The 53,981-nt window shown below is 65.7% G+C and carries 61 protein-coding genes (1 of these 61 running past the window's edge); 29 read left to right on the top strand and 32 right to left on the bottom strand.

The window, feature by feature from the left end; genetic code table 11:
- A protein-coding gene (locus H9532_RS15625; protein ID WP_296370269.1) for an ion transporter crosses the window boundary here: on the bottom strand, positions 1-320 show its 5' portion. It extends 532 nt beyond the left edge of the window; the window shows 320 of its 852 coding nt (coding positions 1-320); it begins with the start codon at positions 318-320; the stop codon falls past the left edge of the window.
- Entirely contained in the window at positions 317-1,750 is a 1,434-nt protein-coding gene (locus H9532_RS15630; RefSeq protein WP_296370271.1) for an isochorismate synthase, read from the bottom strand. Before H9532_RS15630 ends, H9532_RS15625 begins: the two co-directional genes overlap by 4 nt.
- Before the next feature lie 122 nt (positions 1,751-1,872).
- Here H9532_RS15630 and menA point away from each other — a divergent pair, with 122 nt between their 5' ends.
- From menA to H9532_RS15650, 4 genes are read left to right on the top strand one after another with little or no spacing between them, the layout of a single operon-like run.
- The gene (gene menA / locus H9532_RS15635) at positions 1,873-2,736 is read left to right on the top strand and encodes a 2-carboxy-1,4-naphthoquinone phytyltransferase (RefSeq protein WP_296370401.1); all 864 of its coding nucleotides are present in this window, start codon (positions 1,873-1,875) and stop codon (positions 2,734-2,736) included.
- Complete coding sequence (locus H9532_RS15640) at positions 2,733-3,713, top strand: o-succinylbenzoate synthase (protein ID WP_296370273.1); 981 nt, start codon at positions 2,733-2,735, stop codon at positions 3,711-3,713. The genes menA and H9532_RS15640 overlap by 4 nt, the downstream gene beginning before the upstream one ends.
- On the top strand, positions 3,710-4,942 hold the full coding sequence (locus H9532_RS15645; protein WP_296370275.1) for an AMP-binding protein: 1,233 nt from the start codon (positions 3,710-3,712) through the stop codon (positions 4,940-4,942). The genes H9532_RS15640 and H9532_RS15645 overlap by 4 nt, the downstream gene beginning before the upstream one ends.
- Before the next feature lie 49 nt (positions 4,943-4,991).
- On the top strand, positions 4,992-5,273 hold the full coding sequence (locus H9532_RS15650; RefSeq protein WP_296370277.1) for a TM2 domain-containing protein: 282 nt from the start codon (positions 4,992-4,994) through the stop codon (positions 5,271-5,273).
- 179 nt (positions 5,274-5,452) lie between these two features.
- On the opposite strand, the gene H9532_RS15655 is transcribed toward H9532_RS15650, so the two are convergent.
- From H9532_RS15655 to H9532_RS15665, 3 genes are read right to left on the bottom strand one after another with little or no spacing between them, the layout of a single operon-like run.
- Positions 5,453-5,902, bottom strand: a complete 450-nt coding sequence (locus H9532_RS15655; protein WP_296370279.1) for an acyl-CoA thioesterase — start codon at positions 5,900-5,902, stop codon at positions 5,453-5,455.
- Positions 5,899-6,306, bottom strand: coding sequence for a DUF2752 domain-containing protein (locus H9532_RS15660; RefSeq protein ID WP_366664580.1), 408 nt, complete (start codon positions 6,304-6,306; stop codon positions 5,899-5,901). The genes H9532_RS15655 and H9532_RS15660 overlap by 4 nt, the downstream gene beginning before the upstream one ends.
- A gap of 1 nt (position 6,307) precedes the next feature.
- A complete protein-coding gene (locus H9532_RS15665) occupies positions 6,308-7,492 on the bottom strand; it encodes an NAD(P)H-quinone oxidoreductase subunit H (RefSeq protein WP_296370281.1) in 1,185 nt (394 codons plus the stop codon).
- A 59-nt stretch (positions 7,493-7,551) separates the two neighbouring features.
- Here H9532_RS15665 and rsmH point away from each other — a divergent pair, with 59 nt between their 5' ends.
- Positions 7,552-8,466: a 16S rRNA (cytosine(1402)-N(4))-methyltransferase RsmH gene (gene rsmH / locus H9532_RS15670; protein WP_296370284.1), complete on the top strand. Its 915-nt coding sequence runs from the start codon at positions 7,552-7,554 to the stop codon at positions 8,464-8,466.
- 20 nt (positions 8,467-8,486) lie between these two features.
- Here the strand turns inward: rsmH and H9532_RS15675 are convergent, their stop codons facing one another.
- Positions 8,487-9,257, bottom strand: a complete 771-nt coding sequence (locus H9532_RS15675; protein WP_296370287.1) for a hypothetical protein — start codon at positions 9,255-9,257, stop codon at positions 8,487-8,489.
- Between the two features lie 88 nt (positions 9,258-9,345).
- Positions 9,346-10,494 (bottom strand): cysteine desulfurase family protein, encoded by a 1,149-nt coding sequence (locus tag H9532_RS15680; protein ID WP_296370288.1) that lies wholly within the window; start codon positions 10,492-10,494, stop codon positions 9,346-9,348.
- Here H9532_RS15680 and H9532_RS15685 point away from each other — a divergent pair.
- The 3 genes from H9532_RS15685 to H9532_RS15695 are packed head-to-tail and all read left to right on the top strand — an operon-like array spanning position 10,493 to position 12,848.
- On the top strand, positions 10,493-11,083 hold the full coding sequence (locus tag H9532_RS15685; protein WP_296370290.1) for a hypothetical protein: 591 nt from the start codon (positions 10,493-10,495) through the stop codon (positions 11,081-11,083). The two genes, H9532_RS15680 and H9532_RS15685, sit on opposite strands and share 2 nt — an antisense overlap.
- Before the next feature lie 9 nt (positions 11,084-11,092).
- Positions 11,093-11,839 (top strand): response regulator transcription factor, encoded by a 747-nt coding sequence (locus H9532_RS15690; RefSeq protein WP_296370292.1) that lies wholly within the window; start codon positions 11,093-11,095, stop codon positions 11,837-11,839.
- A complete protein-coding gene (locus tag H9532_RS15695) occupies positions 11,832-12,848 on the top strand; it encodes an RluA family pseudouridine synthase (RefSeq protein WP_296370294.1) in 1,017 nt (338 codons plus the stop codon). Before H9532_RS15690 ends, H9532_RS15695 begins: the two co-directional genes overlap by 8 nt.
- Before the next feature lie 338 nt (positions 12,849-13,186).
- On the opposite strand, the gene H9532_RS15700 is transcribed toward H9532_RS15695, so the two are convergent.
- Genes H9532_RS15700 through H9532_RS15710 form a run of 3 tightly spaced genes read right to left on the bottom strand, consistent with a single transcriptional unit; the run spans position 13,187 to position 15,857 of the window.
- The gene (locus H9532_RS15700) at positions 13,187-13,951 is read right to left on the bottom strand and encodes a GIDE domain-containing protein (protein WP_296370296.1); all 765 of its coding nucleotides are present in this window, start codon (positions 13,949-13,951) and stop codon (positions 13,187-13,189) included.
- 4 nt (positions 13,952-13,955) lie between these two features.
- A complete protein-coding gene (bchM, locus tag H9532_RS15705; protein WP_296370298.1) occupies positions 13,956-14,681 on the bottom strand; it encodes a magnesium protoporphyrin IX methyltransferase in 726 nt (241 codons plus the stop codon).
- Between the two features lie 42 nt (positions 14,682-14,723).
- The gene (locus H9532_RS15710) at positions 14,724-15,857 is read right to left on the bottom strand and encodes an N-acetylglucosamine-6-phosphate deacetylase (protein WP_296370300.1); all 1,134 of its coding nucleotides are present in this window, start codon (positions 15,855-15,857) and stop codon (positions 14,724-14,726) included.
- Positions 15,858-15,903: 46 nt separating this feature from the next.
- Between H9532_RS15710 and purE the strand changes: the two genes are divergently transcribed.
- Both purE and H9532_RS15720 read left to right on the top strand, forming a co-directional pair.
- Positions 15,904-16,434: a 5-(carboxyamino)imidazole ribonucleotide mutase gene (gene purE, locus H9532_RS15715; RefSeq protein ID WP_296370303.1), complete on the top strand. Its 531-nt coding sequence runs from the start codon at positions 15,904-15,906 to the stop codon at positions 16,432-16,434.
- A 43-nt stretch (positions 16,435-16,477) separates the two neighbouring features.
- Positions 16,478-17,569, top strand: a complete 1,092-nt coding sequence (locus H9532_RS15720; RefSeq protein ID WP_296370306.1) for an AI-2E family transporter — start codon at positions 16,478-16,480, stop codon at positions 17,567-17,569.
- Here H9532_RS15720 and cysC read toward each other — a convergent pair.
- Genes cysC through H9532_RS15735 form a run of 3 tightly spaced genes read right to left on the bottom strand, consistent with a single transcriptional unit; the run spans position 17,535 to position 19,632 of the window.
- On the bottom strand, positions 17,535-18,182 hold the full coding sequence (gene cysC, locus H9532_RS15725) for an adenylyl-sulfate kinase (protein ID WP_296370309.1): 648 nt from the start codon (positions 18,180-18,182) through the stop codon (positions 17,535-17,537). The genes H9532_RS15720 and cysC overlap by 35 nt on opposite strands.
- A gap of 6 nt (positions 18,183-18,188) precedes the next feature.
- Complete coding sequence (locus H9532_RS15730) at positions 18,189-19,307, bottom strand: ChaN family lipoprotein (protein ID WP_296370311.1); 1,119 nt, start codon at positions 19,305-19,307, stop codon at positions 18,189-18,191.
- A 1-nt stretch (position 19,308) separates the two neighbouring features.
- Positions 19,309-19,632 (bottom strand): translation initiation factor, encoded by a 324-nt coding sequence (locus tag H9532_RS15735; protein ID WP_296370313.1) that lies wholly within the window; start codon positions 19,630-19,632, stop codon positions 19,309-19,311.
- Positions 19,633-19,929: 297 nt separating this feature from the next.
- Between H9532_RS15735 and trpB the strand changes: the two genes are divergently transcribed.
- Both trpB and H9532_RS15745 read left to right on the top strand, forming a co-directional pair.
- Positions 19,930-21,183, top strand: coding sequence for a tryptophan synthase subunit beta (gene trpB, locus H9532_RS15740; RefSeq protein WP_296370314.1), 1,254 nt, complete (start codon positions 19,930-19,932; stop codon positions 21,181-21,183).
- A 108-nt stretch (positions 21,184-21,291) separates the two neighbouring features.
- Positions 21,292-22,077: a hypothetical protein gene (locus tag H9532_RS15745; protein ID WP_296370316.1), complete on the top strand. Its 786-nt coding sequence runs from the start codon at positions 21,292-21,294 to the stop codon at positions 22,075-22,077.
- A 70-nt stretch (positions 22,078-22,147) separates the two neighbouring features.
- On the opposite strand, the gene H9532_RS15750 is transcribed toward H9532_RS15745, so the two are convergent.
- Positions 22,148-23,140: an HrcA family transcriptional regulator gene (locus tag H9532_RS15750; RefSeq protein WP_296370319.1), complete on the bottom strand. Its 993-nt coding sequence runs from the start codon at positions 23,138-23,140 to the stop codon at positions 22,148-22,150.
- A 61-nt stretch (positions 23,141-23,201) separates the two neighbouring features.
- Positions 23,202-23,546 carry a rhodanese-like domain-containing protein gene (locus H9532_RS15755; RefSeq protein ID WP_296370321.1) on the bottom strand — a complete coding sequence of 115 codons (345 nt, stop codon included), beginning with the start codon at positions 23,544-23,546 and terminating at the stop codon, positions 23,202-23,204.
- Between the two features lie 77 nt (positions 23,547-23,623).
- Between H9532_RS15755 and H9532_RS15760 the strand changes: the two genes are divergently transcribed.
- The 10 genes from H9532_RS15760 (at position 23,624) to H9532_RS15805 (ending at position 31,527) form a co-directional block, all read left to right on the top strand.
- A complete protein-coding gene (locus H9532_RS15760) occupies positions 23,624-25,222 on the top strand; it encodes a DUF3352 domain-containing protein (protein ID WP_296370323.1) in 1,599 nt (532 codons plus the stop codon).
- Positions 25,223-25,225: 3 nt separating this feature from the next.
- Complete coding sequence (sixA, locus tag H9532_RS15765) at positions 25,226-25,783, top strand: phosphohistidine phosphatase SixA (RefSeq protein WP_296370326.1); 558 nt, start codon at positions 25,226-25,228, stop codon at positions 25,781-25,783.
- Between the two features lie 62 nt (positions 25,784-25,845).
- Complete coding sequence (locus tag H9532_RS15770; RefSeq protein WP_296370404.1) at positions 25,846-27,018, top strand: citrate synthase; 1,173 nt, start codon at positions 25,846-25,848, stop codon at positions 27,016-27,018.
- A gap of 73 nt (positions 27,019-27,091) precedes the next feature.
- On the top strand, positions 27,092-28,210 hold the full coding sequence (gene nuoH / locus H9532_RS15775) for an NADH-quinone oxidoreductase subunit NuoH (RefSeq protein ID WP_010305115.1): 1,119 nt from the start codon (positions 27,092-27,094) through the stop codon (positions 28,208-28,210).
- A 63-nt stretch (positions 28,211-28,273) separates the two neighbouring features.
- Positions 28,274-28,909, top strand: coding sequence for an NAD(P)H-quinone oxidoreductase subunit I (gene ndhI, locus H9532_RS15780; RefSeq protein ID WP_296370328.1), 636 nt, complete (start codon positions 28,274-28,276; stop codon positions 28,907-28,909).
- Positions 28,909-29,508, top strand: coding sequence for an NADH-quinone oxidoreductase subunit J (locus tag H9532_RS15785; RefSeq protein WP_296370330.1), 600 nt, complete (start codon positions 28,909-28,911; stop codon positions 29,506-29,508). Before ndhI ends, H9532_RS15785 begins: the two co-directional genes overlap by 1 nt.
- The gene (gene nuoK, locus H9532_RS15790) at positions 29,508-29,837 is read left to right on the top strand and encodes an NADH-quinone oxidoreductase subunit NuoK (RefSeq protein ID WP_010305104.1); all 330 of its coding nucleotides are present in this window, start codon (positions 29,508-29,510) and stop codon (positions 29,835-29,837) included. Before H9532_RS15785 ends, nuoK begins: the two co-directional genes overlap by 1 nt.
- 27 nt (positions 29,838-29,864) lie before the next feature.
- On the top strand, positions 29,865-30,776 hold the full coding sequence (locus tag H9532_RS15795; protein ID WP_296370336.1) for an NAD(+) kinase: 912 nt from the start codon (positions 29,865-29,867) through the stop codon (positions 30,774-30,776).
- Between the two features lie 30 nt (positions 30,777-30,806).
- The gene (locus H9532_RS15800; protein ID WP_296370338.1) at positions 30,807-31,325 is read left to right on the top strand and encodes a CYTH domain-containing protein; all 519 of its coding nucleotides are present in this window, start codon (positions 30,807-30,809) and stop codon (positions 31,323-31,325) included.
- Between the two features lie 28 nt (positions 31,326-31,353).
- On the top strand, positions 31,354-31,527 hold the full coding sequence (locus H9532_RS15805) for a hypothetical protein (RefSeq protein ID WP_296370340.1): 174 nt from the start codon (positions 31,354-31,356) through the stop codon (positions 31,525-31,527).
- Here the strand turns inward: H9532_RS15805 and H9532_RS15810 are convergent.
- Positions 31,506-31,748, bottom strand: coding sequence for a response regulator transcription factor (locus tag H9532_RS15810; protein WP_296370342.1), 243 nt, complete (start codon positions 31,746-31,748; stop codon positions 31,506-31,508). The two genes, H9532_RS15805 and H9532_RS15810, sit on opposite strands and share 22 nt — an antisense overlap.
- 121 nt (positions 31,749-31,869) lie before the next feature.
- Between H9532_RS15810 and H9532_RS15815 the strand changes: the two genes are divergently transcribed.
- On the top strand, positions 31,870-32,754 hold the full coding sequence (locus H9532_RS15815; RefSeq protein WP_296370345.1) for a methylenetetrahydrofolate reductase: 885 nt from the start codon (positions 31,870-31,872) through the stop codon (positions 32,752-32,754).
- Here the strand turns inward: H9532_RS15815 and H9532_RS15820 are convergent.
- The 6 genes from H9532_RS15820 to H9532_RS15845 form a co-directional block, all read right to left on the bottom strand.
- Positions 32,738-33,919, bottom strand: coding sequence for an NDP-sugar synthase (locus tag H9532_RS15820; RefSeq protein WP_296370346.1), 1,182 nt, complete (start codon positions 33,917-33,919; stop codon positions 32,738-32,740). The two genes, H9532_RS15815 and H9532_RS15820, sit on opposite strands and share 17 nt — an antisense overlap.
- Positions 33,920-33,965: 46 nt before the next feature.
- Positions 33,966-34,847, bottom strand: a complete 882-nt coding sequence (locus H9532_RS15825) for a segregation/condensation protein A (RefSeq protein WP_296370348.1) — start codon at positions 34,845-34,847, stop codon at positions 33,966-33,968.
- A 64-nt stretch (positions 34,848-34,911) separates the two neighbouring features.
- Entirely contained in the window at positions 34,912-35,271 is a 360-nt protein-coding gene (locus H9532_RS15830) for a lipopolysaccharide assembly protein LapA domain-containing protein (protein ID WP_296370350.1), read from the bottom strand.
- Between the two features lie 87 nt (positions 35,272-35,358).
- A complete protein-coding gene (locus H9532_RS15835) occupies positions 35,359-36,966 on the bottom strand; it encodes an NAD(P)H-quinone oxidoreductase subunit 4 (protein WP_296370408.1) in 1,608 nt (535 codons plus the stop codon).
- Positions 36,967-37,303: 337 nt separating this feature from the next.
- Entirely contained in the window at positions 37,304-39,316 is a 2,013-nt protein-coding gene (locus H9532_RS15840; protein ID WP_296370353.1) for an NAD(P)H-quinone oxidoreductase subunit 5, read from the bottom strand.
- A gap of 47 nt (positions 39,317-39,363) precedes the next feature.
- Complete coding sequence (locus H9532_RS15845) at positions 39,364-40,065, bottom strand: NnrU family protein (protein ID WP_296370410.1); 702 nt, start codon at positions 40,063-40,065, stop codon at positions 39,364-39,366.
- A 141-nt stretch (positions 40,066-40,206) separates the two neighbouring features.
- Between H9532_RS15845 and H9532_RS15850 the strand changes: the two genes are divergently transcribed.
- Positions 40,207-41,202 (top strand): LysR family transcriptional regulator, encoded by a 996-nt coding sequence (locus H9532_RS15850; protein WP_296370355.1) that lies wholly within the window; start codon positions 40,207-40,209, stop codon positions 41,200-41,202.
- On the opposite strand, the gene H9532_RS15855 is transcribed toward H9532_RS15850, so the two are convergent.
- Positions 41,193-41,750 carry a DUF3172 domain-containing protein gene (locus H9532_RS15855; protein ID WP_296370411.1) on the bottom strand — a complete coding sequence of 186 codons (558 nt, stop codon included), beginning with the start codon at positions 41,748-41,750 and terminating at the stop codon, positions 41,193-41,195. The genes H9532_RS15850 and H9532_RS15855 overlap by 10 nt on opposite strands.
- Positions 41,751-41,845: 95 nt before the next feature.
- The gene (locus H9532_RS15860) at positions 41,846-42,193 is read right to left on the bottom strand and encodes an NAD(P)H-quinone oxidoreductase subunit M (RefSeq protein WP_296370357.1); all 348 of its coding nucleotides are present in this window, start codon (positions 42,191-42,193) and stop codon (positions 41,846-41,848) included.
- A 182-nt stretch (positions 42,194-42,375) separates the two neighbouring features.
- Between H9532_RS15860 and pds the strand changes: the two genes are divergently transcribed.
- A complete protein-coding gene (pds, locus tag H9532_RS15865) occupies positions 42,376-43,764 on the top strand; it encodes a 15-cis-phytoene desaturase (protein WP_296370360.1) in 1,389 nt (462 codons plus the stop codon).
- A gap of 4 nt (positions 43,765-43,768) precedes the next feature.
- Positions 43,769-44,692 carry a phytoene synthase gene (locus H9532_RS15870; RefSeq protein WP_296370362.1) on the top strand — a complete coding sequence of 308 codons (924 nt, stop codon included), beginning with the start codon at positions 43,769-43,771 and terminating at the stop codon, positions 44,690-44,692.
- Here the strand turns inward: H9532_RS15870 and H9532_RS15875 are convergent.
- The 3 genes from H9532_RS15875 to H9532_RS15885 all read right to left on the bottom strand — a co-directional run bounded on the left by H9532_RS15875 (position 44,689) and on the right by H9532_RS15885 (position 47,542).
- Entirely contained in the window at positions 44,689-45,624 is a 936-nt protein-coding gene (locus H9532_RS15875; protein WP_296370364.1) for an alpha/beta fold hydrolase, read from the bottom strand. The genes H9532_RS15870 and H9532_RS15875 overlap by 4 nt on opposite strands.
- Positions 45,625-45,632: 8 nt before the next feature.
- Positions 45,633-46,061 carry an RNA-binding protein gene (locus H9532_RS15880; RefSeq protein WP_029552791.1) on the bottom strand — a complete coding sequence of 143 codons (429 nt, stop codon included), beginning with the start codon at positions 46,059-46,061 and terminating at the stop codon, positions 45,633-45,635.
- A 227-nt stretch (positions 46,062-46,288) separates the two neighbouring features.
- Positions 46,289-47,542 (bottom strand): CCA tRNA nucleotidyltransferase, encoded by a 1,254-nt coding sequence (locus H9532_RS15885; protein ID WP_296370367.1) that lies wholly within the window; start codon positions 47,540-47,542, stop codon positions 46,289-46,291.
- A 28-nt stretch (positions 47,543-47,570) separates the two neighbouring features.
- Here H9532_RS15885 and H9532_RS15890 point away from each other — a divergent pair, with 28 nt between their 5' ends.
- The 3 genes from H9532_RS15890 (at position 47,571) to H9532_RS15900 (ending at position 49,164) form a co-directional block, all read left to right on the top strand.
- The gene (locus tag H9532_RS15890) at positions 47,571-47,822 is read left to right on the top strand and encodes a Ycf34 family protein (RefSeq protein ID WP_296370413.1); all 252 of its coding nucleotides are present in this window, start codon (positions 47,571-47,573) and stop codon (positions 47,820-47,822) included.
- Positions 47,819-48,475: a tRNA (adenosine(37)-N6)-threonylcarbamoyltransferase complex dimerization subunit type 1 TsaB gene (tsaB, locus tag H9532_RS15895; protein WP_296370369.1), complete on the top strand. Its 657-nt coding sequence runs from the start codon at positions 47,819-47,821 to the stop codon at positions 48,473-48,475. The genes H9532_RS15890 and tsaB overlap by 4 nt, the downstream gene beginning before the upstream one ends.
- A gap of 158 nt (positions 48,476-48,633) precedes the next feature.
- The gene (locus H9532_RS15900; RefSeq protein ID WP_296370371.1) at positions 48,634-49,164 is read left to right on the top strand and encodes a YdcF family protein; all 531 of its coding nucleotides are present in this window, start codon (positions 48,634-48,636) and stop codon (positions 49,162-49,164) included.
- Here H9532_RS15900 and H9532_RS15905 read toward each other — a convergent pair.
- From H9532_RS15905 to rpaB, 5 genes are all read right to left on the bottom strand, one after another.
- Complete coding sequence (locus H9532_RS15905) at positions 49,106-49,831, bottom strand: lysophospholipid acyltransferase family protein (RefSeq protein WP_296370416.1); 726 nt, start codon at positions 49,829-49,831, stop codon at positions 49,106-49,108. The genes H9532_RS15900 and H9532_RS15905 overlap by 59 nt on opposite strands.
- 26 nt (positions 49,832-49,857) lie before the next feature.
- Complete coding sequence (fabD, locus tag H9532_RS15910; protein ID WP_296370374.1) at positions 49,858-50,748, bottom strand: ACP S-malonyltransferase; 891 nt, start codon at positions 50,746-50,748, stop codon at positions 49,858-49,860.
- Positions 50,749-50,809: 61 nt separating this feature from the next.
- Positions 50,810-51,802, bottom strand: a complete 993-nt coding sequence (locus tag H9532_RS15915) for a beta-ketoacyl-ACP synthase III (RefSeq protein ID WP_296370418.1) — start codon at positions 51,800-51,802, stop codon at positions 50,810-50,812.
- A 55-nt stretch (positions 51,803-51,857) separates the two neighbouring features.
- Complete coding sequence (gene plsX, locus H9532_RS15920) at positions 51,858-53,198, bottom strand: phosphate acyltransferase PlsX (protein WP_296370421.1); 1,341 nt, start codon at positions 53,196-53,198, stop codon at positions 51,858-51,860.
- Positions 53,179-53,940, bottom strand: coding sequence for a response regulator transcription factor RpaB (rpaB, locus tag H9532_RS15925; RefSeq protein ID WP_296370375.1), 762 nt, complete (start codon positions 53,938-53,940; stop codon positions 53,179-53,181). The genes plsX and rpaB overlap by 20 nt, the downstream gene beginning before the upstream one ends.
- Positions 53,941-53,981: the final 41 nt, after the last annotated feature.

Here is a 53,981-nt window from a genome sequence, read left to right on the forward strand (position 1 = left end):
CTACGGGCATAGGGCCAGGGCTGCCGGCTGCAGAGCAGCCGCAGCAGGTATTCCAGGCTGAACAGGCTGGAAAACAACACTTCCAGCGGCTGGAACACAGCTTTGTATTGGCCCCGCAGCTGTGGATCGCTCTCCAACGCCACCAGCAACACGCTGAGCACGATGCTGATCAGCAGCGCCAGATCAAAGCGCTTCCCTGCCAGCGTGTCGGCTTCAAAAATGATGCGCTCGAGCTTGTGGCGGCCCACCCCGCGGCGGATGGCGAGGGCCAGCAGCAGGAGCGCGCCCAGGAGCCCAACACCGGAGCTGAACGAGCTCACAAGTGCGTGGTGCGGGAGTTGAGATGGGGCAGATCGAGCTGCTGCTGCAGCACCCCCAGCTTCAGGGCGACTTCCGCCAACTCGCGCTCCACCGCGGAGCCGCTGACCAGGCCTGCGCCGGCGGTGAGCTCCAGCCGCTGGCCCTGCAGGGTGCCGCTGCGGATGGCAACCCGCAGTTCCGTATCGCCTTCGCTGTCGATCCAACCGATGGGAGCGGCGTAGTAGCCCCGTTCAAATGGCTCCAGGCTGCGCAAGGCCGTCATCGCTGCGCGCCGCGGCAGGCCGGCCACAGCTGGGGTGGGATGCAGCGCTGCGGCCAGGGCCAGCGGCTGTTGATCACCCAAGGCTGCTGTGATCGGCGTGTGCAGGTGCACCAGTTGCCCGTGGCGGGCGAGGCGCGGATGGCGGGGGCAATGGGGGGTGAGTTCGCTCTGCTGGAGCACTTCGGTGATCGCCTCCACCACCAGCGCGTGTTCGCGGCGGTCTTTGTCGGACTGCAGCAACTGCTCGGCGTTGGGCCCCACCGGTGCCGTGCCGGCTAGGGCATCGCTGCGCAGCTGGCCCTGCCGCACGGTGAGCAGTCGCTCGGGAGAGGCGCCCAGCAGGGCAGGGCCATCAGCCTGCTGCCAGAGGAAGCGGCAGCTGCCGGGCTGGCGTTGACGCAGCTGGGCCAGCAGCTGCAGCGGGTCTAGTGGTTGAGCCAGATGGAGCTGTTGGCGCACCGCCAGCACCAGCTTGCGCAGATCGCCAGCTTCCACCAGCTCAAGGCCACGCTCCACCACCGAGCGGTAGCCCTCCTGCCAGGCGGAGCTGCTCACAATGGCTGGCCCCGGCTTGTCGCCTGCATTGGCGCAGGGGTCGGCGGGAAGTTGCGCCAGTCGCTCGGCCTGCTCCCACAGCTCCTCGGCCAGGGAGCGGGCGCTCACCTCGCCCCCCAGGGTGCGCTGCAGGCGCAGCCAGCAATGGCGGCCCTGGCGGCTCAGTTGCCAGCGGGGCAGCACCGCCTGCACTCCGGGAACGCCATCCCCCTCCTGCAGGGGGCTATCGAAGAAGGAGAAGGCCAGCAGCACCCGTGGCCGCGCCAGCGGCGGGCAGGCTTGCGGTGCCGCCAGGCGCCCCAGGCTCACGGCGCTGAAGCGCTGGGCAAGCTCAAAACGGCGCGGGCCGCTCAGCTCCAGGCTGTTGCAGCGGCCGCTGGCGGCCAGGCACAGCCCCGGGGCGCTGTCCCAGAGGAAGCGAAAGCGCTCGCCTTGATCGAGCTGGCTCAGCAGCGCCATCGGGTCGCGGCCCGTGAGGGGCAGCGCCAGGCTGAGCACGCCCTCTCCCTCAAGCAGGCGGGCGCCTTCGGCGGCTGCCGCCAGCAGATCGCTGAAGCTGGTTGTGACGCTGGATGGAGCCTGCACCCGTAGCGGGCAGAAGCGGCTGCTCAAATGTATGGGCCTTCCTGCGTCGTCAGTTGCCCCTGCCCGCGTCCGAGCCTCAGGTCGTCGCAAGCCTTCACGCCGATCCGGCCCAGAGGCGGCGTCTGTGGAAAGCGGCGATCAAGTGGCCGATGTATTCGGTGGCGGTGATGCCGGTGCTGTTGGCTGCTGGTTGGCGGGTCGGGCAGGGGCTGGTGGTGCGCCTCGATCAGCTGCTGCTGTTTCTGCTGGCAGCGGTGCTGCTTCTGGCCTGGGAAAACCTCGCCAATGATGTTTTTGACGCTGACACCGGCGTTGATACCCACGGCAAGCCCCATTCGGTGGTGAACCTCACCGGCCGGCGCGATCGGGTGTCGCTGCTGGCTAACGGTGCGCTGCTGTTGGGGCTGCTGCTCATGGCCGTGGTGGCCTTGCGCAGCAGCTCCGCTGTTCTGGCTTTGGTGTTGGCCTGCTGCGGCATTGGCTATGCCTATCAAGGTCCTCCTTTGCGCCTCGGTTATCGCGGTCTGGGGGAACCCCTCTGTTGGATCGCCTTCGGTCCCCTGGCTACCGCGGCTGCCCTGCTGGCTCTGGCGCCCTCCGCTGCGATGGCGGTGCCCTGGCGAACGGCCTTGGAGCTGGGCAGTGGTCCGGCCCTGGCGACCACGTTGGTGCTGTTCTGCTCGCACTTCCACCAGGTTGAGGAAGACGCCGCCCACGGCAAGCGCTCGCCGGTGGTGCGGCTGGGTACCGGGGCAGCAGCGGGGTTGATTCCCTGGTTTGTGGCGGCTGCGCTGGCCCTGGAGTGGGCGCCGGTGCTGGTGCGCCAGTGGCCGCTCACCGCCCTGCTGGGCGCGATTGGCTTGCCGCCAGCCCAGGCCTTGATCCGGCTGCTGCGCCAGCATCACCGCGAGCCGGGGCGGATCATCGGCAGCAAGTTTCTGGCCCTGCGCTTTCAGGCCTTCAACGGCCTTGGGTTGGCTGTGGGCCTCGCTCTGGGGCGCTGGTTGGGATGAGCGCTGAGGGCCTGCTGCAGCTGCGCTGGCGGCCCTATCGCTTTGTGTTGCCGCGCAGCTTGATCACCAGTCGGGGTGCGCTGGTGGCCCGCGCCGGTTGGCTGCTGCGTGTGGAAGCCTCCGGTGGTGCCCTGGGCTGGGGTGAGGCGGCGGCGCCGTTGTTGGCGCAGGCTGATCCTGCGTTGGCCGCGGCGTTAGGCACTCTGCCGCCAGCGCTGCCGCGGGATGCGTTGGAGCAACGGATCCCCCAGCTCCCGGCTGGCTTGGCTTGTGCACTGGGGATGGCTCTGGCTGAGCTGGATGGTTGTGGAGCCGGGGGTTGGTACCCAGCTCCGGCTTCGGCCTGGCTGCTGCCGGCGGGAGAACGCGCCCTCGATGCGCTCGATCGGGTGCTGGATGCGTCCAGGTTGCGCTCGTCCGAGCCCCTCACGCTGAAGTGGAAGGTGGCGGCGGCCGCAGATTCCTTGGAGCTGGGTGTGCTCGAGCAGTTGTTGCAGCGCCTGCCTGGATCAGCCCGGTTGCGCCTCGATGCCAATGGCGGCTGGGATGTGGCGACGGCCCACCGCTGGGCTGATCGCTTCATGGGTGAACCGCGGCTGGAGTGGTTGGAGCAACCGCTGCCGCCCGCGGCCTGGCCGGAGTTGCAAGCGTTGGGGGCCCGTGTCCCCGTGGCGCTGGATGAATCCCTCCCCTCTCTGGATCCCCAGCAGCAGGCCACGTGGCCGGGTTGGCTGGTGCGCCGGCCGCTGCAGGAAGGAGATCCCCGGCCGCTGCAGCAGCAGTTGCATAGCGGTTTGCCGCGCCAGATGATCAGCACCGCCTTCGAAACCGGCATTGGTCGGCGCTTCGTGGAGCATCTGGCGGCCCTGCAGGCCCAAGGTCCGACGCCTGCGGCTCCAGGCTTGGCACCGGGGTGGCGGCCTGAAGGGGAGTTGTTCGCGGCTGATCCTGAGCTGGTCTGGGAGGCCGCAGCATGAGCGCGCCCTTGCTGCTCCAGGCCAGTGGCGATCGAGCGGGCTTGGCCGCAACGCTGCAGCAGGCCTGGCAGCGGGGGCGCACGGTGGCGATCGCGGCCCCCGAAGAAGCGGCGCTGCTGCAAGGCGCGTTGCCTGAACGCAGCGACCCCAACTGGGGGCCGGCGGTGGTGCTGGGTACGGGGGGGAGTAGCGGCGGCCGGCGCTGGTGCCTGCAGCCACTCGCCCACCTGCAGGTGGCGGTGGCTGGCACAGCCCAGTGGCTGGAGGGTTTGGGAATGGCGCCAGGTCAGCTGGAGCTGTTCAACCCCCTGCCGCTGCAGCATGTGAGCGGCCTGATGCCGCTGCTGCGGGCCAGCGCTTGGGGGGCTGAGTTGCGCTGGCTCGCCCCTGAGCACATGCGTGAGCCTGAGCAGCTGCTGGCGAGTGCTCGTCCGATCGCTCCGGATCGTGCGGTGCTCTCGCTGGTGCCCACCCAGCTGCAGCGCCTGCTGGAGGTTCCGGCCGGGATGCGTTGGCTCGAGCAGTTTGCGCTGATCTGGGTGGGTGGTGCTGCCTTGCCCCCAGCCATGGCCCAGCGCTGCCGAGATCTAGGGATTCGTCTGGCGCCCTGCTATGGCACCACCGAAACCGGCGCGATGGTGATGGCTCTTTCGCCCCAGCGCTTTCTGGCGGGTGTGGAGGGATGCGGCATTGCCTTGCCCCACGTGCGGCTGCGCGTTGATCCCGGCCATGGTGCGCTTCAGGTTCAGGCCGCCAGCCTGGCTTTGGGGTTGTTCCAGCAGGGTGTGCTGGATCCCCTCCCCCTTGATGGCGGCTGGTGGAGCAGCGGGGATCGGGCCGAGCAGGGGGAGGAGAGTTGGCAGCTCCTGGGCCGCCTGGATGGGGCCATCCACAGTGGCGGTGAAACGGTCTTCCCAGAGCAGCTGGAACAGCGCTTGCTCGATCTGGCTAAGTCCCAGGAGCTACCGGTGCTGGAGCTGCTCGTGTTGCCGGAGGCGGATGCGCTTTGGGGTGCACGGCTTGTGGCGTTGGTGAAACCAAGCTCTGGCAGTGGTTTGGCCGAAAGCTTGCTGCTGGAACGCCTGCAGGCTTTGTCGCTCAGCCTGCCTCCGTGTCAGCGCCCACGGCGTTGGCAGCCTTGCCCTGAGCTGGAGCGCAGTGCGCTCGGCAAATGGGAGCGTCAGCGCTGGGGGCGATGGCTGGAATCACAGCCTGCACATGATTCCTGACAACCCCTGCACCAATGGCTACAAGCGGGTGGTAGCGCTCTGTTGAGCCATGAGCAACAGCGACTGGGGTGCCTTGGATCTCACCGAGGTGAGCAACAAAAAGCTGGCGGCTGGCCTGCTGGGGATCTTTCTTGGATCTTTCGGCATTCACAAATTCGTGTTGGGCTACACGAAAGCCGGCCTGATCATGCTGTTGGTCACCGTGCTCACCTGTGGAGTGGCGGGCTTTGTGATGGGGCTCATCGGAGTGATTGAGGGGATCATCTACCTCACCCAAACGCCCCAGGAGTTCAAGGCCACCTATCTCGAAGGTCGCAAGGAATGGTTTTAAGCCGATGCTTCTAAGCCGCTCCTCGAATGCATTCACGACTGGCCTACTGGTTGTTGCAGGAGCTGTGAGTGTGGGGGTCTGGGGTGCGGCGCCGCACGATGGGCTGCATCCCTTCGCCCTACTGGCTGCACTGTTACCCGTGCAGTTGGCGGCGCTGTTGTGGTGTGTGCAGGCATCGTCTACAGCGGTTGCACGCCCCCCTTCAGGGCTGAAGCCTCCAGCCAACGGTTGATCGCGCCTGGTAGCTCCCGCCGCTCCCTCTCCCCCGTGCTGATGGCCAGGTGGCGGGTGAACCCCTGGGCCACGGCCGTGCCATCGCTGCTGAAGCGATAGGTGATCTCGAAGCAGCTCGGATCGAGGCGCCGTGGTTCCAGCGCGATGGCCAGGGGATCGCCGCACGCCAGCGGTTTGTAGAAATCAGCGCTGCAATGCACGATCGGCAGGGCAATCGCTGGCTTGGAACCCGGGCGGGGGAAGACCTCCGCCGCTGGGATGCCGAAGCGCTCAAGGCTTTCTTCGTAGGCCTCGTGGCACCAGTGCAGCAGCTGCGGGAAGTGCATCACCCCGGCGGCATCGGTATCGCCAAAGCGAACGGTGCGGCAGAGCAGCAGCCAGCTTTCAGGATTCATGAACCAGCCAGGCTGGGGAAGGTTTGCAGGCCAGTGAAGCTGAGGCCGAGGCGCAACGCCCAATAGGTGAGCAAGGCTGCAGCTGTCCAAGCCAGTGATTCCGGCCGCAGGCGGAATGGCAGGAGCTCACGCCGTTGGATGGACAGCAGCGACCAGATCAGCAAGCCCGCAGCCACAGCTGGGCCAAAGGCATGCCAGCGGATTGAATCGCGCAGCTGGCCGGTGAGCGCAGCGCTGGTGGCACGCGTCAGGAAACAGGTGGGACAGGGGATGCCGCTCAGCGCACGCAGCGGGCAGGTCCAACCAGGCAGGCCCGGATGGAGACCTTTGAGCCACAGGTATCCCGTGAAGCTGGCCGGTAACAGCCAGCCCGCGTGTTGGAGACGGCGCAGAAACCGAGGCAGATCAGCGGTCCACCGAGCCCATGATCACGTCGATCGAGCCGAGGATCGCCATGATGTCGGCCACCTTGGCCCCTTTCAGGATGTGGGGCAGGATCTGCAGGTTATTGAAATCGGCGGCGCGGATCTTGAAGCGCCAGGGCGTGACATCGTCATTGCCCTGAATGAACACGCCGATCTCACCCTTGCCCGACTCGAGGCGGGTGTAGAGCTCGCCGCCGGGGATTTTGAAGGTGGGGGCCACTTTCTTGGCCACGATCTGGTAGTCAAAGCCGGCGAATTCGCTGGTCTTGCCCTCAGCCATGCGACGGGCTTCCAACTGTTCGGTGGGGCCGCCCGGGATCATTTGGCAGGCCTGGCGGAGGATCTTCAACGATTCGCGCATCTCCTGAACGCGCACCCGGTAGCGGGCATAGCAATCCCCTTCCTTCTCCCAGGCCACATCCCAGTCGAAGTCGTCGTAGCACTCGTAGTGATCCACCTTGCGCAGATCCCAGGGCACACCTGAGGCGCGCAACATTGGGCCGGAGAGGCTCCAGTTGATCGCCTGCTCACGGGTGATCACGCCAAGCCCTTCGATCCGCTTGCGGAAGATCGGGTTGTTGGTGATCAGCTTTTCGTATTCGTCGATCTTGGGGCCGAACCAGTCGCAGAAGTCGAGGCACTTCTCCAGCCAGCCGTAGGGCAGATCTGCTGCCACGCCGCCGATGCGGAAGTAGTTGTTGTTGATCAGGCGCTGACCGGTGGCTGCCTCCCAGAGGTCGTAGATCATCTCCCGTTCGCGGAAGATGTAGAAGAACGGCGTCTGGGCGCCCACGTCCGCCAGGAAGGGGCCAAGCCAGAGCAGGTGGTTGGCGATGCGGTTGAGCTCCAGCATCAACACGCGGATGTAGCTGGCGCGCTTGGGCACCGGCACATCGGCCAGGCGCTCAGGCGCGTTCACCACGATCGCCTCGTAAAACATGCCGGCCGCATAGTCCATGCGGCTCACGTAGGGCACGAACATCACGTTCGTGCGGTTCTCGGCAATCTTCTCCATGCCGCGGTGGAGGTAGCCGATCACCGGCTCGCAATCCACCACGTCCTCACCGTCGAGGGTCACCACGAGCCGCAGCACCCCGTGCATCGAGGGGTGGTGCGGCCCGAAGTTCACCACCATCGGCTCCGTGCGCGTTTCCAGCTGCGTCATGGGGCCGAGGGGGATGGGCTCGCTGGCGGGATCTTAGGAAGGAAGGGCAGCTCCTTCTGTTGCCGCGCTTGGGCGATCCGCCGGATTCCGCCACGTTTGATCACGTTCCGGTGCTGGCAGGGCCGGTGCTGGCTGGTTTTGCCGAGCTTGAGGGCCTGCTGGATCAATGCGGCGAAGGGGCCCTGATCGACTGCACCCTGGGGGGTGGCGGCCATAGCGCCCTGCTGCTGGAGGCCCATCCCCGCCTGCGGTTGATCGGCTTGGATCAAGACCCCACAGCCCGGGCTGCTGCTGCCCAGCGCCTGGAGCGCTTCGGAGATCGGGTGGAGATCGTGGCCACCAACTTCGCGGCCTACACGCCCGCTAAGCCCGTGTTGGCCGTGTTGGCGGATCTGGGGGTGAGCAGCCCGCAGCTCGATGTGGCGGAGCGGGGCTTCAGCTTCCGCCTCGATGGCCCGCTCGACATGCGGATGAATCCAGCTGCGGGGGAGAGCGTGGCCGAACTGATCGAGCGGCTCGAGGAGGCTGAGCTCGCCGACCTGATCTACGCCTATGGCGAAGAGCGCTTGTCGCGCCGCATCGCCCGCCGCATCAAGCACGACCTGGCGGAGCAGGGCCCCTACAGCGGGACCGCTGCGCTCGCCTATGCGGTGGCTGGTTGCTATCCCCCCAAGGCGCGGCGTGGTCGCATTCACCCCGCCACCCGCACCTTTCAGGCACTGCGGATCGCCGTGAATGATGAACTCGGCGTGCTCGATCGCCTGCTGATCAGCGCTCCCGATTGGTTGGTGTCAGGCGGGCTTTTCGGCGTGATCAGCTTTCACTCCCTGGAAGACCGCCGGGTCAAAACCGCCTTCGTGGGCGATGAGCGGCTGCAGCGGATCACCCGCAAACCGGTAACGGCTGCGGAGGAGGAGCAAAACTCCAACCCCCGCAGCCGTTCGGCGAAGTGGCGGCTCGCACGCCGCCGTTGACAGCAATCAGCTGAGCTGGATCAGCCGTTGCTGAGGATGCCGGTGTGGTCCTGGCTGCCGAACAGCTGGCGATAGGCGGCCGTGCTGATGCAGATCACCACTGGAACGATCACGAAGAGTCCGCCATAGCTGAACAGCGCAGCTACGGCGTGGATCACGCTTTCCACGATGGCCAGCCACAGCACTACCCACCAGCTGGGGTTCACGCCGCTTACGCCGGCTTGCAGTGTTTCCACGGGGCGCTTCACGCCGAACAGCGACAGCTGCAGCAGGAACTTCTGGCTGATCAGGAACCACACATAGAAGATGCCGAACACGATCACCGGAATCACGGTGAGGGCGGCATTGAGTGCATTCAGACCTGTGCCGATCAGTGCGGCGAGCGCGCCGACGACAGCGAGCACAATCCCCAGCAGGATGGCTGAACCGAGCAGGCGGCCACTGGCGGCGCCATCCCAGCGGGTGAAGTTGCGGAACGAGGGGCGCTGACCATCGAGGCTCATCCAGGCGCAGCGGGTGATGCCCACCACACCCCAGAGGCCCACGATCACGTAGCCGATCGCGCCCACCACCACGGCAATGCCAGCGGCCACCGGGTGGAGGAAGGGCAGCTCACCGCTGTTGAGACGCAGAAGACCCCCCAGGAGCAGGGCACCGAAGGGCAGCAGGATCAGGGTGACCAGCACCTGAAACAGCAAAAAAGGCCAGGGGGCACGGCAAAAGGCCTGCCAGCCGTCTTCGACAGCGCGCAGCACCTGCAGCTTGTTGGTGCCGGGGGTCGGCAGGCTCATCAGCACGAGGCAAGTGCCCGGAAGGTAGCGATCGCTGCAGTGCTCGCCCAGTTTTTGTTGCACACCGAGTTAGCGGTGAACCCTCTCGTTAGGCGCGGCGCAGCGCGCTGACAGCCTCCTGCACCCGTTCAGCAGCCCTGTCGATCTCGGCGGCAGTGGTGTGGCGGCCCAGGCCGAAGCGAAGCGCGGCTGAAGCCTGCTGGCGGCTGAGCCCGAGGGCCTGCAGCACGTGGGAGGGTTCGCCCTGACTGCAGGCCGAGCCACTGCTGATTGCCAGATGGGGCCGCAGCTGGCGCTGCAGGGCGCTGCCCTCCACGCCCTCGATCCACACATTCAGGTTGTGGGCGAGTCGCGGGGCGGCTGCGCCATTGCGGTGAACGCCTCCCAGCCCCTCTATCCCGTGCCAGAGCTGTTCACGCAGTGCCTCCAGCCGCTGGGCCCGCGCTGGTTGATCCGCCAGGGCCAGTTCGAGCGCTTTGGCCAGCCCCACGATCAGCGGAACCGGCAAACTGCCAGCCCGCAGCCCCTGCTCCTGGCTGCCGCCATGAAGTTGCGGCGCCAGCGTGACCCCCGGTGCCACCACCAGGACCCCGATGCCTTTCGGGCCATAGAGCTTGTGAGCGCTCAGGCTGAGCAGATCAATCCCGAGCTCCGCGGGCTGCAGCGGGATGTGGCCTACAGCCTGGGCCCCGTCGCAATGGAAGCGGATGCCCCGGGCTCGGCAGAGCTCGGCGATGGCGCCAAGCGGTTGCAGCACGCCGATCTCGTTGTTGGCGGCCATCACGCTCACCAGCAGCGTGCTGGGGCGAAGCTGTTGGCCCAACTGCTCGAGATCCACCAGCCCCGAGGCGGGCACCGCCAGCTCTGTGAGCTCAAAGCCGTGGCGGCTCAGGTAGCGCAGTGGATCGAGCACGGCTCGGTGCTCGGTGCTGAGGCACAGCAGGTGCCGCCTCGACCCCCCGGCTTGCAGCTCAGCTTCTGCCAGCCCCTTCAGGGCAAGGTTGTTCGCCTCGGTGGCACCGCTGGTGAACACCACCGCTGCCGGTTCCACCCCAAGCGCAGTGGCGATTTGTCCGCGGGCCTGCTCCACCGCCGCTGCCGCCAGCAGGCCGGGCCGGTGACTGCGGCTGGCCGGATTGGCGAACTGCTCGCTCCACCACGGCGCCATCGCCTGCACCACCGCCGGCTCACACGGGGTGGTGGCCTGGTGATCCAAGTAGATGACGGGATCGGCCATGGCCCCCCATGCTGGCAAGCAGCGTGCTGTGGTGGCCCTGATGGCTCATGCGTTCCCGCGGATCTGGCACCGCCTTGCTCTGGGCTGGGGGCTGCTGCTCGGTCTTGCCGCCGGCCCTACCGCTGCGCAGACCTCCCTCGGCGCTCCCGACCCCAGCAATCCGCACCGTAGCGCCACGGATCAGCGGCCAGCCGATCTGGTGATGCTCCGGGAGTGGACCACGATGGAAGGTGCCTTCGCCATTGGTGTGCACAACGTCAAGCCCGATCCGCGGGATGCCTCGGCGCGCACGATCGTGGTGTGGGTGGAAGCCCCTGGTGATGTGAAGTTGGCGGTGGATACGTTGCGCTGCAGCCCGGAAGCGCCCATGCGGCTCACCCGTAGGGGCCGTGATCTGTTGATCAAAGAGCTCAATCCCGGCGGCACGATCACCGAGGCCAATCGGCTCGACCACCAGATCTGGTGGGCGGCCTGCTTCCCTGAGCAGGCGGGCAAGGATCCCGTCACCCTCAAGGCCACCGCCCGCCAGCTCGGCTACAGCGGCCTGCTGCGCGAGCAGCAACAGGTGCTCCCTGGCAACCCTCGATAGATTGCGGGGATGAGCCTCGAACCCGAATCCCTGGCCCCCGAGCAGGCCGAAGCCGCCGCCCCCCAGGCCCCGGCACGCCTGCTGCTGGTGGACGATGAACCTGGGCTGCGTACCGCCGTGCAGGCCTATCTGGAGGATGAGGGCTTCCAGGTGACCACCGCCGTGGATGGCGAGGAGGGCTGGGCCAAGGCCCAGGAGCTGCTGCCGGATCTGGTGATCAGCGACGTGATGATGCCCCGCCTCGATGGTTATGGGCTGCTGCGCAAACTGCGCGACGACGAGCGTCTCGGTGGCACACCGGTGATTTTCCTCACCGCCAAGGGCATGACGGCTGATCGCATCGAAGGCTTCCAGGCCGGCTGCGACGACTACATCCCCAAGCCCTTTGATCCCGATGAGCTCGTGGCCCGGGTGCGCAATGTGGTGCGCCGCCAAGAGCGGTTGCTCCAGGAGGCCGCCCGGTTCGCCGATGCCGACATCGGGCAGATGGCCAAGCAGATCACCGAGATCCGCTCCTTGCTGGCCACGGGCAATGGCAAGAAGCAGGGCCCTGCCGTGATGCATGAGTTCACGCCGCGGGAGGCTTCGGTGCTGCAACTGGTGGCTGAAGGGATGATGAACAAGGAGATTGCCCGCCGCCTGGAAACCTCCATCCGCAACGTCGAGAAGTACGTGAGCCGGTTGTTCACCAAAACCGGCACCGCAAGCCGCACGGAGCTGGTGCGCTACGCCCTCGAACACGGCCTGGTTGAGTAACGCCGAGATCCTCAAGGAGGGCTGGCTTCCGGCTTCATGGAACGGCGGTCATGCCTATGCCGATCGCGCCAATGCGGCGGCTCCCAGTGTTGTGGGTTTCTACGCCGAGCGCTACACCCATTCGGATCGGCAGGTGTGGCGGGAGCGGCTGGCCGCCGGTGAGATCTGGCGGAATGGCCAGCAGCTCCTAGCTGATGGACCTCTTTCGGCCGGCGATCGGTTGGTGTGGCATCGGCCTCCCTGGCAGGAGCCTGCTGTTCCGGTGCTCCATGAAGGCTCGATCGTGTTCGACGACGGCGATCTGCTGGTGCTGAACAAGCCCAGTGGGCTGCCGGTGTTGCCCGCCGGGGGCTTCCTCAAACACACCCTGCTCACGCAGCTGGAGGGGTGGGCATCGATGGGGGTGATCAGCTCAGCTGGTGGTCTGCCGCGGCCCGTGCATCGGTTGGGGCGCTTCACGTCTGGGCTGTTGGTGTGTGCGCGTCGTGCCGAGAGTCGTGCCTGGCTCAGCGCCCAGTTGCGGGAGAGCACCAGCGCTGCGGTTGACGTCGTTTCACCACCTCCCTGCCGCAAGCTCTACCGGGCGCTCTGCCAGGAATTGCCACCAGATTGGGCAATAGGGGAGCGGCGGGTGGTCTACGCCGGTATAGGCAAGCGATCTCATCCCCTATTGGGCCTGATTTGGTGTGCTGCTGGGCCAGGTGATCGGTTCGCTTTGCAATCGCGTAGTGAGATCAAACTTCTGGAACGTCGCCAAAAGGCTTGCCTAGTGGATGTTGCTATTGCTACTGGAAGGCCCCATCAGATCAGAATTCATACAGCAATTATTGGGGCACCGCTTGTTGGAGATGCTCTCTATCTTTCAGGGGGTGATCTAGATGTGAACGTCTTGCCCGGTGATGGTGGTTATTGGTTGCATGCTTATCATCTGCATTTTCGGTCTTGCAATGGAGAGCCGATTGATCTAGAAGCATCTCTGCCTTTGGTGCTCAATCTTCAGGGGCAGTAAGTCTTCACCCAGGTGCGAGCCTCGGCTTTGGTCATGCCTTGGTATTCAATTGGGGTCGGGTCGGCTGTGGAGCAAGGTCCGACAACCTCTGCGCCGTCATCCCAATAGGCGCCCAGGTATACTTTATTTCCGTCATAGATGGCTTGGCAGACTTCAACAAGTGCGCCTGATCTGTCGCGGGTTGTGCGGCACTGGTTGTCTTCAAAGTCATCACCGGGTTCCCACGCTTTGGACGCCAGTGGTGACACGACAAGGGTTAGACAGCCGCCAATTGTGAGCAGTTTCCTAAGCATTGGTAATCCTTCGGCAGTTCGATTATCTTCGCTGGCCTCGTCTCATCAGGACATGATTGATACTAAACTCACAATTGTTGCGACGGTCAGCCCCAATGTGCTCGCCATCCAGATCCTTCGCCAACGTCGAATCGAGGCGCTGAATTCGGCTTCGCTGCCACGCTTCACGACAAAAAGTCCGCCGTCCTGCGGGGCTTGTAATTGCAGCTGGCCTGATGTGTCGCTGCATTCGGCCACGACAAACGCCATGCCGCTAGCTCGCAGGATCGCTTCCTCGCGGCGGATGCCCAGCTGGCGTGTGTTGAAGGTGTTCTCCGTGGTGGGTGGGTCCACCTGGTCGAACACGTTCTCCAGCTCCAGCTCCGCTGCTTCGGGCTGGATCGGCAGCTGCTGATTGCCCTGACGGAGGCTGAAGCTGCAGCGGCGTTCCAGGCGGTTGAGGGTCTGATCACGGCGCTGCCAGCGCACCTCGGTGCGTTTGTTGCCGTCGGCGTCGGTGCTGGTGGTTTCTTCGCGCACTTCCAGCATCGCTGTGGTGATGTCTGTGAACGCCACGCAGGGCTCGCCGCTCCAGGGGGCCACGAGCGGTTCTTCGCAGATGATCTCCCCGCTGAGCTTCACGCGTTCCACAAATGAGCCTCCACCCATCTGTTCGGCCACGCTGCGCTGAAGATCCAGCAGTTCAGCCACGCTGCTGCTGCGGGCCTCGAGCAGATGGCTCAGCTTGCGGGCCTGATGGCGTCGGGCCAGTGCGGTGCCGATCGCTCCGCTCCCCAGCAACGCTGGAAGTAGTAGCTGGGTGGGCTCCATCGCTTCAGGCCTTCTCGAAGGCCAGCAGGCGGGAGAAATAGAAGGGGGCCTTGTTGAGGCTCCGGCGCTTCAGCACAAAGCCGGCTTCCTCCGCAGCCTTCACGATGCCGGCTTCCTTCAGGGTGTAGGCACGCGTTGTTTTGCTGGGGCCCGGGAACAGCTGACCGATGCCTTTGAGCAGAGCCAGCAGCGGGGTGTAAGGAGCGAAGCTCACGATCAGGTGTTGTTCCGCCATTGAGGCCAAGTGGCGCACCATCTCCTCAGCGGGTTGCTGGGGATAGTGGATGAACACATCGAGGCACACCACGGTATTGTAGCGTCCGCTCAGGCTCTCGAGATCAGAGGCCAGGAAGCTGATCTGTCCGTGTTGGGCTCCTGCCTCATGGGCCCGCCGCTCGGCTTCCTTCACCATGGCCTCCGACAGATCGGAAGCGGCGATCGACCCTGCCCCCAGCTGCGCGAGCGGCAGGGTGAGGCTGCCGACGCCGCAGCCGGCATCGCAGAAGCTGCGGCTTGTGAGATTGCCTTGCTCTTGCAGCCAGGCCAGCACGTTGTCCACCGTTTTCTGGTGGCCGATGCGGATGTTGCGCTGCACCTTGTTCACGTCATCCGACTCGCTGTAGATGCGATTCCAGCGATCGAAACCCGTGGTTTCGAAATAGCCCTTCACCTCCTGCTTCTCAGCGGCCTTCTGGGCCTCGGTGGAGTTGAGAAGCTGCTCGGTGGGCATCGGAGCGGGCCTGCGGCGAACGAGTAATGGCGCGGATCCTATTCAGGCCGCTTGGCACCAGCGCAGGTTGCTGCCCTCGCCGCTCCAGCGCAGCAGCTCTGCCAGTGGGCGTCCGATCAGCTGCTCGGGCAGTCGCCCCGCGGCGCCAAGCCGCCGCCGCGGCAGCACGGTGGCAGCCGCAATCGCTTGCTCGGTTTCGCCGCTCCAGCTCGCCAGGCGCCGCACCGCCTCCAGCAGCGGCAGGGTCACCCCCGCCAAGGTGCCGTCTTCCAGCCGGCAGCTGCCGTTCTCCACAATCAGGGCCCGTTCATCCCAGCGGTGTAGGCCATCGGCGAGGCCATAGGGGGCCAGGGCATCACTCACCAGCAGCACCTGCTCCGGCAGCAGCCGCTGCAGCAACACCGCCATCGAGGGCGCCACGTGCACCCCATCGGCGATCAGCCCCAGGGCCACATCGCCCCGCAGCGCTGCCGCGGCGATCGGGCCGGGGGCGCGGTGGTGCAGGCCGGGCATGGCGTTGAAGGCGTGGGTGATCATTCCGACCCCCTGGCCGAAGGCTTCGGCAGCTTGGCTTTCACTGGCTTCGCTGTGGCCCAGGCTCACGAGGATGCCCAGCTCCTGCAGGGCCGCGATCACCTCGCTCGCCCCCTCTAGCTCTGGAGCCAGCGTCACCAGGGCGATGTCCTGTTCGTAGCCGGCGATGCGGGCGTTGAGCGCTTCACGGCTCGGTTGGGCCAGGTGTTGGCGGGGGTGGGCGCCTCGCCGCGCTTCGGCGAGGAAGGGGCCCTCGAGATGGGCGCCCAGCAAGCGGCAGCGCCCTGGTTGATGGGCGACTCTGGCGTCCCTCAGCACGGCCAGGGCTTGGCGCAGTTCGGCGATGCCGCAGGTAACCAGCGTGGGCGCAATGGCTTCCACGCCATCCCGCCAGAGCAACTGCAGCAGCTCGATTAACTGCGGTAGATCGGTGGGAGTGAGTTCCGGGAAGGCCAGCCCCAGCCCTCCGTTGATCTGAAGATCGATGCCCATGGGGCTGAGCCAGTCCCCGCCCCAGCTCTCGCCACGGGCGACGCTGCCCGCGGGCATGGGATGCGCCACCTGAATCCGATGGTCTTGATCCACGCCGATCCGCCACTGGCCCGGCTCGTTCGGCAAGCGCACGCAGCTCAGCCAGCGCATCGGGAAGCGGGGCGGGACAATGCCATCCTCGCTGGAGGTCCCCCCAATGCCTGAACAGTCAGCCCCCTTGGTGGCCGTGGTGATGGGCAGCGATTCGGATTTGCCCACCATGCAACCGGCGGTGGCCATGCTCGAGCGCTTCGGGGTGGCAGCCGAAGTGCGGGTGCTGTCGGCCCACAGAACACCTCTTGAGATGGTGGCCTTCGCCCAGCAGGCTGCTGGCCGTGGCTTCAAGGTGATCATTGCTGGTGCCGGCGGCGCCGCCCACTTGCCCGGCATGGTGGCCTCGCTCACCACCCTGCCTGTCATCGGGGTTCCTGTGCAGACGCGCGCGCTCTCCGGTGTGGATTCCCTTCACTCGATCGTGCAGATGCCAGCCGGCATCCCCGTGGCGACCGTGGCCATCGGCAATGGCGCCAATGCCGGCTTGCTGGCCGCTCAGATCTTGGCCACGTCTGATCCCGTTTTGGCGCAGCAGGTGATGGCCTACCGCCAGGAGCTTCACGACCAAGTGGTGGCCAAAGATGCCCGTTTGCTTGAGCTCGGGAGTGCCGCCTATCTCAATCAGATGGCATGACCCTGCTGGGCCAGGCAAGCTGAAGGCCTGAGCTTCCCCCGTCATGCTTGAGCGCCTGGTGCTGCCGCTCTGGCTGCGACTCAGCCTGGCTCTGCCCCTGCTCACCCTGAATCTCTGGGTGTTGCGCCAGTTGTTGTTGCCCTTGGCGCCCTTCCCGGCGCTGTTTGTGGCAGCGGCTCTGATTGCTTTTTTGCTTGATTTGCCCACCCGCTGGCTGGCGGATCGCGGCCTGCCGCGCTGGCTTGCGGTGTTGCTGGTGGTGGGTCTCGGCCTTGGCTTGCTGGTGTTGTCGGCGATTTGGCTGGTGCCCCGCCTGGTTGAGCAGCTCGGTGAGCTGATCAATGCCCTCCCGTCTTGGTTGGCGGAAGGCGAAATCTGGCTTGATCGGTTGGAGCGATGGGCCTCAGAGCGTGGGCTCCCAACCGATTTCACCGACTTGAGCAGCACCCTCTTTGCCCGAGCCAGTCAGTTGGCGAGTCAGCTCAGTCAGCGGGTGCTTGGCATCCTCGGGGCCACGGTGGGCATCACGGTGAACACCGTGATCGTGGTGGTTCTGGCGGTGTTCTTGCTGCTGGGCGGCGAGCGGATCGTGGCCGGCCTGGCCCGCTGGCTACCCGAGAGCGTGCGCGAGTTGGTGACCAGCACCCTCAACCGCACTTTTCGGGGTTATTTCGCTGGCCAGGTGCTGCTGGCGCTGATCCTCAGCGTGCTGCAGATCGTGGTGTTCACGCTGCTCGGGATTCCCTATGGCGTGTTGTTCGCTGTGGCGATTGGCTTCACCACCCTGGTGCCCTACGCCAGCGCCCTCACGATCGTGTTGGTGAGTGTGCTGTTGGCGCTCGACAACCCCCGAACGGGCTTAGAAGTGTTGGCCGCAGCGATCAGCGTGGGCCAGGTGGTGGATCAGGTGATCCAGCCACGCCTGATGGGCAGCATCGTGGGTCTTCAGCCGGCTTGGCTGCTGGTGTCGCTGCCGGTGGGTGCGCGCATCGGCAGCCTGATGGGGTTTGGGGATTTGCTGGGGCTGTTGCTGGCGGTGCCAGTCGCTAGTTGCATCAAAACCTTCTTCGATGCCTGGCGGCCCCAGCCGCCGCAGCCGCTCAACCCTTCTGTGGAATCACGCCCTGAGCACTGAGGTAGGCGAGCACTTGCTCCACGCTCTGCTCAAGGCTCTGGCTGCCGGTGTCCACCTTCAATTCGGGGGCTTCCGGTGCTTCGTAAGGGCTGGAGATCCCGGTGAATTCCTTGATTTCACCAGCGCGGGCCTTGGCGTAGAGGCCTTTGGTGTCGCGCTCTTCGCACACGCTCAGATCTGCGGCGCAGTGGATCTCCACGAAGTCGCCGGCTTCCACGAGGGCGCGGGCACGATCGCGGTCGGCCTTGAAGGGCGACACAAAGGCGGTGAGAACCACCACCCCGGCATCGAGGAAGAGCTTGCTCACCTCACCGATGCGGCGGATGTTTTCTTCGCGGTCCGCGTCGGAGAAGCCCAGGTCTTTGCAGAGGCCATGGCGGATGTTGTCGCCATCCAGCACGTAGCAGGCCAGTCCGCGCTCAAACAGGGCCTGGTTCACGGCGTTGGCCAGGGTGCTTTTGCCGGAACCGCTCAGGCCGGTGAACCAGAGGATGGCGCTGCGGTGGCCCCGTTGTTCCGCCCGTGCCGCGCGATCCACCGAGGCGTGGTGCCAGGCGATGTTGGTGGAAGCCCCTTGGTTGGTGAGCTCGCCGTAGGTGGGGGTTGCGGTCATCGTGCGTCAAGCGTTGGCGCCATTGTCCCTGGCGGCGAGGCGCGGATCGCTGGCGGGGGGGAGCCGCAGGGTGAGCTGCAGTTGCTGGCCGTTCCGTTCAATCGTGAGCACCAGGGGTTCGGCATCGGGATGCAGGCGTACGCCACGGATCACCTCACCAGCCCGCTGCACCGTGCGGCCATTCAGCGCCACGATCCGATCGCCTGGCCGTAGGCCCGCGGCGGCGGCCGCTGAGCCCGGTTCCACCTGTCGCACCCAAACGCCGCTGCTGTCGCTCTCGAGATAGGCACCCAGTCGCGCCCCTGTGGGCGCGGGTGTGCAGCCTTCGGGAAGCGCTTGGCGCCGCAGGCTCAACTGACGCGTCACACCAAGGTCGTTTAGCTGGTGGGGAACGCCATCGCCACCTTCGAGGTGACCCCAGCCGATCAGCGCCACCAGCAGGCGTTTGGGGTCGCGCTGCTGGGCTGCCACCAGTTGTTCCGCCATGACCCGATCGCGGAGCAGCTGGCTGTCGATGAAGCGCTGCAGATCCGTTCGGTTGCTGGAGGCTTGACCCATGGCGTGGTGGCCGCGCCAGCTGGCTTCCAGGCGTTGGCGATAGCTCGGGCTGGGCGGGCGGGGTTGCCCCATGCCCCCGAGTTCCGCGGCGGGGGTGGCTGTCAGGCCCTGTTGGCGCACGCGCTTCACCAGGGCTGGTTCGGCATTGATGGCCAGCAGCGGCACCTGCCGCAGCCTGGCCCAGCGCAGGAGGGGCAGGTAGAGATCGGGGTCGTGCCCCCACACCCCTGGCCAATCCACCTCCCGCAGCAGCTCGGCTGCATCGAGCTGCCCGCTGTTGAAGCGATCGAGCACCGCCTGGCGGGCCGCAGGAACCATCTCGAGGGCGAGGGTGACCGGGCGCTGGCTGCTTAGGCGTTCCAGGGTGCCCAGCTGCCAGGCGTGGTCGTCCACACTGGTGTGGATCTCACCGAGCAGGACCAACTGCAACCCAGCGGCTTGGTGGTGCAGGTCGCGGCGCTGTTGTTCGGCCGCTGCCAGGGCGCTTTGGCAGTTCGGCGCTGCTGGGATCGCCTCGGCTGCCAGGCCGCTGACCAGCCAGCTCAGCAGCACCACACCGATCCGCATCTCAGCCTCCCGCCTGCTTCGGGCGATAGCCCGCTTTCTCCAGCGCCGCCAAGGCTGGTGCGACTTGGTCGCCCTGCAGCTCGATCACGCCATCTTTCACCGTGCCGCCGGTGCCGGCGGCGGCCTTGAGCTGCTTCAGCAAAGCCTTGAGCTCGTTTTCCGCCGCTTCGAGCCCGGTGATGGCGGTGACCATCTTCCCGCCCTTGCCCGCCTTGGTGCGCTGCACGCGCACCCGCTGTTGGCTTTTGGGGCTGGGTTCGGAAGCCGGCGCGCCGCGCTGCAGGCTTTCCGGCCTGCTGAATTCCTGCCAGCCGCCCTTGGCCATTGTGCCGTCGTTCGCTACACCCAGTTCAGCTCACCGCTCGGTTCCCAACCGCCCAACCCATGGACCTGCCGCCCGTGCAGCTGGAAATGGTGCGCTTCGGGCTGCACGGTCAGCCGGCGGCTGCGGAGTGCAGGCCCTCTGACACGCGGGTTAAGGCCAGTCTGTCGGGCGTGTGGGGTAGCCCAGCGGAGCCCTGTCGCCGCGAAGCTGCTCGGATCCGTATTGATGAACCGGCGGGTTGGCCGGCGCTACCTCCGCCCCCAGTTCCTACGCTGCAGTGATTACGCGTCGGCGTCGGTGACCACCAGCATCCCCCAGGTTGATCCCGCAGCCCTGGAGCTTGCTGCCAGGCCCAACAGCCTGGGGCGCTATGGCCAGTTCGGTGGTCAATACGTTCCCGAAACCCTGATTCCAGCCCTGGCGGAGCTGGAGCAGGCCGCTGCTGAAGCCTGGAAGGATCCGGCTTTCACCGACCGGCTCAACCATCTGCTCCGCAACTACGTCGGCCGTCCCAATCCTCTGTACGAGGCCGAACGACTCACTGAGCATTACCGCCGCGCTGAAGGTGGCCCCCGCATCTGGCTGAAGCGCGAGGACCTCAATCACACGGGCGCCCACAAGATCAACAACGCTCTGGGTCAGGCCCTGCTGGCCCTGCGCATGGGCAAGAAGCGGATCATTGCGGAAACCGGGGCGGGGCAGCACGGCGTGGCCACCGCCACCGTGTGTGCCCGTTTCGGGCTCGAGTGCGTCGTTTATATGGGCGCAGAGGACATGCGCCGTCAGGCGCTCAATGTGTTCCGCATGCGCTTGCTGGGTGCCACGGTGCAGCCGGTGACCGCCGGCACCGCCACCCTCAAGGACGCCACCAGCGAAGCGATCCGCGACTGGGTGACCAACGTGGAAACCACCCACTACATCCTGGGTTCGGTGGCAGGGCCGCACCCGTTCCCGATGCTGGTGCGCGATTTCCATGCCGTGATCGGCGAAGAAACCAAGCGGCAGTGCCTTGAGGCCTTTGGCCGTCATCCCGATGTGCTGGTCGCTTGTGTGGGCGGCGGCTCCAATGCCATGGGCCTGTTCCATCCGTTTGTGCAGGACACCAACGTGCGCCTGGTGGGTGTGGAAGCGGCCGGTGATGGTGTCGCCACGGGGCGCCATGCCGCCACGATCACCGAGGGCCGCGTCGGCGTGCTGCACGGCGCCATGAGCCTGCTCCTGCAGGACGCTGAAGGCCAGGTGCAGGAAGCCCACTCGATTAGTGCTGGCCTGGATTATCCCGGCGTGGGCCCTGAACACAGCTATCTGAAAACGATTGGCCGGGCTGAATACGGCGCTGTAACCGATGCCGAAGCCCTCGATGCACTCAAACTGCTCTGCCGCCTGGAGGGGATCATCCCCGCCCTCGAAACGGCGCATGCCTTTGCCTGGCTCGACAAGCTTTGCCCCACCCTGGCCCCAGGCACCGAGGTGGTGATCAACCTCTCCGGCCGCGGCGATAAGGATGTGAACACCGTCGCCGAGAAGCTGGGCGACCTGATGGGGGGCTGAGGCTCAAGGTCGGGCGCGCTTTCTTACTGCAGATCAAGGTGGGTGCGCACGGGCCATGACCTCGACCATCCTTTTGGGCTGGCTGTCCGCCATCGATCAGGTCCTTCCATGGCGCTTCCCCTAGCGATCCAGGCCTCCGAACCCGCTCCTGAGGTCCGCTTCGTGTTCGCGGCGCCCTCCCCTTACACCGGGCGTTTTGATGCCACCCGGGCGGGTTTGGGAATCGCCCTTGAGCTGCAGCGGCTGGCTCGGGAGCAGGCCTTGCCTGTGCGGATCGGACTGCGGGCCCTCCCGTTAGAAGCAGACCGCGCTGAGGTGCAGGCTTTGCTCGAGCCGCAGCCGCGCGTGCTGGTGGTTGGGGGATCCACCTGGAGCCAGGGCTCTGCTGCTCCCTTGCGCCGCCTGTTTGAACTGGGTGGAGGGATTTCGCTGCAGGGGGTTCGTGCCACCGCTTTTGCGACGGCCGGCGGCGCCCATACCGGTGGCGAGATGGTGGTGCTCGACAGCCTGCGCTCGTTGATGGGGCAAGGAGCGCTGGGGTTCACCTCCGGCCAGCGGCTGATGGTCTTCAGCACCGACGAACGGCTCGATCATCCAGCGGGCACCTTCACCCCGCTCGATTGCTGGGCGATGGGCCAATACGCCCGAGAGCTGCTCTTGCAGGCTCATGCCAGCCCAGATCCTGCCCAAACCGCTGCCCTCGCCAGTCGCCTCGGGGTCGACTTGACCTACTTCCGCCGATTCCCCCGGACGTTGGCGTCGCTCCCCCCTGCGTCGACCAAGGTCTGCGCCCAGATCAATGCCCTGGCTGGCCCGACGCGGCCTGGTTTGGCTGCTGCGGCGTCTGCTCTGGACCGTTTGGCACCAGAGATCCGCACCCTGTTTGCGCCTTAAGCAGCTGTTCAACCGCCCTGGGCCCTCCGTGACCCGCAGGATCGAGGGCTGATCAGCGGTCGCCGAGTTCTCAGCAGAGCAGACGCTCCAGGACGTCGGCCACCGAGCGCACGGCTGCCCGAGCTGTGGCGTAGGCCATCCGCATGGGGCCGACCAAGGCCACCTGGCCCAGGCCCCCGTCGCCACTGCGGTAATCGGCCTGCACCACAGCGCATTGGTGCAAGGCTGGATCGGGGTGCTCCATGCCAATCCACACGCCACCCAGCGCCTGCACCTTGTCTGGATGCAGCACGCGCTGGGGTTCGCTTTCCACCAGCTCTAGGAGGGGGCGAAGGCTCTCGCTGCGCTCAAACTCCGGCTGACGCAGCAAGCCTCCGAGCCCAAGGGTGACGGCGCTGCTGGGTTGATTGCTCCAAACTTGCTGGTGGCTGAGCAGCCCTTGGCGCAGTTGGTCGCCGCAGGATTGGAGCTGCGGTGGCAGCGTTCGCCAGTCGATGGTCCCCCCTGCCAGTTGAGCGCTCACCCAGCGCTCCAGTGCCGGAAGGTCGTCTCCCCGGCCGTGGGGAAGGCGCAGGTTCAGGCTGGTGGCGGAAGCACCACCCTCCACCAGAAACACCAACAGGCGATCCCCGCTGGGGACAAGACGCAGTGCTTGCAACGCAGGGCTTGGCCGCTGCGGCTTTGTGATCAGGCTGAATAAACCTGTGAGGTCGGCTAGGCGTCTGGCCAGGTGAAGCAGAAGATCATCGAGGGCGGCCCATTGCAGGCTCAAAGCCATGAGCTCGCTCTGCAGTTGGCCCACCGCAGCCCCAGGGGCCGGAAGGAGGCAATCCACGTAATGGCGATAGCCCTGGGGGCTCGGCACACGACCGGCGGAGGTGTGGGGCTGGGTGAGCAGGCCACGCTGCTCAAGGGCACCCATGGCAGAGCGGATCGTGGCGGGGCTGGCCTCCAGGCCAAAGCGTTGCACCAGCGTTTTGCTGCCCACCGGTTCGGTGGTGTCCACGTAGTGACTCACGGTGGCCTGCAGCACCTGCTCTTGCCGGCGGGGCAATGGCTGCACGGGATCGGCGCCTGTGTCGGAGGTGCGGGGATCGTAGGGGCGATGTGGGCGCTGCAGGGGCTCAGTAGCGCGGCACTGTCGGATCCACCTCCACGCTCCAGGCATCAATGCCCCCGTGCAGGTTCCAAACCCTTGGGAATCCTTGGGCTTCCATCAGCCAGCAGCCAAATTGCCAGCTGCGAATGCCGGCATGGCAGAGCACCACCACATCACGCTCGGGGTCGAGCACCTCGCGCAGGGAATCGATCCATTGCTCCGAGGCGCTGAGGGGTAGGTGCACCACGGGCTGGTTCAGCTTCGCCAGCTCCAGTTCCATGGGTTCCCTGACATCCACCAGCTGCAAGGCTTCGCCGGCTTCCAGGCGCTGATGCAGATCCTGGGCGCGAATGGAACTTGGGGTGCTCATCGCCAGAAGCTAGGGCTTGTTGGGGTGCCAAACGCAGCCGCTATGCATAAAGATGAGGCCAGTGCTGCAGGCAACCGATGAAGGCCCGCCCCTTCCTGGCGGCAGTGTTGGCAGCGGCCATTGCGTTGCTGAGCCTGGGGGCAACGGGTTGGTGGTTGCTCTTGCAGCGCAGTCCGCTGGGCTTGCAAACCCAACGGCTCGAGCTCCCTCTGGCGGCACGGTTTGTTCCGCGTACCGCACCTCTGAGCCTGCACTGGTTGCTGGCGCCCGACCAACCGGCTGCCTATGCCAGGGCGGTGGCGGCACCGAGGCAGCGGCGCCAGGCGGCGGCGGCGGCGGATCGTCTGCGCGATGGCGCTTTCGCCGCTGCTGGTCTCGATTACGCCTCGGAGCTGGCACCGTGGTTGGGCCGCGAGAGCAGTTTTGCCTTGCTGACTCCACCCGGTTCAGCGGAGCAGCCCGGTTGGGTGTTGGCCCTGCGCAGCCGCGACAGCGAGGGTGCGCGCCGTTTTCTGCAGCGTTTCTGGCAGAGCCGCAGCCTGGCTGGCACCGACCTTCAGATCAGCAGCTACCGCGGCATGGGCCTGATCAGCGGTCGTGGCGCCTTGCTGGGCCAGGACCCTCAGCCCCTGGCCACGGCCTTGATCAACGACGAGTTGGTCTTGATTGCCTCCGGTCGCGGCGTGCTGGAGCAGGCCCTCGATGTGTCGCAGATCGATGAGCTGAATCAGGCGGCCAGCGCGCCGTTGCAACAAGCTGTCGCGCGCTTGGGGAACGGCGTCGCCTTGCTCACCGCCCGTCCCCAGGCGATGGAGCAGTGGCTCGGCCTTCCCAGCCAGGCAGGCGATGGGCAAGGCGCAGCACTGGAGATGGTTGCCGCCCTGAGTCCCTCAGGCCGAGGCCTACAGCTCGATGCCCTCACCCAACTGCGCGAGCCCTTGCCGGCATTGCCGGCGCCACCGGCTGCGTTGCCGCAGCAGCTGCAGGTGTCAGCCACCAGCCTTGCGCTTCTCAGCGATCCGGCTCGCCTCCTCACGGATCGCGAGCCGGACCCCTGGGGGCAGGTGCTGGGCCCGATGCTGCGCTCAGCCCTCGAGCGCCTGCCAGCATCCTTGCCGGCTCTCGTGGCGGCCGCGGATCAAGGCCCCTTGCTCTGGGCTCAGTCTGGCGATGGCTGGCTGCTGGGAACCACAGCCCAGCAACCCCCGTTCGATGCCCTGGATGCAGCCCTGGCGGCCGAGGGCTACAGCAGCTCTCCGCTGCAGAGCCGGGGCCTCACCCTGCAGGCCTGGACCAAGCTCCAATCGAAGCCAGTGAAGGGCAACCCTGATCAGCTCCAGGCCCAGCTGGCCGGCGCTCGCTCCCTGCAAGCCAGTTGGGCCTGGTGGGGCCAGGGCCTCAGTGTTCTCAATCAGCAGGATGAGGGCCGCCATGCGCCTGTGGAACGGCTTGAGCAGCTGGAGAACCTGGGCACACCGAAAGCACCGGTGCAGTGGGCGATGGATGGTCCGACGGCCCAACAGTTGCTGGCCGCCTGGCAGCCCTGGCGGCTGGTGAGTGCCCTCTGCAGCAGTGGGCTCACCCCCCTGGTTGATGGAGCGGCCCTCAGCCTTCAAAGCGATGGGCCATCCGCTCGCGCTTTGAAGCTCCGGGCCCTTCTGCAGTTCAAGGGTTGAGCGATGGCGCCGCGCAAAAGGGAGCTGCTGCTACTGCGCCACGGCATTGCTGAGGAGCGAGCCGAGGGCACCGACGACGCCCAGCGCGCCCTCACCCCGGAGGGCCGTGAACGCACCATCGCCCAGTTGCGCCAACTGGTTGAGTTGGAACTGGGCTGTGATCTGGTGCTGAGCAGCCCCTTGGTGCGCGCCCGCCAAACCGCGGAGCTGGCTGTTCAGGCCGGCTTGGCCCCTGAGCTGGAGCTGGCGGCGGCCCTGGCGCCCCTGGCCGACCCTCTGCCGCTTCTGGATCGCTGGCTTGGGCCCGTGTCTCCCCGGCCGGCCTGGCGGCGCCTGGCGTTGGTGGGCCATGAGCCGGATCTCAGCACTCTGGCGGCTTTGCTGATTGGCGTGCCCATGGCTCAGGCGCCTGAGGCCTTGCAGCTCAAGAAGGCTGGTGTGGTGCTGCTGCAGTGGCCCAAATCACCCCAGGCAGGTCTGCTGGGCAGCGCTCGCTTGGAGCTGCTCCTGCCGCCGCGGGTGTTGCTGGGCAGGCGCCAAGCGGCCCCATCTGGTGGCTGATGGCACCGAAGCGTGTCGCCCAGCGGCCTTAGGTTGCCGAAATGGATTGGGTTGAAGCCGCCATGGTGAGTGCCGCACCTGCAGAGGCAGGGTTGAAGCCAGCCACCCCGGAGTACCGCCCCGGCCTGGAGGGTGTACCCGCCACCCAATCGTCGGTGTGTGACATCGATGGCCAGCGGGGGCGGCTCACCTACCGCGGCTACAGCGTCGAGGAGCTGGCGCAGCACAGCACCTTCCTGGAAACCACCTACCTGCTGATCTGGGGGGAACTGCCCACCGCGTCACAGCTGCGGGAGTTTGAGCACGAGGTGCAGATGCACCGGCGGGTGAGCTTCCGCATCCGCGACATGATGAAGTGCTTCCCCTCCCAGGGGCACCCGATGGATGCGCTGCAGAGCAGTGCGGCGTCTCTTGGGCTCTTTTACTCCCGCCGCGCCCTCGATAACCCCGAGTACATCGTGTCGGCGGTGGTGCGCCTGATCGCCAAGATCCCCACGATGGTGGCGGCGTTCCAGCTGATCCGCAAAGGCCAGGATCCGATTCAGCCCCGCGACGATCTGCCCTACGCGGCCAACTTCCTCTACATGCTCACCGAGCGGGAGCCCGACCCGCTGGCCGCCCGCATCTTTGATGCCTGCCTGATCCTGCACGCCGAGCACAGCCTCAATGCCAGCACCTTCAGTGCGCGCGTGACTGCCAGTACCCTCACGGACCCCTATGCGGTGGTGGCCTCAGCCGTGGGCACCTTGGCCGGCCCGCTCCATGGCGGTGCCAACGAAGACGTGCTCGAGATGCTCGACAGCATCGGCAGCGCCGATCAGGTGGAGCCCTGGCTGGATCGGGCCATCGCCGAGAAGCGCAAGATCATGGGCTTCGGCCACCGTGAATACAAGGTGAAGGATCCACGGGCGGTGATCCTCCAGAAGCTGGCGGAGCAGCTGTTCGATCAGTTCGGCCACGATCCCCTCTACGACCTGGCCCGCAAGCTCGAGGAGGTTGCCGCCGTGCGGCTCGGCCCCAAGGGCATCTACCCCAACGTGGATTTCTATTCCGGGCTGGTGTACCGCAAGCTCGGCATCCCGGTGGATCTGTTCACCCCGATCTTTGCCATCGCCCGCACCGCTGGCTGGCTCGCCCACTGGAAGGAGCAGCTCGGTGCCAACCGCATCTACCGCCCCACACAGATCTACACCGGCTCCACCGGTCGTGACTGGGCACCGCTGGAAGCCCGCTGACCCGACTGCGGCTGCGGCCGCTTAAGTTGCCCCCATCCACAGGCCACCCATGGTGTTTGCCAATCCCGCCGTCGTGAGCGCCGGCCTCGACCTGGAGGCCAGCTTCACCGACCTGTTGCAGGGTCTGGGTTTGTCGCCCGGGGCGGCACACCTGCTGTGGCTGCCGCTGCCCATGCTCCTGGTGCTGGTGGCCGCCGTGGTGGGCGTGCTCGTGAACGTGTGGCTGGAGCGCAAAATTTCTGCCGCCGTGCAGCAGCGCATCGGCCCCGAATATGCCGGCGCCCTGGGCATCCTTCAGCCCCTCGCCGATGGCCTGAAGCTGCTGTTCAAGGAAGACATCATCCCGGCTCGCGCCGATGGATTGCTGTTCACCCTTGGACCGGTGCTGGTGCTGGTGCCGGTGATCCTCAGCTGGCTGGTGGTGCCTTTTGGCCAGAACCTGCTGATCAGCAATGTGGGCGTTGGGATCTTTCTCTGGATCTCCCTGAGCAGCATCCAGCCGATCGGCCTGCTGATGGCTGGTTACGCCTCCAACAACAAATATTCCCTGCTGGGCGGCCTGCGAGCGGCGGCTCAGTCGATCTCTTACGAGATTCCCCTGGCACTTGCGGTGCTGGCGGTGGTGATGATGAGCAACTCGCTCAGCACGGTCGACATCGTTGACCAGCAGACCGGTGCCGGCATCCTCAGCTGGAACATCTGGCGCCAGCCCGTTGGCTTTGCGATCTTCTGGATCTGCGCTCTGGCGGAGTGCGAACGCCTGCCGTTCGACCTTCCCGAGGCTGAAGAGGAACTGGTGGCCGGTTACCAGACCGAGTACTCCGGTATGAAGTTCGCCCTCTTCTACCTGGGCAGCTACATCAACCTGGTGCTCTCGGCGCTGCTGGTGTCGGTGCTCTACCTGGGTGGCTGGGGCTTCCCCCTGCCGGTGGAGTGGATCGTGAACCTCACCGGTCAGCCGATTGATGCGCCGCTGGTGCAGGTGATCACGGCCACCACCGGCATTGTGATGACCGTGCTGAAGGCCTACCTGCTGGTGTTCTTCGCGATCCTGCTGCGCTGGACCGTGCCCCGGGTGCGCATCGACCAACTGCTGGATCTGGGCTGGAAGTTCCTGTTGCCCATCGCCCTGGTGAACCTGCTCGTCACTGCCGGCCTCAAGCTCGCCTTCCCCGCCTTCTTCGGCGGCTGAGCCCCTACCTCCGTTTGGCCGGGCCATCATGGTGCCGGCGTTTTCGCCCCTGCTCGCCTGTTCATGTTCGGGTTCCTCAAGAAAGTCGGTGACTACACCCGCGATGCGGTGGGTGCAGCGAACTACCTGACCCAGGGCCTATCGGTCACGTTCGATCACCTGCGCCGGCGACCGATCACGGTGCAGTACCCCTACGAGAAGCTGATTCCCTCGGAGCGCTACAGGGGCCGGATCCACTACGAATTCGATAAGTGCATCGCCTGTGAGGTGTGTGTGCGTGTCTGCCCGATCAACCTGCCGGTGGTGGATTGGGTGATGAACAAAGCCACCAAGAAGAAGGAGCTGCGCAACTACTCGATCGATTTCGGGGTGTGCATCTTCTGCGGCAACTGCGTGGAGTACTGCCCCACCAACTGCCTCTCGATGACCGAGGAGTACGAGCTGGCCGCCTTCGATCGCCATAGCCTCAACTACGACAACGTGGCCCTGGGCCGTCTGCCTACGAGCGTCACCAGCGATCCGGCGGTGGTCCCTCTGCGGGAGCTGGCTTATCTGCCCAAGGGCGAGCTGGATCCTCATGGTGTGGATCCCAAGCGCCCGCGCGCTGGTCAGCTGCCCGCTCAGGTGCTGGAGTCGCTGCCCAAGGCTGAGCCGGCCAAGGACCAGACTGCCCCTGCCGCCAGCGAGGAGAACGCCTGATGACCATCGCCTCCTCCACTCAGCTGATCTGTTTCACGGTGCTCTCGGCCGTGGTGGCGATCGGCGCCCTGGGCGTGGTGCTGCTGCCCAACATCGTGTACTCCGCCTTCCTGCTGGGCGGTGTGTTCCTGTCGGTGGCAGGCCTCTATCTGCTGCTCAACGCCAGCTTTGTGGCCGCCGCCCAAGTGCTTGTGTATGTGGGCGCGGTGAACGTGCTGATTCTGTTCGCGATCATGCTCGTGAACAAGAAGGAAGATCTGGCCGCCATCCCCGGGCTCGCCCTGCGTCGCTTGCTCTCCGGTGCTGTCTGCGCCGGGTTGTTCGCGCTGCTGCTGCGCGTGGCCTTCACCACCCCCTGGGCCACCCCAGGGCCCGAGCCGGTGGGCGAAGAAGCCACGATCCGGATCGGTGAACACCTATTCAGCGATTACCTGCTGCCCTTCGAGCTGGCCTCCGTGCTGCTGCTCATGGCGATGATCGGTGCCATCGTGCTGGCCCGCCGCGATGTGATGACCGCAGACATCGCCACCGGTGAACCCGCCGACCAGGGCCTGATCGAAAAATCCCGCACCCCCCTGCTGCTGGAGAAGAGCAACTGATGAACCTCGAGCTGCCCACCACTGTTCCCCTCCAGGCCTATCTGGCCCTGGCTGCGATCTTGTTCTGCACCGGCGTGTGGGGTCTGATCAACAGCCGCAATGCCGTGCGCGTGCTCATGAGCATTGAGCTGATGCTCAACGCTGTGAACATCAACCTGATGGCGTTCTCGAGCTACCTCGATGGTCAGCTGATTCGCGGCCAGGTGTTCACCATCTTTGTGATCACTGTGGCGGCCGCAGAAGCTGCTGTGGGCCTGGCGATCCTGCTGTCGCTCTACCGCAACCGTGAGACGGTCGACATGGAGCGCTTCAACCTGCTGCGTTGGTAGCCAGCCTGGGGGCACTGCTCGCCTGCCATGCGCATTGACACCGTCTGGTTGATCCATCGCGCCGCCAGCCAGGCGGCTCTGCGCCAGGCGCGCCGCAGTGCCGAAACCTTGCGAACGCAGGGTGTGAAAGTGGCGGTGGCGATGAGCGGTGCCAGCGCCAATCCCTTCCCAGGCTTATTGGCCGATGAGGGGGGGCCGCCTGATCTGGCCGTGGTGCTGGGCGGCGATGGCACGGTGCTGGGGGGCGCTCGCCACCTCGCCCCCCTCGGGGTTCCGATCCTGTGTTTCAACGTGGGGGGGCACTTCGGCTTCCTCACCCACGAGCGCAAGCTGCTCAGCCAGGGCCCCGGTCCCGATGGCGAACAGGATCTCTGGCAGCGCCTGCGCGACGATCGCTTCGCCCTGGAGCGGCGCATGATGCTCGAGGCCCGCACCGACCGCAGCGATGCGGTGTATGCCGCTCTCAACGACTTCTACTTCAGGCCTGGCCTCGATGAGGTGTCGCCCACCTGTGTGCTGGAGCTGGAGATCGATGGCGAGGTGGTGGATCAATACCGCGGCGATGGCTTGATCATTTCCACCGCCACGGGCTCCACGGGCTACTCGATGGCCGCCGGCGGGCCGATCCTGCATCCAGGTGTGGAAGCGATCGTGGTGAATCCGATCTGTCCGATGAGCCTCTCCAGCCGGCCCGTGGTGGTGCCGCCCCGGGCCCAGCTGGCCGTGTGGCCCCTGGGGGAGACCAGCCGGCGCGTGCGCCTTTGGAACGACGGCGCCCACGCCACCGTGCTGGAGCCGGGTGATCGCTGCGACGTGCGCCGATCCCCGCACCACGCCTTGATGGTGCTGCTCGAGCAAAACCCCTCCTACTACCGCACCCTCAGCCGCAAACTGCACTGGGCCGGCAGCCTCACCGCTTCCGAACCCTCTCCCAATTGAGCGGCATTGCCCCCGTTACGCCGAAGTTCCATGGCCCTAGAGATTGAACGACGTTTCCTGGTGGCCAGCGAAGCCTGGCGCCCGCATGTGCGCTGGAGCCGCAACCTGCAGCAGGGCTACCTGGCCGGCTCCGCCGATGGCCTCACCCTGCGCGTGCGCAGCGATGGCCTTGGTGCGGCCTGGCTCACGCTCAAATATCCGGCCAGCGGCATTGCGCGCCACGAATTCGAATACGCCATCCCGCAGCAGGATGCCGATGCGCTGCTGGAACGTAGTGCAGCGCGGGTGCTGAAGCAGCGCTATGGGCTCGATCTCCCCGGTGGCGACTGGGTTCTGGATGTGTTTGCTGGGGAGAATGCACCGTTGGTGATCGCTGAGGTGGAGCTGGAGAGTGAGCAGGCGGCGGTGGCGATCCCGCCGTGGTGCAGCTGTGAGATCACCGGCATCGGCGCCTTCAGCAATGCGGCGCTCGCCCAGCGGCCCTTCCAGCTCTGGCAGCCGGAGGAGCAACAGCCCTGGATCTTGAACCTGGAGACGCAGCAGGCTTAGGATTCTCTTAAGAATTGAACAGAGACCGGTGCTCGGGCTTTACGACCAGCAGGGGTTGTTGCGCTTCAGCGGCCGGGATCTGGCGGATTGCCTGGCCTATGCCGAGTTGTTCGCCCTAGCGGAGGGCAGCTTCAGCCTGGAATCCCTTGTGCATGAACGCAGCGCGGACGTTGCGCTGGTTCAGCCGGCGCTGCCGTCCTGAGGCAGATTGCAGCAGTTGAAGCCATCACGGCAGATCTTGCCGTGATCCATGGCCCAATTCAGCAACGCCACGCGGTTCTTTGCACCGGTTTTGGTGAACACGTTGCTCACGTGGTTGTCCACGGTGCGCTTGCTGATCATCAGCCGCTCGCCGATTTCCTGGTTGGTGAGCCCCTGGGCCACCAGGTCGATGATCTCCAGTTCGCGCTCCGAGAGATCCATCCACGCCTGAAGGCTGAGTGCTCACTCTAGGGAGGGTGCTCCTGGGCTGATAGGGCACGGCTGGACAGGCCAGTGGCTTCGGGGCGGTGGTTGATGATGGCCCGATCTGATCACGGGCGTTTTGGGGCTGCAGCAGGCACTGGAGGTGGGCTCCCTCGCCATCACAGCGGAGGTGATGCCACCCCGTGGTGGTGATGCCAGCAGCACCATGGCCCACGCGCGAGCCCTCAAAGGCCGGGTTCACGCGGTGAACGTGACCGATGGCAGCCGCGCCGTGATGCGGATGAGCAGCCTGGCGGTGTGCCGGCTGCTGCTTGATCAGGGCATTGAGCCGGTGTGGCAACTCGCCTGCCGCGACCGCAACCGCATCGGCCTGCAGGCGGATCTGCTGGGTGCCCATGCCCTGGGCATCCGCAACGTGCTCTGCCTCACCGGCGATCCTGTGCGCGCCGGTGATCAGCCCGGGGCGCGGCCGGTGAATGAGCTCGAATCGGTGCGTTTGCTCCAGCAGCTGCAGGCGTTCAATCGTGGCGAGGATCCCATCGGGGGCACCCTGGCTGATGGGGCCACGGCGCTCTTTGCTGGAGCCGCCGCCGATCCCCAGAGCCCCAGCTGGAGTGGGCTGAAGAGCCGCATTGCTCGCAAGCATCAAGCCGGTGCCCGCTTCCTGCAAACCCAGATGGTGATGGATGCGGAGTGCCTGAAGCGTTTTGTGGGGGAGATCACCGGGCCGATCGGCTTGCCGGTGCTGGCAGGGGTGTTCTTGCTCAAGTCGGCGAAGAACGCCGCCTTCATCAACCGGGTGGTGCCCGGCGCCAACATTCCCCAGTCGATCATTGATCGCCTCGCCGCCGCCACGAACCCCGCTGATGAGGGCATCAGCATTGCCGCTGAGCAGGTGGCGACGTATGCCGGCATTGCCCAGGGGGTGCATCTAATGGCCGTGAAGGCCGAAGAGCGCATTCCCCTGATCCTGGAGCGAGCTGGGATCAGCTCGCGCTGCTGATCGCCAGATCGGTGCCTAGGAGTTCGGCCATGGCCTTCTGCTGGGGTGAAGGCTTCACATGATCCTGGCGGCGTACATCGGTGATCAGCCAATCGAGCGCTGCTTCTTGCAGATCGAAGTGATCGCCGTTGCGGTCGACGCAGTAGCGGCCGAAGACCAGCTTCTCCACTAAACGCACACCTGGACCGATGCGCGAGTAATCGAAGATGATCGAGTTATCGATCGTCGCTCCCTCGCAGATGTGACAGCTGGGGCCGATCATCGCTGGGCCAATGATGGTGGCGCCGTCTTCAATCCGGCTCATGCCGCCGACGTAGATGGGGCCTTCCACGTTGATCTTGTCCCAGTTGGCGGCCACATTCAGGCCTGCGTAGATCCCTGGGCGCACTTCCTTGCCGGGGATCTGAACCTGCCGCACTTGTCCCTGCAGCACGCTGCGGATCGCCTGCCAGTAATCGGGCACCTTGCCGATGTCCACCCACTCGAATTCCATCGGCAGGGCGTAGAAGGCGGCATCGTCAGCCACTAGGCGGGGGAACAGATCCGAGCCGATGTCGAACGGCACGCCATCCGGTACGTAATCGAGCACTTCTGGCTCGAAGATGTAAATGCCGGTATTGATCATGTCGCTGGCGGCCTCATCCACCGCCGGCTTCTCCTGGAAGGAGAGCACCCGGCCGTCGTTGTCGGTCACCACCACGCCATAGCTGCTCACCTGATCGCGCGGCACGCGCTTAGTGATCAGGCTGGCCATCGCCCCTTTGGCCTTGTGGCGGCGCACGGCTTCGCTCAGGTCGAGATCGATCAGGGCATCCCCGCAGAGCACCACGAAGGTGTCGTCGAAGAAGCGCTGGAACGTCTGGATCTTCTTGAGCCCACCTGCCGAGCCGAGGGCATCACCGATCAGCTGGCCGTCTTCAATGCGGCCTTCGAAGCTGTAGGCGATCTCCACGCCGAAGCGCTGGCCATCGCGGAAATAGTTCTCGATCTCCTGGGCCAGATGGGAGACATTCACCATGATTTCGGTGAAGCCGTGTTCCCGCAGCAACTCGAGCAGAAACTCCATCACGGGTTTCTGCAGGATCGGAATCATCGGTTTGGGGACGATGTGGGTGATCGGTCGCACCCGGGTCCCCTTACCGGCCGCCAGGATCATCGCCTTCATCGGCGCTGTCTGCTTTCGGTGAGTCCGCCCACCCTACGCACAGGGTCTAGGCGGCCAGCGGCTCTCGAGCCGGCCCCCGAGCTGACCCCAGCTCCGCGGGCAGGGGCAATTGCACACTCTCTCGCTCATCGAGCAGCCGCTTGAGCTGCAGCGGGCCGAACAGGCCGCCCTGCTGCTCCAGCTCCACCTTGCCCTGGGAGCAGAGAAAGAGCAGCGCCCAGAACACCCCCACCCGGTCGCTGTCGAGATCCTCCGGGGCCACCGCCGCCCAGGCCTGCACCAGGGCTTCAAAGCCCGTCCACTCCAGCGATTGCGGCCACTGCAGCAGGAATTGGCTGAGGGCGGCGGTGGTTTCCGGCAGCTTCTCGCGGTGGGCCAGGGCCGCCACCTGCTCGATCACGGCTCGATCGCTGTAGCGCTTGCTGCGCTGGCGTTTGCTGCGCTGGCCCTCCTCCTGCTCCAGCCGTTCGGCGATGTCTTCGAGTTGGCGGATCAGCTCACCGAGGGTCACCGGCCGCTGCAAGGGCGGTGGCGCGACGGGCCGGCGCAGCAGGTGGCGCTCCGGCCGCCTGGGCAGTTCCACGCCAGGGCTGAGAAGCCAGCCCTGGCCCTCGGCGTCAAAGTCGTAGCTGAAGTCGTCGTCGGCGAGGGGTTCGGGCGGGAAGGTCTGCGCTTCCAGCACTTCCGCTTTGAGGCTCACCAGCATCGAAGCAGCCAGAAAGGCCTCGCTGGTTTCAGCCAGATCCTGTTCGTAGCTGCCGCCGCGCCCCACGGCCGCCATCAGTCGCGGCACTTCAATGCGCTGACGCAGCTGATCGAGAAAGCCGTCGACGACGGCAATCACATCCACATCCCAGGGATCGAGGTCGCCCCGTTCAGCGGCGTCTTGCAACAGGCGGATGGCCAGCCTGGCGCCATCTGTGGCCACGGGTCCGCTTGCACTCACCCGACCCTATCGGCTCGAAGCCTGAAAAGCCAGGCCAGAGCTGCCTTCAGGCTGCTTCGCTTTGTGCTGAGCTCTCCCCGGCGGCCGGCAGCAGCCCCAGTTGGGCATCCACGGCGGCGCGGTAGCGCTGTACGTCTTCTTCCAGCTCGCGGATGCGCACCTGTTGCGCTTCCACCTCGCCGGGGTTGACCTGGCTCTCCACCCGCTTCACCACGCCGGTCCACACCGCGAACACCCAGGCGGCAGTGGCACCGATGCCACCCACCAGCAGCAACAGCGCTGCCAGGGGCAGGGTGGCGCTCAGGCCCGGTAAGAACTGCACCGTGGTGGGGGAGGTGTTCTCAAGGGTGAACATCACCATGGCCAGGCCGAAGCTGAAGATCAGCAGGAAGTTCAGCTGCTTCATCGGTCGGGATGCACCAAGAGCTTGAGCTCGAAGATTACGTAGATCCTTGAGATCCGCACCAGCCCATTCGGCAGCCTGAAGGCTTTGTTACCCAGCCAGCGCTGGAGCTCTCAGCGGCGCCTGACGGATCAGACCGGACCCGGCGGGGGCATTCATCGCTTTCATGGCCCGTTCGTCCTTGGCCACAAGCACTTCCATGGTGGCCTTGTAGCTGTCGGTCATCAGGCGGGGATAGAGCCCGATCCCGATGATCGGCACCAGCAGGCAGCCAATGATGTAGATCTCGCGCGGCTCGGCATCCACCAGGTTTGTGTGGCCCACGAGCTCAGCTTTCTCCTTCCCGTAGAAGATTTCGCGCAGCATCGAGAGCAGGTAGATCGGCGTGAGGATCACGCCAATGGCGGCCAGGCCGTCGATCGCCACTCGGAAGGGAAGGGTGTAGGCGTCGTCGGTGGCGAAGCCCACAAACACCATCAGTTCGCTCACGAAGCCGCTCATGCCCGGCAGCGCCAGAGACGCCAGGGAGCACACGGTCCAGAGGGCGAACATCTTGCGCATCTTCTGGCCCACGCCGCCCATCTCATCGAGCTGCAGGGTGTGGGTGCGGTCGTAGGTGGCGCCCACCAGGAAGAACAGCGAGGCGCCGATCAGGCCGTGGCTGATCATTTGCAGCATGGCGCCGCTGGAGCCAAGAGCACTGAAGCTGCCGATGCCGATCAGCACAAAACCCATGTGGCTGATCGAGCTGTAGGCGATCTTGCGTTTGAGGTTGCGCTGGGCGAAGGAGGTGAGCGCCGCGTAAATGATGTTCACCACGCCGAGCACCACCAGCAGTGGGGCAAACACCGCGTGGCCATCGGGCAGGATCTGGCAGTTGAAGCGCAGCAGGGCGTAGCCGCCCATCTTCAGCAAGATCCCCGCCAGCAGCATGTGCACCGGCGCGGTGGCTTCACCGTGGGCATCCGGCAGCCAGGTGTGCAGCGGCACGATCGGCAGCTTCACCCCGAAAGCGATTAGCAGGCCGGCGTAGGCGAGCAGCTGGAACTTCACCGAGAAGCCCTTGGCCATCAGATCCGTGTAGTTGAAGCTGATGTCGCCGCCGTAGAAGGCCATCGCCAGGCCCGCAAGCAGGATGAACAGCGAGCTACCGGCCGTGTAGAGGATGAATTTGGTGGCGGCGTATTGCCGCTTCTTGCCGCCCCAGATCGCCAGCAGCAGATACACCGGGATCAGTTCCAGCTCCCAGGCAAGGAAGAACAGGAGCATGTCCTGCACAGCGAACACGGCGATCTGGCCGCCATCCATGGCTAACAGCAGGAAATAGAACAGCTTCGGTTTGAAGCTCACCGGCCAGGCGGCCAGCACCGCCAGTGCGGTGATGAAGGAGGTGAGCAAGATCAACGGCATCGAGATGCCGTCAGCCCCCACCGACCACTCCAGGCCGAGATCGGGCAGCCAGCTCACCTTCTCCACCAGCTGCAGATCAGGGTTGCTGGGGTCGTAGCCGTTGAGGTACCCGCCCACCGTGAGCAGGAAGGTGATCAGGGCGATGCCCAGGGCAAACCAGCGCACCTGTTTGCCATCGCCGTTGTCGGGCACAAACGGGATGCAGAGCGCCGCGCCGATCGGGAACAGGATCGACGCACTCAACCAGGGAAAAGCTGTGCTGCTGCCCTGGTCTGCAGCGGCAGCCAGGAGCGTGGCGACATCCAGATGCACAGACGGGGCAACAGCTCTGGGCGGAGTGTAGAAATCACTTCCGCTGCTGCATCGGTGGCGTGGCGGATGTCACACAGAGCGTTGTGGCCAGGGGTGTGTTCCCGGGGCGCTCACCGCTGGGGGCGGACAGCGCCCCGGGAACACACCCCTGGCCCCCCGAGAGTGGGCGCAGGAGCTGGCGGCTGCACCCTTGCCGCGGCCGGCGTAGCTCTTGGTGTGCCTCCTCCCATGGGTGTCTGAGGCGTTGGCCTTCCGCTGGCATCCGCCGCGCGAAGCGCGAGCGGCAGCCAGCGGAAGGCCAACGCCTCAGACCTCACCCAAGGGCGCCGAACAGCACCACCAGTGCGATGACGCCGCCGAACACGATCAGCGCATAGAACTGGGCGCGGCCGGTTTCGAAGTATTTGAGGCCTTCGCCGCTGCCCAGGGTGACCAGGCCGGTGAGGTTCACCACGCCGTCGACCACCTTGGAATCCACTTCCAGCACGGAGCGGGCCAGCTTGCGGCTGCCCTGCACGAACAGCTTGTCGTTGATGGCATCGAGATACCACTTGTTGGCCAGGAAGGCGTTGATCGTGGGGAAGCGCGCCGCGACGGCGGTGCCCAGATCGATCTTGCGCAGGGCGTAGGCGAGCACGGCCACGCTGATGCCCACCACCGAGATCGCCACGGAGGCGCCGGCTAGCGGTAGGAATTCACCCCAGCTGAAGTGCTCGGCCACCTTGGCGGCCTCATGGGGATCCAAGAGGTAGCCGAAGCGGCTGTTCCAGGGCACACCCAGCAGGCCCACCAGCACGGAAGGCACCGCCAGCACGGCCAGTGGCATGGCCATCTGCCAGCCGGATTCATGGGGATGCTCGGCATGGGCGTGGCCGTGGTCATCGCCGTGCTCATCAGAGCCCTTGCCGGCGGCGGCCATCAGCTGCGCCTGCATGGCCTTGTCGTTGCCGCGGAAGCTGCCCTCAAACGTGAGGAAGTAGAGCCGGAACATGTAGAAGGCGGTCATGCCGGCGGTGATGAAGCCGGCTGCCCAGAGAACCGGGAAGCTGCCGAAGGCCTGGCCGAGGATCTCATCTTTGCTCCAGAAGCCGGCCAGTGGCGGGATGCCGCTGATGGCCAGGCAGCCAATGAAGAAGGTGCTGCTGGTGATCGGCATGTGCTTGCGCAGGCCGCCCATCAGGCGCATGTCCTGGGCGAGCACCGCCTCATGGCCCACCACCTCTTCCATGGCGTGGATCACCGAGCCGGAGCCCAGGAAGAGCATTGCCTTGAAGAAGGCGTGGGTCACCAGGTGGAACATGCCGGCCACCGGGGCGCCGCAGCCCATCGCCAGCATCATGTAACCGAGCTGGCTCACGGTGCTGTAGGCCAGGCCCTTCTTCAGATCCATCTGGGTGAGGGCGATCGAGGCCCCCAGGAACAGCGTGATCGTGCCGATCACGGCAATCACCACCTGCACCTCCGGGAAAGGCACATACACAGGTTGGAGCCGTGCCACCAGGAACACGCCGGCGGCCACCATGGTGGCGGCGTGGATCAGCGCCGAGATCGGCGTGGGGCCCTCCATGGCATCGGGCAGCCACACGTGCAGCGGGAACTGGGCCGATTTGGCCATCGGGCCCATGAACACCAGCAGGCAGAGCAGTACGGCGATGCCGTTCGACACGCTGCCGTTGGCGATTGCTGCCTGCAGGCCTGTGCCCACCTGCTCAAAGCCGAAGCTGCCCGTGGCCCAGAACAAGCCAAGAATGCCCAGCAGCAGGCCGAAGTCGCCCACGCGGTTCACCACAAAGGCCTTCTGGGCGGCATTGGCGGCGCCATCGCGGTCGTACCAGAAGCCCACCAGCAGGTAGGAGCACATGCCCACCAGCTCCCAGAACACGTAGATCTGCAGGAGGTTGGGGCTGATCACCAGGCCCAGCATCGAGCTGCTGAACAGGGCCAGGTAGGTGAAAAAGCGCACATAGCCCTTGTCGTGGGCCATGTAGCCATCGGAATAGACCATCACCAGCACGGCGATGGTGGTGACCAGAGCCAGCATCACGGCCCCGAGGGCATCCACCCGGAACCCCATCTCCAGGGTGAAGGCGCCGGCGCTGGCCCAGTTGAACAGCACTTCGGTGGGGCCTGCCCCCGCCAGTTGCTGGGCGAGCACCGCATAGCTGAGCACTGCGGCAGCGCCCACACTGGTGATCAGCAGCACCGCCACCGGTTTTCGCAACCGGTTCACCGTGCGGTTGAAACTGATCAGGCTAAGGCCCACCACCGCTGCCCCGATCAAGGGCAAGACCGGAATGAGCCAGGCGAGTTCGGCAGGCGAGGGCATCCGGTGCTGGTGCAATCAGGGCGAGTGTAGGCAGCGCAACGGGCGCTTTATCCCAGCCAGTGGGCCAGCCCGGTGCGGCTGAAGGCTGTGGCACCGCTACCAATGAAGCGATGAGCCCACCAGAACACGCCCACCGCAATGGCGATGCCCAACTGGGCTGGACGCAGGAACTCGCCCAGCTGCAGCTGCTGCCGTCCATCGAGCACGGCTTTGAACGGAATCACCGAGGTGCTCGCCCGCAGGTCCTCGAAGGCCGTTCCGAAGCGATTGGCCAGGCGTCGATCGCCGTTCCAGATCGCAAACAGGTGATGGGCGATCAGGCCGGCGCAGGTGGCCACCATGAAGCTGCTGCCGATCCAGAGCAGGTGGGTGCAGCACCAGAGGATCTGGCCAATCGCCTGGGGATGGCGGCTGACGCGGATGATCCCGGTGGCATACATCCGCACCTGCGGTTTCAGCACCGCTGGAATCTCCAGCAGGTTGTAGGTAGCTGGATAGAGGAACAGGAAGCTGATGGCGGTGCCGATCCACACCAGCGGAATGATCCAGGGCTGGTCCTGCAGGTTCCAGAGCCGGATGCCGTCATAGCGGTGGGCGAGGAAGTAGCCGATCACCACCACGGCAGAAGGGATGCTCACCGCCGCAAACAGCAGGCGCCAGGCCCGTTCGCCGATGCGATCCACCCCCCAGTAGCGCAGGGAGGCTCCGCCGCTGTGGATCACGGCAAAGCCCAGCAGCAGCGCCAGCATCACCCAGCTGCTGTGGTGGAGATCGCTGGTGGGAGTCACAGGCCGGGCGGCGCAAGGAGTGGGCTGATTCTCCCCAGTCGCCGGAGATCCCCGAGAGGGCACCTAGAGTTCTGCTTCCCGCAGCATCCCTGCGCCCCCTGCATGGCTGATCTGCCCTTCACCCTTGATCAGCTGCGCATCCTGCGTGCGATCGCCAGCGAGGGCAGCTTCAAGAAGGCGGCCGACAGCCTCTATGTGACGCAGCCGGCGGTGAGCCTGCAGATCCAGAACCTGGAGAAGCAGCTCAATGTGTCGCTGTTCGATCGGGGCGGACGCAAGGCCCAGCTCACCGAAGCCGGCCACTTGCTGCTCAGCTACTGCGATCGGATCCTCAGCCAGTGCCAGGAGGCCTGCCGCGCCCTCGACGATCTCCACAACCTCAAGGGCGGCTCGCTGATCGTGGGCGCTAGCCAGACCACCGGCACCTATCTGATGCCGCGGATGATTGGTCTGTTCCGCCAGAAATACCCGGAGGTGGCGGTGCAGCTCCAGGTGCACAGCACCCGGCGCACCGGCTGGAGCGTGGCCAATGGTCAGATCGATCTGGCCATCATTGGCGGCGAGCTCCCCAGTGAGCTCAATGAGCTGCTTCAGGTGGTGCCCTATGCCAGCGATGAGCTGGCTCTGGTGCTCCCTACCAAACATCCTCTGGCTCGCTTGCCGGAGCTCAGCAAAGACGATCTCTACCGCCTGGGCTTCGTCTGCCTCGATGCCCAGTCGACCACCCGCAAGATGGTGGATCAGCTGCTGGCCCGCTCCGGCCTCGATGTGGCACGCCTGAAGATCGAGATGGAACTCAACTCGTTTGAGGCCATCAAGAACGCGGTGCAGAGCGGGTTGGGTGCGGCCTTCCTGCCGGTGGTGTCGATTGAGCGGGAACTGGCTGCTGGCAGCCTGCATCGCCCGGCCTTGGCGGATCTGTCGGTGCGGCGGCAGCTGAAGTTGATCAGCCATCCCTCGCGCTATTGCTCACGCGCCGCCGACGCCTTCCGCAAGGAAGTGCTGCCCGTGTTCGCCAGCCCCGATAGCCCCCTGCGCCGACCCTTGCTGCAGAACCAGCCTCCGAGCTCCGAGCCCGGAGGCGACGATCAGAACTGATCGGCTTCCGGGGTGATGCCCACGGTGTCGTCAGCGACGCCCTTGGTGAGGAATTTGTTCTCGCTGGTGTCGGTCTGATAAACGCAGCGAACGATCGGTTTGTCTTTCACCGAACCGATGTAGGCAAAGGTGTTCATCCGCTGCTTGCACTGACGCATCTGTTCGGCGGTGACAGCGCCTTCCTTCTGGAGAACACTCCAGTTCTCTCGGCGAATCACGCAGCCCGGCTTCAGAGCGGGTTGCGTCACGAAGCTGCTGCTGGGGTTCATCGTGGTGTACAGCTCGATGTCCATCACGAAGGCACTGGCGCCCCACTGGCGGCAGAACTCGGGATCCGGCACCGCCATGTCGAGCTGCTGGGAGCTGGCGATGTTGCCCTGATCGCCCTGGGTGGTGCTGGAAATACCCGTGCCGATGCCGATCCCCACCACCAACACGCCGGCCAGGATCGCGCCGCTGGCCACGTTGAACTGAAAGCCGCCGCCACCTGGGCCACCGCCAGAACCGCCGCTGGATCCCCCGGCGGAGCCGCCCCCTCGCCGCGGCATGTCGTAGGGGTCGCGCCCGCGGCTGGGCCGGCCGCGACGCTCCTCCGGATAGCCGTAACGGTCGTCGTCGTAGCCGCGGCTGCTGCGGGATCGGGTCATGCGCTCTGGGGGGCCTGCGGCAGGCCCATGGAGTAGTTCAGCACCCGGCAATCGGGGTTGTAGCGAAGGGCTCCTGCCTGGAGCAGCTCGCGGATCTTGCCCTCCAGTTCAGAGCCGATGCGGCGCAGGTTGTAGTCGTTGAGATCCTGGCCGGCATGGGCTTCCACGAGCTCACGGAAACGTTGTTGCACGGCCTCTTGGCTGGACGGGTCCCAGATGAATTCGTTGTCGGGGTCGAGATCCAGCGTGAGCTGGTTCGGGTCGAACACCAGCTGCGCGTTCTCCACGCGGGCCGTGAAGATCCGCACGTGGCGGGTGGTGGCTTTGAGCAGTGTTTCGGCCATGGGGCGGGCGGGGCAGCGCAGGCCGGCAGACCCAAGGACCGGCTTGGTTGACTTTAGAAAGCCTTCGCGCCGTCCGGTCAAGCACCGGCCGCGAGCCGGCTGGCTGGGGTTTGGCTCAGGCAGGTTGGCTCAGCACCCATGCATCAGCCCCCTTAAGGTTGTCTGCTGATTCAGGGGTTTCCATGCGCGTCGCCATCGCTGGTGCTGGTCTGGCCGGTCTGGCCTGTGCCAAGTACCTCTGCGACGCCGGTCACACCCCGGTGGTGGTCGAAGCCCGCGACGTGCTCGGCGGCAAGGTGGCGGCCTGGCAAGACGAAGACGGCGACTGGTACGAAACCGGTTTGCACATTTTCTTCGGCGCCTACCGCAACATGCGGCAGCTCTTCAAGGAGTTGAACATCGAAGACCGGCTCCAGTGGAAGAGCCATTCGATGATCTTCAACCAGAAGGAAACGCCGGGCACCTACAGCCGCTTTGATTTCCCCGATATCCCGGCACCGTTCAACGGCGTGGCGGCGATTCTGGGCAATAACGACATGCTCACCTGGCCGGAGAAGATTTCCTTCGGCCTGGGCCTGGTGCCGGCGATGCTGCGCGGTCAGCAATACGTGGAGGAGTGCGATCAATACTCCTGGACGGAGTGGCTGAAGCTGCACAACATCCCCGAGCGCGTGAACGATGAGGTGTTCATCGCCATGGCCAAGGCGTTGAACTTTATCGATCCCGATGAGATCTCCAGCACCGTGGTGCTCACCGCCCTGAACCGCTTCCTGCAGGAGGGTGATGGTTCGAAGATGGCCTTCCTCGATGGCAACCCACCTCAGCGGCTGTGCCAGCCAATCGTGGATTACGTCACCGAGCGTGGCGGCGAAGTGCATCTCGATTCGCCGCTTCGGGAGATCGAGCTCAATCCCGATGGCAGTGTCAGCGGCTTCCGCATCGGTGGCATCAAGGGCAAGGAGGGCTACACCCTGCATGCCGATGCTTATGTGAGCGCCCTGCCGGTGGATCCGTTCAAGCTGCTGCTGCCGGAGCCCTGGAAGGAGATGCCCTACTTCAAGAAGCTCGATGGCCTCAACGGCGTGCCGGTGATCAACATTCACCTTTGGTTTGATCGCAAGCTCACCGAGATCGATCACCTGCTGTTCAGCCGTAGCCCCCTGCTCAGCGTGTATGCCGACATGAGCAACACCTGCAAGGAATACGAAGATCCCGAGCGCTCTATGCTCGAGCTGGTCTTTGCTCCCGCCAAGGATTGGATCGGCCGCAGCGATGAAGACATTGTGGCCGCCACGATGGAGGAGCTGAAGCGCCTCTTCCCGATGCACTTCACCGGCGACAATCAGGCTCAGCTCCGTAAGTCGATCGTGGTGAAAACACCGCTGTCGGTCTACAAAACTGTGCCCGGCTGCCAGCAGCTGCGCCCGGATCAAACCTCCCCGATCCCCAACTTCTTCCTCGCCGGTGACTACACCATGCAGCGCTACCTGGCCTCGATGGAAGGCGCGGTGCTGAGCGGCAAGCTCTGCGCTCAAGCCGTGGCGGCTGCTCCGGTGCCTGTGGCGGCCTGAGCTGGTGTCGTTGGCTGCTGCCCCGACGGAGATTCCTTCCTTAGAGGAGGCCTACGAGGCCTGCCGGCAGGAAACCGCCGAGTGGGCCAAAACCTTCTACCTCGGCACCCTGTTGATGCCCCCGGCCAAGCGCCGGGCGATCTGGGCCATTTATGTGTGGTGTCGCCGCACCGATGAGTTGATGGATAGCCCCGAGGCGATGACCCGCCCCGAGGCTGAACTGGCCGAGCGCCTCGATGTCTGGGAGCAGCGCACCCGCGATCTGTTTGAAGGCACCGTGCGCGATGGCCTGGATCGGGTGATGGCTGACACGATCGAGCGTTACCCCCAGCCGATCGAGCCCTATCTCGACATGATCGAGGGCATGCGCATGGATCTCACCACCCATCGCTATGCCACGTTTGAGCAGCTGAAGCTCTACTGCTACCGGGTGGCAGGCACGGTGGGGCTGATGACCCAGGAGGTGATGGGCATCGATCCGGCCTACACCTCCGCCCCCTGGAGCCATCCCCCTGACACCAGTGAAGCTGCGGTGGCGCTTGGCATTGCCAATCAACTCACCAACATCCTGCGCGATGTGGGTGAAGATCGTGGCCGCGGACGCATTTATCTGCCGCAGGAAGATCTCGAGCGTTTCGGTTACAGCGAAGACGAGCTGATGGCCGGCACTCTGAACGACAGTTGGCGCGAATTGATGCGCTTTCAGTTGAAGCGGGCGCGGGATTGGTTCGCTCGATCGGAGGCGGGTGTGCGCTGGCTGGCCCCGGATGCGCGCTGGCCGGTGTGGGCTTCACTTCGCCTGTATCGCGGCATTCTCGATGTGATTGAAGAGCTGGATTACGACGTCTTCAATCACCGCGCCTATGTGCCCACCTCCGGAAAGTTCCTCGATTTACCCCGCTCGTTTGTGATCGCTCAAGCGCGTTAACGCCAGCCCAGTTGGAGCCAATGCAACAGGATGGGATTCACCTGCTCGGGTGATTCGTCGTGGGGGCAGTGGCCGAGCCCTTCCAGCACGGTGAGCTCCTGAATGCAGGCATGGGCCTCCCTCCATCGCTGTGCTTCCTCCAGGGGTTCCCATGGATCCTGAGCGCCCCAGAGCAGGCGCACGGGCACCCGCAGCTGTTCCAGCAACTGGGGAGCCAACCAGTCGTTGAACAGATTCACGAACCCGCGGAAGCTTTCGGTAGCGCCCGGCTGCCGGCTGGGGCGGAGCAATAGATCCACCAGCTCCTGATCCACGTTGTGGCCGCTGGGATAGGCCTGCTGCAGCACGCCGCGCACGAAGGCAGGCCGCGCCAGCACCTGAAACAGGCTGTTGATCAACCAGCGCTGCCGCACCACCGCCATTACGAGCGGCCTCGTGAGGCGGGCCGGCCAGGGTTGAGTGTCCAGTCGCTTGAGATCGAGTTCACGCTGGGCACAGTCGATCAGGATTACCTGCTGCGGTTCTTGGTGAATCTCTTGCAGCAGCCGTGTGGCATTCAGCGCCACCACACCACCGATCGAGTTGCCGATCAGTTGTAGGTCGATCTCATCGCCGATGCCGATCACCTCGAGGCAGAAATCGCGCACCTGCTCCGCCCAGAGATCGAAGCCATAGCGCACTCCTGTGGGAACCAGGGGTTCTCCCTCGAGGCAGGAGATCGGCTTGCTGCTGTTGCCAAAGCCGAGGAGATCGATGGCGTAAACCGTCGCCTCGCTGCTCAAAGGAGCCAGGTTGTGGCGCCAATGCCCTTTGGAGGCACCGAAGCCGTGGACACAAAGAACGGCTCTCCCGGAGGAAGAGCCGTTCGCTTGGGTTTTAACGCAGGTGTAGCTGATGGAGAAGCCGCGCCAACTCCAGCACTGCTCCTCCATGGTTCAGCTCAGACCGCTGCTTTCTGGTTGTCGAGCAGGTTCTTGAGCTTGGCCAGCTCACCAGCCCAGCGGGGATCAGGGGCGCCTTCCTCCACGGAATCGCGGTGCACCACCTTGTTGACAGCCTTGCGAGCCACGGCGGGGGTTCCAGGAGCGCCACCGGGGCGACGATCGTTGCCGCGGCGCTCGTCGCGACGCTCGGAGCGCTCGATCCGCAGGGCATTGCCTGCGAACTCACGGCCGTTCAGTTGCTCGATCACGGCATCGGCCACCTTCTCGTCGTCAACGTTGGCGAAGCCGAAGCCACGGCCGGCGCCGGTTTCGCGGTCTTGAACGGCCTTGAAGCGAATCCCTTCACCCACGCTGGCGAACAGAGCGTCGAGCTCCTTGGCATCAAAGCTCTGGGGCAGGTTGCCGACGTACAGACGAACGCTCATGGGAAGGAAGGGAGAAGAGAGGAAGGAAAACGTGTTCTGGCCTGCGGGCTGACACCACGCGTTTGGAAAGTGCCCATCAATTCGTGCAGTGCTGGCAGTGCAACTGAAGGTGCGACTGACAGTGCAGCTGCTTGAAGTGACGTTTCAAGGCTGTTAACCGAACTGGCGTGATCTCAGCGTCCGAACTGGCGCGAATCAGGTCGTCTTAAACGCCTTTGCGTAGGAAGTTAATCACGCCGAGGTGCCCTTCCGCCAGCATGTTCAGCGGATGCGAGCCACTGCCGGGCCTGCTGCAACGCCTCCTCATGGCTGTGTAGACGCCCGAAGGCCTGCTCCCGCATCAGATGCAGCAGCAGCTCCCCCAAGGCCGGTGATGGCTGGATGTGCAAGGCTTTTTGCAGGCTGAGCCCATCGATGGCGGGTCTTGGGTGAAAGAGCCGATCGCTGCTGTCGCGCCAACGTTTGAGCCAGCGCTGAGCCGGTTCTGCCGGCCAGCTCAGCACCAGTGCCGGAAGGCTTTCCTCCAGATCGCGATGCAGTTGCAGGCGTTCGTTGTCGTTGAGCGCGTCCGCTTGCCCCGCGGGATCGGCGCTGCCCAGGCGTTGCTGCCACTGGCGCAGCGTGACCACCTGTTTCTGCAACTTCCTGCTGCTGCGCAGCTGTTGCAGGGCCGGGCCATCCAGCACGTTCGCTAGGCGCGCCAGCGGCAGCATGGAGTTGAGCTCGGTTGGGCTCAGCCCGAGCTGCTGGGCGTGGACTCCGCCGCAACAGGCGAGCCGTGCCTCCTCCTCATGGCTCCAGGCGCTGCTGCGCCATGGGGTCAGCAGGCCCAGCTCCAGGCAGACCGCCAGCCAGTGCTCACCGCAGGGCGCGGCTGCGAGCTTCTCCAGTTCTGCCAGCACCCGTTCACCGGCCACCCTCACGATCGCCGCGTGGTGTTGCTGAATCCAGCGCTGTGTGCAGGGCTCCAGCCCAAAGCCCAGTTGCGCGGCCAGCCGCAGCCCCCGCAGCAGGCGCAGGGGGTCGTCGAGCAGGTTGGCTTCAGCCACGGCCACCAGTTGCCGCGTGTTCAGGTGGCTCAGCCCGTGGAGGGGATCCACCAGCTGTTGGCGATCGGCCAGGGGCAGTGCCATGGCATTGATCGTGTAGTCGCGCCGATGCAGATCCGCCTCCAGGCTGTCCCCGTCGCGACGGGCCAGATCGATGCTCCAGCCGCCGATCACCAGCCGCGCCATCGATCGCTCGGCATCGAGCACCACGCTGCTGCCGCCATGGCGCCGGCCCAGCTGCCGGCATAGAGCTATGGCATCCCCCTCCACCACCAGATCCAGATCCGGCGCGGTGCCCAGTCGATCCAGGAGGGCATCGCGCACGGCGCCCCCCACCAGAGCCGCCTCGCTGGGAAAGGCTTCCGGAGGCAGCGGCCAGCGCTTGGGTTGCAGCCGCTGCCAGGCCAGCTCCGCCGCCCCTGCAGGGTTCACAATGGCCCCATCCGCTGCGGCGCCGGGCATGTGCATCTGCGTGGATTGCCGCTGGGTGGATCAGTGTCAGGCCTACCACGCGGTTGAGCGCCAGCACGGAGTGGCACACCTCACGGCCACACCTCTCTTTGCCCCGCAAGAACCCAGGATTCACGTGCAGGTGCTCGACCTGGAGGATGGCCAGGTGGGCGTGGAGTGGGATGTGCGCAGCTGCGGCAGCTTTGAGCTCGAGCCAGGCCGCTGGCAGCGCCTCCGGCCCGATCAGGTGGTGCCCACATGAGTGGTGCTGCATCCACTGTTCAGCCGTTGCTGCTGGCGCTGCACAGCTCCAGTGAGAGCCTTGGGGTGGCGGTGCAGCCTTTGGGTGAACCGGTTGCGACGGCGCGGGTGGAGAGCTTCCCCCTAGGGCGGCGCCTCTCGAATGAACTGCTCCCCTGCGTGGAGCAGTTGCTGCCGGCTGTTCAGTGGCCACAACTGGGGCGACTGGCTGTGGCCACCGGGCCTGGTGGCTTCACGGGTACTCGGCTCACGGTTGTGCTCGCCCGCACCTTGGCTCAGCAGTTGGCGATTCCCTTGCATGGTTTCAGCAGCTTTCTGCTGATCGCCCGGCGCCTGCTGGCCTCTCAATCTCCGCATGAGGTGGGCCAACGGCTGTGGCTGGAGCAGGTGCTGCCCCGCCGCGGCAGCGTGGTGGGTTGCTACGGCTTCGATCCGGCAGCCCTGGGTGGGGTGGCGGAGCTGGAGCTGCCGCGGCTGGTGCGACCAGGGGAGAGCTGGGGCGGTGACGGGCCTTGTGCGGCGGCCGTTGTGGATCCTGAGGCGGATGCGCTGCAACTGCTCGAGCTGGCGCAGTTGGCCCAAGCCGTTGATTTGGCAGGCCCCTGGGCTCCGGTGCTGCCGCTGTATCCAACGAGCCCGGTGGAGGGGTTGTGACGCGCCCCCGCTCAGGCCCGCGCCCGGGCGCCCCCCAGTCCCGTGTGCCTCAGGGGGCGGCGCGTCCAAGGCGCGCTACTCAGCCGCGGCGCCAGCCACGACGCAGACAGCGCCGCAGTGGCCGCTGGCTGCTGTTGGCTTTGGCGGGCGCTGGATTGTTGGTGTTCTCCCGCGGGCTGTGGCAGCCCCCTTTGCCACCCCCTCAGATGATCCTGGTGCTCGGCGGTGATGTGGAGCGGGAGCGGGTCGCCGCTGAGCTGGCCGAGCGCGATGGACTGCCTGTGCTTGTGAGCGGGGGGAGCAATCCGGAATACGCCCACTGGCTGTTCGGACGCCGCGGCTTGGATCAAGGGCGGGTCCAGCTTGATTACCGGGCCACAGACACCCTGACCAACTTCACCTCGATCGTGGATGAGCTGCGGCGCGCCAAGGTGCGCCACGTGTTGCTGGTGACCAGCAGCGATCACATGCCACGGGCCATGCTCGTGGGCCGTCTGGTGGCGGGCAGCCGCGGCATTGGGCTCACACCGGTGGAGGTGCCCTGCGGCGCCCGGTGCTCGCCGGAGGGCTGGCGCAAGGTGTGGGGTGATGGCGCCCGTGCCGCCCTGTGGGTGATCACGGGCCGTGATCTCAGGAGCTGGGCGGCAGCGCGTTTTGGGCCGCTGCTGGAGGGAGCGCGGGGCCGCTGATCAGGCCCTGATCCAGCAGGGCATTGATCTGGGCCTGGCAGGCGGCAGTGGCGGCATCGAGATCGGCCCGTTTGCGCGAAGCAGGCGGTGGGATCGGCGTGCCGATGCGGATATGCACGGGCACTAACCGCGCCTTCTTGGAGCCGGTGCCCAGGGCTCGGTGGCTGTTGATGATCGCCACGGGCAACAGGGGCACCCCGGCCCGGGCTGCCAGCAGGGCGGCGCCGGGTTGGGGATTGTTCACCCGGCCATCTGCCTGGCGGGTGCCATCGATGAACACCCCGGTGGCCCAGCCCTGCTCCAGCCGATCGGTGGCGGTGCGGATCGCCTCGCGGTCGCTGGCGCCGCGGGCAACTGGGTAGGCGCCGCAGGCGCGGATGATCGGCCCCAGCACGGGGATCCGGAACAGCTCGGCCTTGGCCATGAAGGCCACAGGCCTGCCGAGGGCATGCCCCAACAGCGGCGGGTCGAGGTGGGATCCGTGGTTGGCCACCACCACCAGCGCACCCTCCAGGGGCACGTTGCCGTTGCCGGCGGTGCGGCCCCGGAACAGCAGCCTGTAGATGGGGAACACCAGCAAATAGCTCACCAGGCGGTAGGTGAGGCTGGGCCGGGGCGTGCGCAGCAGCGCCGGCGGTTCAGCCGGTTTGCGGCGCCGACGCAGCACCCGCTTCACGGCCTGGACGGGCTTGTTCACAGCCCCAGATCAGCGGCGCCGCTGATCTGAGCCGTGGTGATCCCCTCGCAGCTGCGTTTGATCAGGCCGCTCAGCACGTTGCCCGGACCGATTTCTACCGCCGTGTTGATGCCATCGGCGCTGAATCGATCCATCGTTTCGCGCCAGCGCACACCGGTGATCATCTGGCTGCGCAGCCGGGCCTTGAGTGCTGCGCCGCTGGTTTCGGGGCTGGGATCGGTGTTGCTCAGCACCGGGATGCTGGCGTCGTTGAAGCTCACCCCATCGAGAGTGGTGGCGAAGGCATCGGCGGCCGCCTGCATGAAGGGCGAATGGAAGGCGCCACTCACCGCCAGGGGGATGGCCCGTTTGCACTTGAGTTGGCCACTCACTGCCGCCACCGCTTCGGGGCTGCCGGAGAGCACCACCTGGGCGCTGCTGTTGTCGTTGGCGATCACCACCCCTTCGGTGGCGGCCACCAGCTGCTCGAGTTCGGCGCGATCGAAGCCCATCACCGCCGTCATGGAGCCGCCACCGGCTGCAGCCATCAGCTCGCTGCGGGTTTTCATCAGCTGCAGCCCCGTGTTCACATCGAACACGCCCGCGGCATACAGGGCCACCAGTTCACCCAGGCTGTGGCCTGCCACCAGATCAGCCTGGCGGCCCTGGCCCTTGAGGCCATCCACCAGCAGGCTTTCGATCACGAAGAGAGCGGGCTGGGTGTTGCGCGTGTCGTTGAGATCGCTCAGCTCGCCTTCAGCTTCACCGGCGCAGATGGCCAGGAGGTCGCGACCGAGCAGCTCGGAGGCGGCGGCGAAGCGCTCAGTGGCTCCAGGCAGTTCGAGCACCCCGGCAGCCATGCCCACCTTCTGTGAGCCCTGTCCGGGAAACACCCAGGCGATACCCATGGCCGCTCGCGTTGCACTGTCGGGTGGGACATTACGCGGCGGGGCTGAGATCGAAGCTGGCTCAGCTGTGTGGGCCAGCCCAGCGCAGCAGCGCTCCGCCCCAGCTCAGGCCAGCGCCAAAGCCGCTGCTGGCAATCAGATCACCCGGCTTCACGCGGCCATCCTTCACGGCCTCATCCAGCATCAGCGGAATTGTGGCGGCGGAGGTGTTGCCGTAGCTGGCCAGGTTGCTGAGCACCCGCTCATGGGGAATCGCAAAGCGATCGGCCACGGCATCGAGGATGCGTTGGTTGGCTTGGTGCAGCAGCAGCCAGTTGAGATCGGCGGCGGCGGTGCCAGTGCTCTCGAGCAGCTCCTTGAGCACGGCCGGCACTTCCCGCACCGCGAATTTGTACACCTCCTGGCCGTTCATGCGCAGCGGCGCAAAGCCGCCCACCTGGGCGCTCACGCCTCCGAGTACATCGGTGTGGGTGTCGGTCTGGGCCAGGGTGAGGCAGCCATTCCGGCTTCCATCGGAGTGCATGCGGAAGCCCAGCAGGCCGTTGACTTCATCGGCGCAGGCTTCCACCGCCACCGCGGCAGCACCATCGCCGAACAGCACGCAGGTGGTGCGGTCGTCCCAGTCCACCCAGCGGCTCAGTTGATCGGCCCCGATCACCAGGGCCCGGCGCATCGCCCCGCTGCGCAGGTATTGCCCAGCCGTGATCAGGGCGAACAGGAAGCCGCTGCAGGCGGCGGTGAGATCAAAGGCCACGGCGTTGCGAGCGCCGAGCGCACCCTGCACCCGCGGTGCGGTGCCGAACAAGTCATCGGGACTGGAAGTGGCCATCAGGATCAGATCCAGATCCTCAGGGGCCCAGCCCGCGTGCTCCAAGGCCGCTTGGGCCGCGCGGCTGGCCAGCACCGTGAGCGGTTCATCGGCGGCGCAGATGTGGCGGGCGCCGATGCCGGTGCGGGTGCGAATCCATTCGTCGCTGGTGTCGACCCGTTCGCTCAGCTGCTGATTGCTGACGCTGACGGCGGGAACGGCGCTGCCGCATCCCACCAGGGCCATGCCGCAGCGATTGATCTGGCCCAGCCCCACCGGTTCAACCCAACGGTGGGGTCAGTCAACCACAGGCAACGGCCGCTTCTGATCCCTCGCTCAGCCGTTGCAGATCCTCCATCACACCGTGGTTGGCGGCGGAGTGGGCGATGCGCAGGGCGCTCACCACCGAGAGGGCCTTGCTGCTGCCATGGCCGATCACGCACACGCCGTTCACGCCCAGCAGCAGGGCGCCGCCGTGCTCGGCGTGGTCGAGGCGCTTCTTGATGCGGCGCAGATTGCTCATCAGGAAGGCGGAGCCCACCTTGCCGCGGCGGCCGCGGGGCAGCTCAGCCTTGAGCACATCCAGCAGCACGCTGCCCACGCTCTCCAGGAACTTCAGCAGCACGTTGCCGGTGAAGCCGTCGCACACCACCACATCGAATTCACCCGAGAGCACGTCGCGGCCTTCGCAGTTACCGGCGAAGTGGAAACGGGTCTCCTCCGCCATCAACGGGTAGGTGCGCAGGGCCAGGTCGTTGCCCTTGCACTCCTCCTCGCCGATGTTGAGCAGGCCGATGCGGGGCTTGCTCACCTGCAGCACATCGCGGCTGTAGATGTTGCCCAGCAGGGCCCACTGGTGCAGGTAGGCGGGCTTGGCGTCCATGTTGGCGCCCACATCCAGCACCAGCACCTGCTGCTCGGGGTCTTTGGTGGGGAAGAGGGCGCCGATGGCGGGGCGATCGATCCCCTTGAGGCGCCCGAGCCGGAAGATCGCTGAGGCCATCACGGCACCGGAGTTGCCCGCCGAGTACACGGCTGTGGCCTTGCCCTCCTTCACCAGGTCCATCGCCAGATTGATGCTGGCGTCGCGCTTCTTGCGCACCACGGTGGCTTCTTCATCCATGCCCACCGACACACCACTGGGTACCAGCTCCAGCAGGCCTTCCTGCTGGGCGCTTTGCAGCTCGTCGGCCAGATCGAGTTCGGCCACGGCGGCAGCCACCGCTTCAGCTTCGGCCACGAATTTCACCCGCAGCGGCAGCAGCCGCACCGCCCGCAGGCAGCCTTCCAGGATCGGCCCGGGGGCGTAGTCACCGCCCATGCCGTCCACGGCGACCCAGAGGCGGTCGGCGTCGTTGATCGGGGTGCCTTCGCTGCCGCCCACGCCCCGCTGCAGCCGCCGCAGGGGATCGAACACCAGCGGTTGCAGCACTGTGTTGGCCGCACCAGCGGCTGCGCCGGCAGCGCTGCCAGCCACAGAGCCTGCCATCGAACCGGCGGCATTGGCCGTGGCTGTGGCGGTGCCGACGAGGCTCGTCACCGCTGCATTGCGGCGATACCAGATCACCAGCCGACGGATGGCGCGGGGCTGGCCGCGGCGGTTGGAGCCGTGGCCTGGGGCGTCAGAGGGCTTCGGGGGCAACGGCGTCAACGATGCGTTGGAACAGATAACCGGTGCCGCGCGCCGTGAGGATCAGCTCGGGGTTGGCCGGATCGTCTTCCAGTTTGGAGCGCAGCCGGGAGATATGGACATCCACCACCCGGGTGTCCACGTGACGCTCCGGCGTGTAGCCCCACACCTCCTTGAGGATTTCGCCGCGGCTGAAGGGTTCGCCGCTGCGGCCCACCAGCAGCTCCAGCAGGCTGAACTCCATCCCAGTGAGGCGGACGCGCTCCTCACCGCGGTACACCTGCCGCTTGTTGGTGTCGATCCGAAGCTCGCCCACCTGGATCACCCCGGAGTTGGGTATGCCAGCCACGCTGTCTTTTTCCACCCGGCGCAGCACGCAACGGATGCGGGCCTCCAGCTCCTTGGGGCTGAACGGTTTCACCACATAGTCGTCGGCGCCGAGCTCGAGGCCGGTGATGCGGTCGGCCACATCGCCCAGGGCGGTGAGCATCACGATCGGCACATCCGATTCCTTGCGCAGCTCCTGGCAAACGCCGTAGCCATCGAGCTTCGGCATCATCACGTCGAGCACCACCAGATCAGGGTCGGTGCGGCGGAACGCCTCGAGCGCTTCCTGGCCGTCGCAGGCGGTGACCACCTGATATCCGATCATCGATAGCCGCGTTTCCAGGATCCGGCGGATGCTGGCTTCGTCGTCCACCACCAGGATCGTTTCCTTGGCGGCGGAGGCAGTTGTGCCGGTTGAGGCCGTCATTGCGCCACTCGTTGTGGACGGGGTTAAGTAGTTCGACCTAC

Source organism: Vulcanococcus sp. Clear-D1, assembly GCF_014654725.1.
Taxonomy (GTDB): Bacteria; Cyanobacteriota; Cyanobacteriia; order PCC-6307; family Cyanobiaceae; genus Vulcanococcus.

Coding starts and splice junctions, on each gene's coding strand:
- menA (WP_296370401.1), top strand. CDS start 1,873: ATGTATTCGGTGGCGGTGATGCCGGTGCTGTTGGCTGCTGGTTGGCGG.
- H9532_RS15640 (WP_296370273.1), top strand. CDS start 2,733: ATGAGCGCTGAGGGCCTGCTGCAGCTGCGCTGGCGGCCCTATCGCTTT.
- H9532_RS15645 (WP_296370275.1), top strand. CDS start 3,710: ATGAGCGCGCCCTTGCTGCTCCAGGCCAGTGGCGATCGAGCGGGCTTG.
- H9532_RS15650 (WP_296370277.1), top strand. CDS start 4,992: ATGAGCAACAGCGACTGGGGTGCCTTGGATCTCACCGAGGTGAGCAAC.
- H9532_RS15655 (WP_296370279.1), bottom strand. CDS start 5,902: ATGAATCCTGAAAGCTGGCTGCTGCTCTGCCGCACCGTTCGCTTTGGC.
- H9532_RS15665 (WP_296370281.1), bottom strand. CDS start 7,492: ATGACGCAGCTGGAAACGCGCACGGAGCCGATGGTGGTGAACTTCGGG.
- H9532_RS15675 (WP_296370287.1), bottom strand. CDS start 9,257: ATGAGCCTGCCGACCCCCGGCACCAACAAGCTGCAGGTGCTGCGCGCT.
- H9532_RS15685 (WP_296370290.1), top strand. CDS start 10,493: ATGGCCCCCCATGCTGGCAAGCAGCGTGCTGTGGTGGCCCTGATGGCT.
- H9532_RS15680 (WP_296370288.1), bottom strand. CDS start 10,494: ATGGCCGATCCCGTCATCTACTTGGATCACCAGGCCACCACCCCGTGT.
- H9532_RS15690 (WP_296370292.1), top strand. CDS start 11,093: ATGAGCCTCGAACCCGAATCCCTGGCCCCCGAGCAGGCCGAAGCCGCC.
- H9532_RS15700 (WP_296370296.1), bottom strand. CDS start 13,951: ATGGAGCCCACCCAGCTACTACTTCCAGCGTTGCTGGGGAGCGGAGCG.
- bchM (WP_296370298.1), bottom strand. CDS start 14,681: ATGCCCACCGAGCAGCTTCTCAACTCCACCGAGGCCCAGAAGGCCGCT.
- H9532_RS15710 (WP_296370300.1), bottom strand. CDS start 15,857: ATGCGCTGGCTGAGCTGCGTGCGCTTGCCGAACGAGCCGGGCCAGTGG.
- purE (WP_296370303.1), top strand. CDS start 15,904: ATGCCTGAACAGTCAGCCCCCTTGGTGGCCGTGGTGATGGGCAGCGAT.
- H9532_RS15720 (WP_296370306.1), top strand. CDS start 16,478: ATGCTTGAGCGCCTGGTGCTGCCGCTCTGGCTGCGACTCAGCCTGGCT.
- cysC (WP_296370309.1), bottom strand. CDS start 18,182: ATGACCGCAACCCCCACCTACGGCGAGCTCACCAACCAAGGGGCTTCC.
- H9532_RS15730 (WP_296370311.1), bottom strand. CDS start 19,307: ATGCGGATCGGTGTGGTGCTGCTGAGCTGGCTGGTCAGCGGCCTGGCA.
- H9532_RS15735 (WP_296370313.1), bottom strand. CDS start 19,632: ATGGCCAAGGGCGGCTGGCAGGAATTCAGCAGGCCGGAAAGCCTGCAG.
- H9532_RS15745 (WP_296370316.1), top strand. CDS start 21,292: ATGGCGCTTCCCCTAGCGATCCAGGCCTCCGAACCCGCTCCTGAGGTC.
- H9532_RS15755 (WP_296370321.1), bottom strand. CDS start 23,546: ATGAGCACCCCAAGTTCCATTCGCGCCCAGGATCTGCATCAGCGCCTG.
- H9532_RS15760 (WP_296370323.1), top strand. CDS start 23,624: ATGAAGGCCCGCCCCTTCCTGGCGGCAGTGTTGGCAGCGGCCATTGCG.
- sixA (WP_296370326.1), top strand. CDS start 25,226: ATGGCGCCGCGCAAAAGGGAGCTGCTGCTACTGCGCCACGGCATTGCT.
- H9532_RS15770 (WP_296370404.1), top strand. CDS start 25,846: ATGGTGAGTGCCGCACCTGCAGAGGCAGGGTTGAAGCCAGCCACCCCG.
- ndhI (WP_296370328.1), top strand. CDS start 28,274: ATGTTCGGGTTCCTCAAGAAAGTCGGTGACTACACCCGCGATGCGGTG.
- H9532_RS15785 (WP_296370330.1), top strand. CDS start 28,909: ATGACCATCGCCTCCTCCACTCAGCTGATCTGTTTCACGGTGCTCTCG.
- nuoK (WP_010305104.1), top strand. CDS start 29,508: ATGAACCTCGAGCTGCCCACCACTGTTCCCCTCCAGGCCTATCTGGCC.
- H9532_RS15795 (WP_296370336.1), top strand. CDS start 29,865: ATGCGCATTGACACCGTCTGGTTGATCCATCGCGCCGCCAGCCAGGCG.
- H9532_RS15800 (WP_296370338.1), top strand. CDS start 30,807: ATGGCCCTAGAGATTGAACGACGTTTCCTGGTGGCCAGCGAAGCCTGG.
- H9532_RS15810 (WP_296370342.1), bottom strand. CDS start 31,748: ATGGATCTCTCGGAGCGCGAACTGGAGATCATCGACCTGGTGGCCCAG.
- H9532_RS15820 (WP_296370346.1), bottom strand. CDS start 33,919: ATGAAGGCGATGATCCTGGCGGCCGGTAAGGGGACCCGGGTGCGACCG.
- H9532_RS15830 (WP_296370350.1), bottom strand. CDS start 35,271: ATGAAGCAGCTGAACTTCCTGCTGATCTTCAGCTTCGGCCTGGCCATG.
- H9532_RS15840 (WP_296370353.1), bottom strand. CDS start 39,316: ATGCCCTCGCCTGCCGAACTCGCCTGGCTCATTCCGGTCTTGCCCTTG.
- H9532_RS15845 (WP_296370410.1), bottom strand. CDS start 40,065: ATGCTGGCGCTGCTGCTGGGCTTTGCCGTGATCCACAGCGGCGGAGCC.
- H9532_RS15850 (WP_296370355.1), top strand. CDS start 40,207: ATGGCTGATCTGCCCTTCACCCTTGATCAGCTGCGCATCCTGCGTGCG.
- H9532_RS15855 (WP_296370411.1), bottom strand. CDS start 41,750: ATGCCGCGGCGAGGGGGCGGCTCCGCCGGGGGATCCAGCGGCGGTTCT.
- H9532_RS15860 (WP_296370357.1), bottom strand. CDS start 42,193: ATGGCCGAAACACTGCTCAAAGCCACCACCCGCCACGTGCGGATCTTC.
- pds (WP_296370360.1), top strand. CDS start 42,376: ATGCGCGTCGCCATCGCTGGTGCTGGTCTGGCCGGTCTGGCCTGTGCC.
- H9532_RS15875 (WP_296370364.1), bottom strand. CDS start 45,624: ATGGAGGAGCAGTGCTGGAGTTGGCGCGGCTTCTCCATCAGCTACACC.
- H9532_RS15880 (WP_029552791.1), bottom strand. CDS start 46,061: ATGAGCGTTCGTCTGTACGTCGGCAACCTGCCCCAGAGCTTTGATGCC.
- H9532_RS15890 (WP_296370413.1), top strand. CDS start 47,571: ATGTGCATCTGCGTGGATTGCCGCTGGGTGGATCAGTGTCAGGCCTAC.
- tsaB (WP_296370369.1), top strand. CDS start 47,819: ATGAGTGGTGCTGCATCCACTGTTCAGCCGTTGCTGCTGGCGCTGCAC.
- fabD (WP_296370374.1), bottom strand. CDS start 50,748: ATGGGTATCGCCTGGGTGTTTCCCGGACAGGGCTCACAGAAGGTGGGC.
- H9532_RS15915 (WP_296370418.1), bottom strand. CDS start 51,802: ATGGCCCTGGTGGGATGCGGCAGCGCCGTTCCCGCCGTCAGCGTCAGC.
- rpaB (WP_296370375.1), bottom strand. CDS start 53,940: ATGACGGCCTCAACCGGCACAACTGCCTCCGCCGCCAAGGAAACGATC.